The organism is Mesorhizobium sp. B2-3-14, assembly GCF_006442175.1.
Taxonomy (GTDB): Bacteria; Pseudomonadota; Alphaproteobacteria; order Rhizobiales; family Rhizobiaceae; genus Mesorhizobium; species Mesorhizobium australicum.
Genome location: NZ_VFVP01000011.1, coordinates 115,344 through 171,271, shown reverse-complemented (window position 1 = coordinate 171,271; position 55,928 = coordinate 115,344). Strand labels below are relative to the sequence as shown.

Below are 55,928 nucleotides of genomic sequence, written 5' to 3'. Positions count from 1 at the left end.
GCACTCACCTCTTCCAGATCCGCCCTTGCCTTCGCGACCTGGTCAGTCTGCTGCGCGGTCTGATCGGAGGCGGTCAGCTTCGCGCTCTCTCTGTTAAGCGTGTCGATCCCATCGGCCAGCTCCTCATATTGCAGTTCGCGAAGGGTGCCGGCTCGCTCCAGGCCCAGTAAGACCGTCTCAAAAGTGATACCGGCCAAAAGAAGAAGAAACACCAGGATAAACGGCTTCCATAACCAGGAGGCGCTGTACAAAAGGGTGGCTATCGGAATCTTCGTAAGCTCTGCGATCGAGACGATGAAGAACGGCGCACTGGCCAGAATGAGGTCCATCGCGGTTGCAGACTGACTTGCTTCGAAGGCTTGGACGCCCAATACAAGACCCGTGGCAAGGCCAATGATTGAAGCTATGATCTCCAGTGCCCACGCGCCACGGTATGTCCACTGGCCATAGCTGGCCAGCTTCTGGCTCATACTTGCGTACATCAGGCTCCCCGCCTCCCTATATCCCCAGTGCACCTTGCCACTCAACACCGGTCTTTGCATCAAAAATTGCCGTGCGCTTGGTGAATCTCCTTGATTTCGAGAAACATCGTTACTTTCACGCCTGGATATCGATAGAATATCTGTGGGACGACGGGCGCGAATACGGTTGCCCGTTAGCGGTTGAGCAACCCTGCGACGAGAACAAGTATCAACGCCGCGTCGCCACTCGAAATGCGCCGACAGCGCCTCGGACAAAAAAGCTTTGGCGAGGTGACGGCATCTCGTCGATATTTTCGGCTAACGCCTTCGGGCGCTTGCACCCAAGCTTTCGCGTGAAGCTCAATCCGGTGCCTGGAACCCCGGCATTTATTCGACGGCCCTGAGTCCCGATGTGAGCCCAGCGCGTGAAGGCCACTTCCCCGTCAGGACTAATATAAGTCGCGAAGGCTGGCATTCGGCTTTCTAGATAGTGATCGCATCAAATCGCCCTTCCGGACGAGATGAGTTGGACAGCGGGATGCCAGCTTTAGATGATCTCCTCCTGGTAGCTGTCAGTCCGCTTGTGATGCGGTGGACGGCTCTCCTCCCGCCCTGCGGTATGATCGTTGGGCCAGAAGCTGGAGGAGATCTATAATGGGCAACGTTACGACGATTGGTCTGGATATTGCGAAGTCAGTGTTTCAAATCCACGGGGTGGATGCGGCGAGTGAGGTTGTCGTTCGCAGGAAGCTGACGCGTGGGCGCGTGATGGCATTCTTCGAGAGCCTGCCACGTTGCCTGGTCGGTATCGAAGCCTGCAGCTCGTCGCATTATTGGGCGAGAGAACTGACTGCACGTGGCCATGATGTGAGATTACTGCCGGCACAATATGTGAAGCCTTATCTGAAGCGGCAGAAGAATGATGCCGCAGATGCAGAGGCGATCTGCGAGGCGGTCACTCGGCCGACCATGCGCTTCGTGCCTGTGAAATCACCCGAGCAGCAAAGTGTGATGATGCTGCACCGGGTCCGGTTGATGCTCAACCGCCAGCGCACGCAGATATCGAACGCGTTGCGGGCACACCTATCCGAGTTCGGGATCGTAGCGCCGATCGGGCGGAATGGGATTGAGCAACTGCTCGTGGTCGTCAACGACGAGAACGAGGCCAGGATACCAGCTGACGCGCGGCTATGCCTTGGCATGCTTGAGCGCAGCTCGGGGTCGTGAAGAAACAGATACTCGAGAACGATCGTAGGGTTCGGGCGAATGCGCGTGAGACCGAGCTTGGTCGCAGGTTGATGGAGATCCCAGGCGTCGGCCCGCTGCTGGCGAGTGCATTCGTGGCTACGGTCGCCGATGCGCATGCGTTCAAGTCGGGGCGCTGTCTATCGGCATGGATCGGACTCGTGCCGAAGCAGAACTCGAGCGGGGGAAAGGAGAGGCTCGGCAGTATCTCCAAGGCCGGCAATCGCTACTTGCGGCAGTTGCTCGTGGTGGGTGCGATGGCGGTCATCCGCTATGCCGAGCGCAACGGTACCAGGAGGGCCATGGCTCGTGCAGTTGATGGCGCGGCGAACAGCCAAGGTTGCGGCGGTTGCGTTGGCCAACAAGACCGCCCGGATGGTCTGGGCACTGATGACGAACGGCGAGCGCTACAGGGACCCGGTCATCGCATAGAACAAGATAAGGCGAGCGATCGCTGACGAGGTTGGAAAGGGCGGACAGGAGCTAATGCACAAAGCCGGTTGATACCGCCGGATCAGGAAAACCCACTGGGGCCGTGCACCTCGAGTGCGAGCTTACGATCGGGACCTGAGACGCGCGAATGGCATTATGGCCAGCGGCACATGATAGGCCGCACCTACAGGTCGGATACATGGCCGCACCAACCAGCAACGGCAACGCTCAAAGAATCCCTTGCCAACGGAGAGCCGTCCATACACGGCCCCTGAGCGGACACTCTTCACACTAGGCTCATCATTTTCAGGAACAGCATCGACCGCGACCAAGATAGCTGCAGCTTGGCAAGCGAACCCGGCGAACATCAGCCAGGCCGCCGCGCGATGAAAATGGAAATCTCGCCCGTCGAGATACCCAACGGGTAGCGCGAAGTCGTCGTGCAGCGCACCATACGCTGCCAACCCACCAGCAATGCCGCGATGGCTGCCGCCAACCCACCATCGCTTCGATTCTTCTCCTTCCGATCCCATTTCAGACGCACAGCTTGAGATGGCCGCTCCGAGGCGCGGCGTGCGCACCATCGACGAGGAGAGCGAAGCCGACGGGAATGCGTAGGCAGTCACAGCATTTTTCTCTCCTGTCTTTCCAGACGATGCGCTTCGCCTCCCTCTATCTCCACGCCGGCGACTGCCGGCGTTCAAGCAAGAACGGCGTATAAGCCGCAGTCCTTCGCGCGTCCGCAACGGTGGACGGGTGTCGCGCGGAGGACGGAGGAAATTCGCCCCCGCCGCGGGCGGTAAACGGGACAGCCGTAGGAGCGTCAGCATAGCGCCGGCCGCAGGACGGGACGCGGGACCGACTGTCCCCGTCCGCGGCGGTCCGCCAGTCTTGCACCGTTTCGGCTCGCCTCAATTGCGTGGCAGCTTGTGAATTTCCAGCCTGACAGGCCCGCCCCTGTCACAACTCGTGCAGAAAAGCGCGCGCTCGACTGAACTGAACAGAGCGCCTTTTCCATAGCGTTCGATGAGCCCGGCAGGCTTTACCGTTGCATGGTTCGAACAGGATCTGCACCAGGCCCGCAACACATGCCATTCGCGAAGATCTCCGAGCGCAATATCGAGACCGGCGTGAACGCTGCCGTCGATGATGGCCTGCGGTGCGATCTTCACTTCGCCTGGTGTCAGGATTTTCTCCATCACATGCCGACTGTTGTAGTGGATCAGCAACATGCCCGGCCGGCGCCGGATGGCGGCTTGCCAGGCTGCCTGACTCACTGTCGAGTCAGGGGAACGCGAAATGGTTTCGGACAAAGCCTGCTCCTCGCGATCCCATACCTCGATCCGAAAATTGTCTTCCGCTGTTTTCGCCATAGCTTCGCCGGCCAGCGCGATTGACGCCGGCCATGGTTTGCTGCTCAAGATTACGCTGAAATAAGGAACATATTCCTCTCTCGTCAAGGGCGCTCTTGACACTTTGTTCTCATTTTGTTCACTATTGGCTGACTAGCCCAATAGGAGGCGAACCATGGAACTTCGCTTGAACATTGAGGACGCCACGGCGCAGGAGCTTGCGCGCGGTATCGCGGCAGCAGAAGCAGTGTTTGAACGCGCCGGCATTACGGCTTTGCAGGGTGCGGAAGGCCTGTTTGCGTTGGAAAGCTGGGATATTAAGGGCTTTCCCGAGGACGATAAGCCTACCGCGGAGGAGGACCGAGCCGCCACAATTTGGTTGGAGGCCGACGAGGCTGCCGCGGTTGCATGTTGTGCGGGCTGGCCGGAAGAAAAAGTTCCGCACCATCAGATCATGGAATTGATCGACATTCCCCGCACGAAATTGCAAGCTCAAGCGGATCCAGACACCTGGCCGCAGCGGAAGCAACTTTATCCTGATGTCGTCAAACGCCTGGAGATTTCGACCGGTCCGGATCGCCACATCGATTTCGATATTGCCTTCGTTCTCGGTTGGGTTCCCGAGCGGCCGACGCTGGATCGGGTTGAGCCGCTCTCGGAGGATGGCGACCGCATCCCCTTCTTCACCAGTGACCTTGCACAGGTTAAAGAGATGGCACGCAAAGCGCTTAAGGACTGGACCATCGAGATTGATCGAGATCCCTGCGATGCCCATGTTTTCGACCCATTCGCCAGCGATGACGATGATGAATTGCGCATGGCGGCATGGCGCGATTTCGACGGTTCCTTGCATATGGAAAAGCCGCCGGCAAATCCTGCAATCGCGCTGATCTTGGCAATGATGCGCGGCCAGTCCATGCATTTCGAATAGTGATCAAACGCAGGTCGGAGCTTACCAACGCCGTCGGCGATCGATCGCGACTGGCCACACCAGGTTGCGTTGCCGGACGATCTCTGCACCGAGCGGAACTTCACCATGATCGCGAAGTTCTGCCAGGAACGAGGGCTTAAGCACCAAACGCGGCACGTGCAGGCGAAATGGCCGAATGGCAAATATGAAAGCTATCGGCTCCACTGCTTCGGCGATGCCGCATCTGCACAGGCGTTCCGTAATCACTTCGATGGGCTGATGTTCGATCCAAGGCGGGATCGGGAGAATGGAAAGGTGCGGGGCGCCTGGCGCCGTACGGGCGAATACACACCGGTTGTCAATCTTGGTCCCCTAAGCGTGCCGGAGATATTGCGCAGCTGAGTCACGAGCTTTCGGGGCGAACTGTCTCCACCGACAGCGAGCCGGCTGGAAGCGGCCGCAAAAGCTCAGCCTCGGCCTTCGTCAGGTTGATCCAAGCCGCCCAGTTCTCGGGCTGAAGGACCACGACCTATCGATTGTGGTGCGGCGCAACATCCGGCCCGGGGTCGGTCGTCAGCATGGTGAAGGTGGGCGGCTTGTTGCCGACAGCTTCGCGCCAAAGCCCAGCGACGGCCATGAATGGAGAGCCGTTCAGCGTGAAGCGATGTTTCGCCTTCGGATATTTCGTTTCTGTGAATTCGAAGAACGCTGATGCGGTAACAAGGCAGCGTTGGCTATTCCCGAATTGCCGGCCTTCGGAGCGGAAGTTGAACACCGGGCCGCCCTTTGGTCCTGTCGGTGGAAATCCGAACGTCATCGATGCCAGTTCGATGGCATCGTCTGCAACGCGCATTATCGGCGCTGGATCATTGATGCGGACGTCGTCTGCTTGTGGCAAATCGAGTTCGGTTTGGTGGGCGGGGACTTTGAGCGCAAGCGACGCCATCATCCGGCAATAGTCGGACCAAACGACATGCTGCTCGTAATCGTTGCACATGGACGGGTCCGACCTCAGTGCTCTGTCTATACTACGGAATGCCGACACCCGATGGAAAGCGACCGGCACTCAACCCAAGAATCCCGTTCAACCAGAATACCGGCCTTCTTTGCGGCCTCAACAAGTACCTTGCGAGCACCAGCGGCCTCTTCCAGTCCCTCAATAAGACACCAATGGCATTTTTTCCACAGGAGGGGTGCATCGAAATTGGTACTGCCCTCTTGTGCTTCCGTAGCGCTTCCGCGCAAGCGCGAGGACAATTGCTAAATAATCCTCGGCTAACTATCTGCTATTTATGCTACAATTGGCGCACCCGACAGGATTCAAACCTGTGACCTCGGCCTTCGGAGGTGCGGGCTAAGCGTGGATGGGCCCGTTGCTTTCTTTCGGCCGCGACCTACTGGCCCCGACGGAGCGCAATCGCCTTGCGCCACAATCGTGTGCGGGTTTGACAAGTTTTCCGACCTCTTTTTTTGCGGCAAGCCCAACGATTTGACGCTGATTTGCGCACATCAATATCAACGGCTCCTATCACCTGTAGACGTGTGCAGTTGGCGGCCGATGGCGTGCCAATGGAACTCCCGCGGACGGTCTCCGAGCCGCCGGATGGCACAAACTAGTTCCTTCGACGAATTGACAGCTCGGTGACCAACTTGGGAAACAAGCTTCACCATGACGGGCATTTCCCTGAAAAAGAATGTGACCGAACAGACAAGGGAAAGTTTCGAGAGCGGGAGGACAGCGTGAACGGGCACTCGGCCGGCCATCATGAAGATCGCGTCCAGGCTGCGATCAATTCCGACGCGGCAGCAAAATCGGCATTGGTCGCTTCGTGGCAACGCTCCTCGAACCTGCACCGGCTTGATCCCGCCGAGCGCAAATCGCCCAAGCGTCTGACGGAAGCCGAGTTCAGAAGAGCCAGGCAGAGGATAGAGCCGCTGCAAGTGGCGGCGCAGTCCAGCCTCGACAGGCTCTATCTCGCGGTTGGCGGCGTTGGGTGCTGCGTGCTTCTGGCCGACCTCGACGGAGTTCCGGTGGATCGCCGTGGCGCTGCCTCCGACAACGAGACCTTCGAGGAATGGGGACTGTGGACGGGCTCGGTCTGGGGCGAAGAGAGCGAAGGCACCAATGGCATCGGAACATGTCTCGCCGAGCGGCGAGCGCTGACAATCCATCGTGATCAGCATTTCTATGCACGCAATACGCTGCTGAGCTGCACGACAGCGCCGATCTACGATCACGAAGGCAACCTCGCAGCGGCGCTTGACGTATCGTCTTGTCGCGCCGATCTCACCGAGGCGTTCACCAATCTGATCTCGGTCGCGGTCGCGGACGCCGCAAAGCGAATCGAGGCGGAGAACTTTCGCCGGGCATTTCCCCGTGCGCGCGTCCTTCTCCTTCCGGAAACGAATGGTGGGCTCGGCGGGCTCATCGCGATCGACTCCGACGATCTCGTGGTCGGAGCGACGCGACCGGCGCGGATCGCGCTGGGCATTTCCCAAGGATCGCTGACACGAAGCTTGGCCGCAATGGACGTGCTGAGTGGCGCCGAAGGGATGGAAGGCAGCCTCGACCGGGCCGAGCGCGCTGCGCTTCAGAGAGCCCTGGCTCATACCTCGGGGAACATTTCAGCGGCCGCCGAGGCGCTCGGAATCAGTCGGGCGACTCTGCATCGCAAGTTGAAGCGCTTCGAGTTGGGGCGTTCTCACTGAGTTTGCGACCGAAGTGTCTCAGTTCTGCGACACTCGCACGAACGACCTGGTTTCGGCGGCCTGACAATCAGCATCTGCGCAAGCATATCTCCTCCACGCGTCGCATTCCGCGGCGTCAGCTTTGGGAGGTAGATGTGAACAAGGTTGAATTCTCGCGCTCGGTCAGGGTGCCCTTCGACAAGCGTTATGGCAATTTCATCGGCGGCAAATGGGCCGAGCCGCGCTCCGGTCGCTATTTCGAAAACTTCTCGCCGGTAAATGGTCGGTTGCTGTGCGAGGTGGCCCGCTCTGACGCTCAGGACATCGAGGCTGCCCTCGACGCCGCGCATGCCGCCAAGGACACCTGGGCACGCACCAGCGTGGCCGAGCGGTCGCTCATCCTCAACCGCATCGCCGACCGGATGGAGGAAAACCTCGATCTTCTGGCGTGCGCCGAAACCTGGGACAACGGCAAGCCGATCCGTGAAACCACCGCGGCCGACCTGCCGCTTGCCATCGACCATTTCCGCTATTTCGCCGGCGCTTTGCGCGGCCAGGAAGGCAGCCTTTCCCAGATCGACGACGATACCGTCGCCTACCATTTCCATGAGCCGCTCGGCGTGGTCGGCCAGATCATCCCGTGGAACTTCCCGCTGCTGATGGCATGCTGGAAGCTTGCTCCTGCAATTGCCGCTGGAAACTGCGTCATCCTGAAACCTGCCGAGCAGACGCCGGCCGCCATCATGCTGTGGGCCGACCTTGTCGGCGACCTGCTGCCGCCGGGCGTGCTGAACATCGTCAACGGCTTCGGCCTCGAGGCCGGCAAGCCGCTCGCGTCCTCGCCGCGCATTGCCAAGATCGCGTTTACCGGCGAGACCACGACGGGCCGGTTGATCATGCAGTATGCCAGCCAGAACCTGATCCCCGTCACGCTGGAACTGGGCGGCAAGTCGCCCAACATCTTCTTCAAGGATGTCATTGCCGAGGATGATGATTTCTTCGACAAGGCGATCGAGGGCTTCGTCATGTTCGCACTGAACCAGGGCGAGGTCTGCACCTGCCCGAGCCGCGCCCTCATCCATGAAGCGATCTATGACAGGTTCATGGAGCGTGCCCTCAAGCGTGTCGAGGCCATTGTGCAGGGCGATCCGCTCGATCCGGCCACGATGATCGGCGCACAGGCCTCGTCCGAGCAGATGGAAAAGATCCTGTCCTACATCGACATCGGCCGCCAGGAAGGCGCTCAGGTGCTGACCGGCGGCGCGCGCAATGTGCTCCCTGGCGATCTGGCGGGCGGCTACTACGTCAAGCCGACCGTGTTCAAGGGCCACAACAAGATGCGCATCTTCCAGGAGGAGATTTTTGGACCGGTTGTTTCGGTCACGACCTTCAAGGACGACGCCGAGGCGCTGTCGATCGCCAACGACACGCTCTACGGCCTCGGCGCCGGCATCTGGACGCGTGACGGCAACCGTGCCTACCGCTTCGGCCGTGCGATCCAGGCCGGCCGGGTCTGGACGAACTGCTACCACGCCTATCCCGCGCATGCGGCCTTCGGCGGCTACAAGCAGTCCGGCATCGGCCGCGAGACCCACAAGATGATGCTCGACCACTACCAGCAGACCAAGAACATGCTGGTCAGCTATACCCCCAAGAAGCTCGGCTTCTTCTGATCGACTCTTTGGCTCATTGGCGCGGTCCTGGCACGGCCGCGCCATAATTTTGAAATCGGAAAAGACCATGCATGCGAAAGTCTCGGCGACGCCGGCTGCCCTTGAACTGATCGCGGAGATTGTTGCCGGTCATGGCCCGGTGCTGTTCCATCAGTCCGGCGGATGCTGCGACGGGTCCTCGCCGATGTGCTATCCGTCGGCCGGATTCATCGTCGGCGACCAGGACGTGCTGCTTGGCCACATCGGCGACGCACTGTTCTACATCGGGGCATCGCAACTCGAGGCCTGGAAGCATACCGATCTTATCATCGACGTGGTGCCTGGTCGCGGCGGTATGTTCTTCCTCGACAATAGACGGGAGAAGCGGTTCCTGACCCGGTCGACGATCTGCGCCGTATAGGCGAAAACATGCCGGTTTTGATTTCGAGCAAGGAAGGCGCCGTATCGATCTTTACGTTCCGACGATGATCTTCAATCTGCTCATCGGCACCGTCGTCATAAGTCTAACGGTCTTGATCCACCCGTTTGGTCTGATCGCCGTCACGCATGCGATGAGATACTTGGTGGCACGGTTGGTCGACCGCCTATCTGATCGCGGCAGGCACCCGCATCGGCCCGTTCAAGGCTGGCGAACACTTCTGACCGGGCCGATGTTCACACCGCTACCGAATGCCTGGCTTTGCCGGTTTCGAGATATTTGTCGAATTTCGCCGCGACGCTTCTGACAAAGGGGCGACTTTCCACCGGCACGACGAAGCGGTCACCATCAAGTTCAAGCAACCCCTCGGGATCACGCAGGGCGGTGGAGCTTGCCTTGAGCAGAAGCCTTTGGCCAGCTGCGCCAAAGCGCTCCACCAGTTCGATCGCCGAGAACGCAAAATCACACATCAGCCTCTCGATGATCCAACCGCGAACGCCGTCGTCGTCGGAAAGCGCGATACCGCGCACAGCCGCCAATCCACCGTCCGACACCATGCGTCCATACTCCGCGGTCGACGGCATGTTCTGCGCATATCCTTGGCGAAATTGACTGATGGATGATGGTCCCAGGCCGATCAATGTTTCGCAGCGATCCTCCGTGTAGCCTTGGAAATTGCGGCGCAGGCACCCGGTTCGGGCCGCTACGGCCAACGCATCGTTGGGCCTGGCGAAATGGTCGAAGCCGACGGCTTCATATCCCGCGTTCAGCATAAGACAAGCGGCCAGTTGTGATTGAGCAAACCGCTCCGCCGGACCCGGCAACCATGCCTCGTCGATCATCGTCTGATGCTTCTTGAACCAGGGCACGTGCGCGTAGCCAAACAATGCCATCCGATCCGGCTCCAGGGTCAACGCCTGCGCGACGGTGGAGGAGACGCTCTCCCTGGTTTGGTGTGGCAAGCCGTAGAGCAGGTCCAGATTGACCGAAGCGACGCCGCGCGAACGAACGCCGTCCACCACCGCTTTGGTCTGCAAAAAGCTCTGCTCGCGGTTAATTGCCTTTTGCACCTTCGGGTCAAAATCCTGAACGCCGAGGCTTGCCCGGGTCATGCCGATCTCGGCAAGCGCATCGAGCCGAGCATCATCCATATCATTGGGATCGATTTCGACGCTGATCTTGGCGTCCGGAAGGAAATCGAAGTTCGCACGCAATGCTTCACCCAGCATAACCATGTCCTCGGGCTTCAGCATCGTCGGAGAGCCGCCACCGAAGTGGACGGCGCGCACGCCCGCCTTGCCGCCGACAATACGGGCAATGGTGGCGATCTCGGCATGCAACGAGCGGAGATAGGCCGTCACCGGTTCATAGTGACGTGTCTGCTTGGTGTGACAGGCACAGAACCAGCAGAGCCTGTCGCAGTAAGGAATATGCAGATAGAGTGAAATCTCATCACCGTTCTCAAGCGCTTCCAGCCAGCTTCGATAGACAAGGGCACCGACGCCCGGGTGGAAGTGCGGCGCGGTCGGGTAGCTCGTATAGCGCGGCACGTTCTCAGCAAGTCTGGCAAGCAATTCCGGCCGCATGTCTCTACCCGCTCCACTTTGCATGGCGCGACAATGATTGCATTGGACACCGGAAGCCTTGATTTCGGTCAATGCCGTCTTGCCGCGGACAAACTGCCGCAAGGCTTTTTCTCGGACCGATGCTATATCCTGCTGGAACTTCGAATTTCTCGGGCGATCGTGGTGACAGTGCGTCAGGATGTTCACAGCGCCGGCATTCCCGTGCTTTGCCAATCGTGCGAAGCACGGCACCGCGGCGTTTGCGGCGCGCTCGATCCCGATCAATTGGTGGGGCTGGCCAAGAGCTCATCGAAGCACAGTGTTGAACCAGGCGTTGAACTGATTGGCGACACCGAGACCGTCGACAGCTATTCGAACGTGCTTTCTGGCGTCGTCAAGCTGACAAAGAGCCTTTCTGACGGACGCCAGCAGATTGTTGGCCTCCAGTTCGCCCCCGATTTTCTAGGCAGGCCCTTCAAGGTGGAAAGCGCGATCAACGCCCAAGCCGCAACCGCCGTTTCCGTGTGTTCGTTTCCAAAGGCGGCCATCGAACGGATGATGAAGGAATCACCGGAGCTTGAGCATCGTCTGCTCAAGCAGGCGCTGAATGAACTCGACGAAGCCCGCGACTGGATGTTGACGCTGGGGCGGAAGAGCGCTTCGGAAAAAGTGGCGAGTTTTCTCCTGATGATCGCCAAAAACATCGACCCCACGCTTGACGCGGCCGCCCAGTCGACATGTTTCGATCTGCCGCTGACCCGCGCGGACATCGCCGATTTCCTTGGTCTGACCATCGAAACGGTGAGCCGCCAGCTGACCAGGCTGCGATCAGATGACGTGATCCGGATAGAGAACAACAGGGAAGTGACCGTCGACAGCCTGGCCCGGCTGCAGCGACGCTCTGGCGCCTAGGCTCAATCGACGACGCCGATCATCGGCAAGACGTGCTCGCGTTCAAAGGCGATATGCCGGCGCATGCTTTCGAAGAAACCGCGCAGCATGAAGCCGACAGCCTCGGCATTCTCGACCGGCTCGCCATGGCCAATCGCCAGCAGGATTTCAGTCACCTCGCCGGCAAAGCACTCGTCCTCGACGTGTTCGGCACGCAGTCGCCGGGTTGAAGCATCGCCGCCGCTTAAAGCGGCCTCGTAGGCCGGAAAGATCACCGTCTCTTCGTATCGATGAATGCTGCGCAACAGCGGAACTATCGCGTTTGCTGCAGCCAGGGATGCCAGGCAATCGACCTTGGGCAGGGTGTCGGCGATGCTTTCCAGGGCATCGCAGAGCTGCAGCTTTTCCAGATGCGCACGCTTCATCACCGCCGCCGGGACCGTTTCTCTGTCAGATCGACCTGCCAGTATCGAACTGGCGCGACTTGTTTCGAACAGCGACGATGCCGGCTCCCTCTCCCTGTTCAATAACAGTCTCCTGATCGTTTGCGGTTCGAGGCTGCCCAATCCAAATGCAAATGGCTTTGACATGGATCAAGGCGGCGAAGGGGCGACTGCTGAATTGCTGTTCCTGCGGATTGACGTCCGCGCATCGGAGTCGACCTCGGGGACATGTCATGAAGTTCGGCACGCACATCTTCGCTTTGAGCCTGTTCACATTTGCAGCTTTTGTGGCTGCCGGCTTCGGCGTTGACGAGCCATTCCGACAGCATATGTGGGTGCTCTTCTTGGTGCTGCTCGGCTTTGTCGCTATTCTCCTTCGCAACACGAGTTTCGCGCCGGCAGTCGCGGTCGATCCATCAGCCTATATGGATGGTCCCATCCGCTACGGGGCTATCGCCACAATGTTCTGGGGTGTCGTCGGCATGCTTGTCGGCGTCGTCATCGCGTTGCAGCTTGCGTACCCGGATCTCAACATCCAGCCGTGGTTCAATTTCGGCCGCTTGCGACCGCTGCACACGTCGGGCGTCGTCTTTGCCTTCGGCGGCAACGCATTGCTCTGCACGTCTCTCTATGTCGTGCAACGAACCTGCCGCGCCCGCCTGTTCGGCGGCGATCTCGCCTGGTTCGTGTTCTGGGGCTACCAGCTTTTCATCGTCATGGCCGCGACTGGCTACCTGCTCGGCATCACTGAAAGCCGCGAATACGCGGAACCCGAATGGTACGTGGACATCTGGCTGACCATCGTCTGGGTCGCCTATCTCATCTTGTTCCTCGGCACGATCCTGAAGCGCAAGGAGCCGCATATCTACGTCGCCAACTGGTTTTACCTCTCCTTCATCGTGACCATCGCGATGCTGCATGTGATCAACAACCTGTCGATGCCGGCCTCCTTCCTCGGCTCCAAGAGCTACTCCGCCTTTTCCGGCGTCCAGGACGCCCTGACGCAGTGGTGGTACGGCCACAATGCCGTCGGCTTTTTCCTGACCGCCGGCTTCCTCGGCATGATGTATTATTTCGTGCCCAAGCAGGCGAACCGACCGGTCTATTCCTACCGCCTGTCGATCGTCCATTTCTGGGCGATCATCTTTCTCTACATCTGGGCCGGGCCCCATCACCTGCACTACACCGCCCTGCCCGACTGGGCGCAGACGCTCGGCATGGTGTTTTCGATCATGCTGTGGATGCCGTCATGGGGCGGCATGATCAACGGCCTGATGACGCTGTCGGGCGCCTGGGACAAGCTGCGCACCGATCCGATCATCCGCATGATGGTGATGGCCATCGCTTTCTACGGCATGTCCACCTTCGAAGGCCCGATGATGTCGATCAAGACAGTCAACTCCCTGTCGCATTATACCGACTGGACCATTGGCCATGTGCACTCTGGTGCGCTCGGCTGGGTCGGCATGATCTCGTTCGGCGCGATCTACTTCATGGTGCCGAAGCTGTGGAACCGCGAACGGCTTTATTCGCTGCGGCTCGTCACCTGGCACTTCTGGCTGGCGACGCTCGGCATCGTTGTCTATGCCGCGGTCATGTGGGTGTCCGGCATCATGCAGGGCTTGATGTGGCGCGAATACGACGAGCAGGGCTTCTTGGTCTACTCCTTCGCCGAAACCGTGGCCGCCATGCACCCCTACTACGTCATGCGCGCGATCGGCGGAGCCATGTACCTATCCGGCACCCTGATCATGGCCTGGAACATCGGCATGACCATTCTAGGATACCAGCGCGAGGAGGAGCCGATGCCCGGCTCTGTACCCGCCCTTCAGCCTGCCGAATAAGGAGCCAGAAAATGGGCTTGATGGACAGACACGCACTCGTCGAGAAGAACGCCACGCTTCTTCTCGTTGGCTCGCTTCTTGTGGTGACCGTCGGCGGCATCGTCGAGATCGCACCGCTGTTCTATCTCGACAACACGATCGAGAAGGTCGAAGGCATGCGCCCTTACTCGCCGCTCGAACTTGTCGGGCGCAACATCTATGTGCGCGAGGGTTGCTACCTCTGCCACAGCCAGATGATCCGGCCGTTCCGCGACGAAGTCGAGCGCTACGGTCACTACAGCCTGGCAGCCGAGTCGATGTACGATCACCCATTCCAATGGGGATCGAAGCGAACCGGGCCGGACCTAGCGCGCGTCGGCGACCGCTACTCGAATGTATGGCACGTCGACCACCTTTCGAATCCGCGTTCGGTCGTCCCGGAATCGATCATGCCCAGCTACGCGTTCCTCAAGGACGCGCCGATCGACGTGAAGGACTTCTCCACGCATCTGGTTGCCAACCGGCGGGTCGGCGTCCCTTACAACGATGACATGATCGCGCACGCCAATGCGGATTTAATGGCCCAGGCCGATCCCAACGCCGACACATCCGGCCTCGAAGCCCGCTACCCCAAAGCCAAGATCGGCGATTTCGACGGCAACCCGCAACAGGTGACCGAGATGGACGCGCTGGTCGCCTATCTGCAGATGCTGGGCACGCTGGTCGATTTCAAGAACTACGACGAAGCCGCCGGCTACCGCTGAGGAGTTTCATCCATGAATTACAATCTGATGCGGGAGTTTGCCGACAGTTGGGGTCTGGTCGCCATGGCGCTTTTCTTCGTCGGCGCTATCGCCTTCGCCCTTCGCCCTGGCAGCCGCAAGCTGGCCGACGAAGCTGCCCGGATTCCCCTTGAGGACGAGTGATCATGAGCGACGAGCACATCGATGAAATCTCTGGTGTTTCGACCACCGGCCATGAATGGGACGGCATCAGGGAGCTCAACAACCCACTTCCGCGCTGGTGGGTATGGACGTTCTACATCACCATAGTCTGGGCGATCGGCTACACCATTGCCTATCCGGCATGGCCTCTCCTGCACTCGGCAACCAAGGGTGTGCTCGGCTATTCCAGCCGCAACGATGTCGGGAACGAGCTTGCGGCGGCCGAAGTTGCGAAGGGCAAATATGTCACTGCGGTAGAATCGAAAACCGTTTCGGAGATTGCCACCGACGATGCGTTGCGCGAATTCGCGGTCGCTGCCGGTGGCGCCGCTTTCAAGGTCAATTGCGTCCAATGTCATGGCTCCGGCGCTCAGGGCTCCAAGGGCTTTCCCAACCTCAATGACGACGACTGGTTGTGGGGCGGCAAGGCCGAGCAGATCCAGCAGACGATCACGCATGGCATCCGCTTCGCATCGGATCCGGATACGCGCCTGTCGGAAATGCCGGCCTTTGGCGACATCATCACCGCAGATCAGATCAAACAGGTCAGCGCCTACGTCGCCAGTCTGTCGGGCACCGTTAGCGATCAAGCATTGGTCGAACCCGGAACCAAGGTTTTTGCCGAAAATTGCGTGGCCTGCCACGGCGACAATGCAAAGGGCAACAAGGAGCTCGGCGCCCCCGATCTGACCGATGCTATCTGGCTCTACGGGTCAGGCGAAACAGCAATCGCCGCCCAGGTCCGTGCGCCGAAACAGGGCGTGATGCCGGCGTGGGTCGGACGCCTTGGCGAAACCAGGGTCAAGGAACTGGCGGTTTACGTCCATTCGCTAGGCGGTGGGGAATAGGAACGGGGGCCTATTCCCGGCCCTTCACCGCCCAAGCGACGAGGCCCGGCTCTGCCGGGCCTCGATTTGTTTCCGTGGTCCAGGCGATTGACCTGCATCAACGCGGCGCAATCAAGTCAGCGGCACAATCCGGTCGACGCTGTATTTCGCGCACCTGTGTGCACCCAGCAAGGTCACTTGCCCGGCGAAATCACAAGCTGCACGACGGGAGAAACCAGTGCTTGACAATACGCAGGTAGAACGGCTCGAAGCGGAGGCGGTCAACTCCGCCAAAGTGCGCCAGCCAATGTATGCCGCGCGCAAGAAGATCTTCCCAAAGCGGGCCTCGGGAAGCTTTCGCCGGTTCAAATGGCTGGTGATGGCGATCACGCTCGGCATCTACTACTTGACGCCGTGGTTGCGGTGGGATCGGGGTCCATTTGCCCCGGACCAGGCGGTGCTGCTCGATCTCGCCAACCGGCGCTTCTATTTCTTCTTCATCGAGATCTGGCCGCAGGAATTCTACTATGTGGCCGGACTTCTAGTGATGGCCGGCGTCGGTCTTTTCCTGATCACGTCGACTGTCGGCCGTGCCTGGTGCGGCTACACATGCCCGCAGACCGTATGGGTCGATCTGTTCCTGGTCGTGGAGCGGGCCATCGAGGGCGATCGCAACGCGCGTATCAAGCTCGATGCCGGGCCTTGGACTGCCCGCAAGCTCGTGCTGCGGGTGTCGAAACACGCCATCTGGCTGGTCATAGGTGGGCTGACCGGCGGCGCCTGGATCTTCTATTTCGCCGATGCGCCGACGCTGGTCGGCGAGCTCTTCACCGGCACCGCGGCGCCTGTCGCCTACATTACCGTCGCCGTGCTGACGGCGACGACCTATACGTTCGGCGGGCTGATGCGCGAGCAGGTCTGCACCTATATGTGCCCATGGCCGCGCATCCAGGCAGCCATGCTCGACGAAAGTTCGCTCACCGTCACCTACAATGACTGGCGCGGCGAACCGCGATCACGTCACGCCAAGAAGGTTCTTGCCGCAGGGCAGCCCGTCGGCGACTGCGTCGACTGCAATGCCTGTGTAGCCGTCTGTCCGATGGGGATCGACATTCGCGATGGCCAGCAGCTCGAATGCATCACCTGCGCGCTTTGCATCGACGCCTGTGACGGCGTCATGGACAAGCTCGGCAAGGAGCGCGGGCTGATCTCCTACGCGACGCTCTCCGACTACAACGCCAACATGATGCTGGCGACCGCAGGCGGCGTCAGTTCGGTCAATCCGTCGCTGGTCAGGAAGGCTGATGGCCTGTTCTCCGACAAGGTTGCGCATTTCCATATCCGCAAGATCTTTCGGCCGCGCACCTACGTCTACATGGGGATGTGGTCGCTGATCGGCCTGGGCCTGCTCTATTCGCTGCTGACGCGCGACCGGCTCGAAGTGAACGTGCTGCATGACCGCAATCCGCAGTTCGTCACGCTGTCCGACGGTTCGATCCGCAATGGCTATACCGTCAAACTGCTCAACATGATCCCCGAGCCAAGGACGATTGTCGTCACGATGCAAGGCTTGCAAGGCGCCGAAATGAGCATGGTCGGCGACGACGTCCAGGCAGGCCGCTCGTTCGCCATTGCGGTCGAACCTGACCGCCTGAAAATGCTGAAGGTCTTCGTGCGCCAGCCCGCCGAGCAAATCCACGTCACAGCGCAAACCTTCACGTTCCGTGTCGAGGACAAGGCGAGCTTCGAGTCGGACCAATACACAGCCACCTTCAACGCGCCGGAGATTGCCAGATGACCTCCAACGCTCACAAATCCCGCGAATTCACCGGCAGGCACATGTTGGCCATCATCCTTGCCTTCTTCGGGGTGGTGATCGCGGTCAATCTGACAATGGCAACGCTCGCCAACACAAGCTGGACCGGCCTTGTCGTCGAAAACACCTATGTGGCGAGCCAGCAGTTCAACAAGAAGGCCGAGGAAGGGCGCGCGCAGGCAGCCCTCGGCTGGACTGGCAAGCTGACCATCGCATGGGGCGAAGTCCGCTACAGCCTCACCGATGCCGCCGGCAAGCCGGTTCCCTTGCATGGCGTAAAGGTGCTGTTTCGCCATCCCGCCTACGAAAAAGAGGATGAGGCCGTCACGCTCGCCCTCGCCTCGGGCGAGGAGTTTGCTGCGCAGCACATGCCGAAGGACGGTGTCTGGATCGTCGAAGTCGACGCCGACGCGGGTCTGGCAGAGCCCTACCGCGAAGTCCGAAGGATCATCATTTCCCATGGAGCGCAGAAATGAGCTGTTGTGCACCGAGCGCCGAAATGGCGCTGGATCTGGTCGACACCTCATCGGTCCTGCCATCCAGCCAGGAGATCAGGCTGGCAAGCCGATCGATTGGCGATGATCTTCGCCAGACCGACCTTTCGGTGCCGACGGTTCATTGCGCAGCCTGCATCCAGACGATCGAGACGGCGCTTGGAAAGCTCGATCAAGTCGAGGGCGCTCGTGTCAATCTGTCGACGAAGCGGGTCGCGATCCGGTGGCGTGGGGATGAGGTACCACCATTCGTCGCCGCGCTTGGCAGGTTGGGCTACGAGGCGCATCTGTTCGACCCCAAGGTCGGTGACAAGGACAAGACGCTTTCGGAGCTGATCCGCGCGGTCGCTGTTGCCGGGTTTGCGGCAGGCAACATCATGCTGCTGTCGGTCTCGGTCTGGTCCGGGGCCGAAGGCGCGACCCGCGACCTGTTCCATTGGGTCTCGGCGCTGATCGCCATTCCTGCCCTCGCCTTCGCCGGCGGCATCTTCTTCCGCTCGGCCTGGAACGCCCTGCGCCACGGCCGCATGAACATGGACGTGCCGATCGCAGTTGGCGTGTCACTGGCCTACGCCATGAGCCTCTATGAGACGATCACCCATGGCGACCACGCCTATTTCGACGCGTCGGTATCGCTGCTGTTCTTCCTGTTGATCGGTCGCACGCTCGATCACGTGATGCGCGAGCGGGCCCGGACTGCGGTGAAGAATCTGTCACAGTTGGGCGCGCGTGGCGCCATGGTGCTGCGCGGCGACGGCGCACGGGACTATTTGCCGGTTGGCGAGATCGAACGGGGGATGCAGCTGCTCATTGCAGCCGGCGAGAGAATCCCCGTCGACGGCAAGATCATTCATGGCGCGTCGGATCTGGATTGCTCTCTGGTCTCTGGTGAGAGCACGCCCAGAAACGTGGCGCCAGGCGAAGCCGTGCGGGCCGGTGTGCTCAACCTCACTGGCCCACTAACGATCGAGGCGACAGCCGCCGCCAAGGATTCGTTCCTGGCGGAAATGGTTCGGCTCATGGAGGCTGCAGAGGGCGGCCGCGCGCACTATCGCCGCATCGCCGATCGCGTTTCAGCGCTCTATGCTCCCGTGGTTCATCTAACCGCCTTCGTGACCTTCCTTGGCTGGATGGCGGCGACCGGGGACTGGCACCGGGCGATAACCATCGCCATTGCCGTTCTGATCATTACGTGCCCGTGCGCGCTCGGCCTCGCCGTGCCGATCGTTCAGGTGGTCGCAGCGCGGCGCCTGTTCGAGAATGGCATCATGGTCAAGGATGGTTCGGCCATGGAGCGCCTGGCAACGATTGATACCGCGGTGTTCGACAAGACCGGAACGCTCACGCTCGGCCAGCCCCGGCTGGTCAATGCGGCCTCGATCGATCCGGGCATGCTGGCAATCGCGGCAGACATGGCCGCGCATTCCCGCCATCCGTTTTCAAAGGCCATAGCAGGCTTTGCCGCTCCTGGCGGGCAACACAAATTCGATGCCGTCACCGAGCACCCGGGATTCGGGATCGAAGCCACTGACGCCGCAAGCACCTGGCGACTGGGTCGACGCGGATGGGCTGGTTGGAAGGCGAGAACCGGCGGTGAGGGCAAATACGGCTACGGCGGAACGGTCTTGACGAAAAACGGGATGATTGTCGCATCCTTCGTTTTCGAAGATGCATTGCGTGCCGACGCCAGAGCGGCCGTCGATCAATTGAAGCATGCTGGGATGTCGGTGGAAATGCTGTCGGGCGATACCGCGAAAGCCTGCGCCGAGGTTGCGGACGTGTTGGGTGTCGATGACTTCGTTCCCTGCCTGCTCCCGTCGGGCAAGGTTGAACGCATAGAAAGCCTGGCGAGAGACGGGCACAAGGTTTTGGTGGTTGGCGACGGGCTCAACGACACACCGGCGCTGAGCGCCGCGCATGTCTCGATCGCACCGGCTACGGCCGCCGATATTGGCCGCAACGCAGCCGATTTCGTTTTTCTGCGCGAAAGCCTCTTGGCGGTCCCGCTGGCGCTGGACGTTTCGCGCAAGGCGGGACGCCTGATCCGACAGAACATAACAATCGCGATCGTTTACAATGCCGTGGCCGTGCCGATCGCCATTCTGGGCCATGTTACTCCACTTATCGCGGCGGTCGCGATGTCTGCCTCGTCATTGCTCGTGATTGGAAATGCCTTGCGCCTGCAAAGCTTCGCAACGAGTGCGTCTTCCGAAACCGCGCGGCAAGACAGGCCCGTGCGGGTCGACGCCTTGGCCGAACCCTCATGACGACGCTCACCTATCTCATCCCGGTAGCGCTATTCCTTGGGGCACTCGGCCTGTCCGGCTTCCTGTGGGCGTTGAGAAGCGGTCAGTACGAGGATCTCGACGGCGCGGCGGAGCGCATTCTCATCGACGGCGACGACGGCGCTGAGAATGCCCCTCGGTCCAAGTGACTCAGATCAAAGCGCCGCGGCTCGCAATGTCCCATCGTCGTCTGACGAAAAATCAGGAGGTGAGGATGCAAGCCGAAGCCATAATGACGAAGCCAGTCATCACGACGGATGCGAACGCGACGATTGCCGAAGCGGTCGAGCTCATGCTTTAAACAAGATCAGCTGCCTCCCGGTAACGGGCAGCGACGGTGCTCTGGTTGGCATAGTAAGCAAAAGCAACTTCTTGCGCCGAGAGGAACTTGGGACTCAGCGAGCGCGTCCCCGCTGGCTGGAGTTTGATCTTGGCCCGGGCACAATCGCCGATGATTATGCGCGCTCGAACGGACGGATCATCCATGAGGTGATGATTACAAAGGTCATTTCGGCGCCTCCAGGCGCCTCGATTGCAGACATTGTAAACTTGATGATGCAACACCGCATCAATAATGTGCCGATTGTCGACCGGGAAAGGGTCGTCGGCATCATCACGCGAACTGATTTGCTGCGCGTCCTGATCCGCACCTTGCCGAAACCGGGCATCACGCCGCCCGATGACGACCAGATCCGTAAGGCCATACTTGCCGAACTGCAGCGGCAATCGTGGAACGGTGTTGACTTGATTGGTGTGAGGGTCAGCGACGGCGTGGTCGAACTCACAGGGGCGATTGTCGACGAGCGTCAACGGAAGGCAGCGATCGTTGCGGCGGAGAACGTTGCCGGCATTGGGCAAGTCAAGGACGGCCTCTTCCTCCGCACAGATCCGTTCTCGGTGATGATGGTTTCGTAGCTGCGAAAAAGCGGGGACGCAAAGCCGAGTTCTGCTCTCCTCCCATATCCTTTGGACTGGAGGCCGTCGGCGACTTCCTTCGGCATATAGCGCTCGTCATGCTTGGCGTGCCGTCCATGCGCACTCCGTTATAACGCCCTGCCTGTCTCAAAACAGATCGCGCAGAATGCCGGTATAGCTGATCCGACCGACTTCTGTTCGTTGGGACCACCCTCACCTTTCTTAGTGCGCTCGGGCCTGGGTGGCTTTGGTTGGGCCTAGAAAGAGTGGCCAGTACGAAGATCTCGACGGGGCCGCCGCGCGAATTGTGATCGATTTGAAAACAAAAGCGGCCGCTGATCTTCAGGAAGCCGCCGGTGACTGCGCAGGGTTGCAGAAAACTGCGACACGAAACTGCTCCATCTCAAATCTCGCGCATAACATGGCCGCATTCCGAGGGCTGTTGTTTCTGCGATTAACGTCTACCAATTTGCGCCAGCGCAAAGAAACGATGCGTCGGGTCATTTAGCTTCTGCTCATCCGCAACGGTCGAGAGATAGGAGATTGACATGATCACGCGACGCGAAGCCCTCTTTGGAGCAGCGATTGGCGCTGCCGCCGTGGCGGCGCTGCCCGCATTGTCGGCAACAGTGACGAAGGCAGACATTCGCGGGCTACCCCGCGAAAAGATCAAGCTCGTCGCGCCACCCTTCGTGCACCCGCACGATCAGGTTGCCAAGGGCGGGCCAAAAATCGTCGAGTTCACCATGACAATCGAAGAAAAGCCTGTCGTCATCGATGCCGATGGCACGAAGCTCAACGCGATGACCTACAACGGCTCGATCCCCGGCCCGCTGATGGTGGTGCACCAGGACGACTATGTCGAGCTGACGCTCATCAATCCTGACACCAACACGCTTGCCCACAACATCGACTTCCATGCCGCGACCGGTGCGCTCGGCGGCGGCGCCCTCACCTTGATCAATCCCGGCGAACAGGTGACCTTGCGCTTCAAGGCGACGCGAACGGGAACGTTCGTCTATCACTGCGCGCCCGGTGGTCCGATGATCCCGTGGCATGTCGTCTCCGGCATGAACGGCGCAATCATGGTGCTGCCGCGCGACGGGCTCAGGAACGACAAGGGCGAACCGGTCAAATACGACAAGATCTTCTACGTCGGCGAGAGCGACTTCTACATCCCGCGCGACGAGAAGGGCAATTTCAAGAGCTATGAATCAGCTGGCGACGGTTACGATGACATCGTCAAGGTCATGCGCGGGCTGATCCCGACGCATGTCGTGTTCAACGGCAAGGTCGGATCTCTGACCGGCGACAACGCCATGAAGGCGAAAGTCGGCGAGACCGTGTTGATCGTCCATTCGCAGGCCAACCGCGATACGCGGCCGCATCTGATCGGCGGTCACGGCGACTATGTCTGGGAACAGGGCAAGTTCGCCAATCCGCCGGCCAAGGATCTGGAAACCTGGTTCATCCGCGGTGGTTCTGCGGGCTCGGCGCTCTACACGTTCCTCCAGCCGGGTGTCTACGCCTACGTCAATCACAATCTGATTGAGGCCGTGGAACTCGGGGCGACCGCTCACTTCATGGTCGAGGGCGAGTGGGATGACGACCTGATGACGCAGGTCGAGGCGCCTAAACCCATCGCCGTCAACTGACGGCACTCCAATTTACCCGGACAGCGACGCTGTCCGGGTATGGATAAAAACCATGTCTCCTTACATCCTGAAGGTTGCCTTAGTCGCCCTGGCCGCCGCCGCTATTCCGGTAGGGCTCTCGATACCGGCGCTGGTCGGGGATCGACAACCCCACTCAACCGCTATGACGGTTGTCTTGCTTTCCGGTTCGATCACCTATCCGACGCCGGGCGAGTTCCTTAGGGATGGACGCCCGCAAGCCAATCCCCGCCTCAAGCGACAACTCAACAGACCTCTCGAAATCATGACCTATCAAGTTGGCGCGGCGGATTATGCGCATTGCGTGTCGGCTGGAAGCTGTCAGCCGGCACAGGAGATGCGCGCAATCCCGAGCAATACTCCGGTAACCGGCGTGAGCTATCTCGATGCCAATGCTTACGCGCGCTGGTATTCGGACGTGACCGGCGACCAATGGCGGCTGCCATCAGACGAGGAATGGGCGTTTGCCGCGGCGGAGCGGTTCGCCGGCGAATTTGAGGGCGTCGAAAACGACGCCAGCAACCCCGCCAGGCGTTGGCTCACCAGCTACAAGGCCGAGGTGGACCTCAATCGCAAACCGGACCCGTTGCCCAGGAGTCGTGGCTCTTTTGGTATGAATTCCCTGGGCCTCGCCGACTTTTCCGGCAACGTCTGGGAGTGGACCTCGACCTGCTATGTCCGCACGACGTTGGCTGCCGATGGAAGCGGTGTTGCGAGTTCGATCGACAATTGCGGCGTCCACGTCCTTGAAGGACTTCACAGAGCCTATATGTCGAACTTCGTCAGCGACGGAAAGAGCGGCGGCTGTGCCGTTGGTACGCCTCCCGACAATCTGGGCTTCAGGCTGGTCCGGGACCATCGGGGATGGGTGAACCGTATCGTCGGCTACCTCGGCATTGCCTGACAGATCTGAAGCAACTGCTTCATTCGCGTTTCGACGGTCGCCGGCTCTCCCCGCCGGCTCACCGCGCCTTTGGCGTCATCAATGCGTTGCCGTAGACCAGGATGAAGCCTGCAAATGCCGCCACCCAGGCCGCACCGGCAATGTCGATCAACAGTCCAAAGGGGACGAAGGCGGCCAGAATTCTCAATGATCCCGCGAGAAGGACGGCTACGAAGATGAACGAGGCGCCTCTTCCAGCCTTGAGCGCTCGCCCGGTGTGCCCGAGTGTTGCGCGGGTCATCACGGCAAGCGTCATCGCGCCGACCGCACCCGTTCCGAGCGCGTGAAGTCCCGCCGCCGCTGGCACGGCATCGGGGAATAGGATCGACGCCGAGACGAGGGCGAGACCGATCGGCACAAAGGCATATCCAAGATGGAGGATGAGCACGAGCGGATCCCGCAATGTGCGCTCGCCAGCCCAGCGCGACAGACGCCACGCCTGGCAGATTGCGGCGACGGCCATAAGCATTCCTGAGACACTGTTGTCGGGGGCGAACGACCATGCTCCCAGCGCGACGGTTGAGATGGCTATCGAAGCAATGTCAAAACGGTCGAACGGCGCAGGCAGCCTGCCAGGACTTTCGCGGACGAGCCAGTTGCGCGTGAAGCTCGGAATGATGCGCCCACCGATCAGCGAGATGAGCATGATCGCCGCAGCCATGCCGAGCCTGCGGCAGATGTCGGATATGCCTTGAAGGTGCGCCTCGATGTGGAACGCGCCGTTGGCGCCAGCCAGGACGGCAAGCGGCAGCAGCACCTTGAGATTGCGCCAGTTCCGTCCAGCGACGATTTCGCGTGCCGCCGCCGCAGCGACCGCAAGCAGGAACGAGCTATCGATCACGGCCGCCGCTTGCCAGCCGATATCCGCCGAGAAGAAGACAGCGGCGCGGCCGGCAAGCCACAGGACAACCAGCGCCAGCAGCGGCAGTCCCTGCACGGGCAGCCGGCCTGTCCAGTTCGGGATGGTGGTCAGCAGGAACCCGGTAACGATCGCCGGCAGGTAGCCGAACAGCATCTCGTGGATATGCCAGTCGACCGGGACAAACGCACTGTGGGCAACAAGCTCGCCTGCATACATCGGCAGCCAGAGCAGAATGGAGAGCCCGGCAGACAGCGACCCGAGGAGGAAGAAGGGCCTGAATCCATAGGAGAGAACCGCGGGACCGGAATAGCTCCGCAGGCGTGAAACTGCCATGACTGAATCCTCAAATGAAAAGGGCCGGATGAACCGCCACCCTGGGTCCGTCCGGCCGGTGCCCCGCCCCCTTACGGCAGGCAGACTGTATGGTGGTCAGTTTGCGGGTACCTGGGTGAACAGGTCGGCAAACACCGTTTTTGCCTTCCCAGGATGCTTGACCGCCTTGGCGGCATCGAGATTGACCGGCTTGCCGACAACGATCAGTGCGACCATCCCCATGCCGTAGTGGGGCGCGCATTTGACGCCGTAAACGCCCTCCTTCGTCAGCGTAACGGTGATTTCCTCGCTGGGCTTGCCCTTGAAAGGCTCGGCGCCATCCGGAAGCATGCCCTTAATCGACTCGGCGTCGTGGGTCTTGTCGGTCGGCACGAACTTGACGGTGTCGCCAGGCGCTGCCTTGACGAAGGCCGGCTGGAAAACCATGGCGCCCTTTTCGCCCTTGTTGAGCATTTGCACCACGTGCTCTTCCGCGCTTGCGCCGCCGGCGAGCGCGAGGAGGGAGATTGCGGCAGCGAGGATGGAGAGTTTCATCGATTTGTCCTTTGTTTCGTCTTCGCGGCGTTGCGCCGTTCCATGCCATTTAGCCTGATGCGGCAGAGGACAATTTGCGCTGGCGCAAACTCGGGATAAGAAAGGGCTGCCGCACGATTGACGCGGCAGGGTCCTGAGGAAATTCGCTTGGCTGCGCTGGATCGATCGCTGATATCGCGGCTGCCCCTCTTCCAGGGGATGGCCCCCGAAGAGCAAAGCGAGCTTCTCAGAAGCGCTCGATCGTCACGCTATGCCAAAGACTCAACGATCTTCGAGCAGGAAGCCGAGGCCCATTCCTTCTTCGTGCTGATCGCCGGGCACATACGGGTGGTCCGCACCACGCCTGACGGACAGCAGGTCATCGCGAGATACATCAGCGAAGGCGAGATCTTTGGCGTCGCCGCAGCGCTAGGCCGGACAACCTACCCCGCCAGCGCTGTCGCGGCGGTGGATTGCGTGGTGCTGGCCTGGGCCAATGCCCTATGGGCGGAACTGGCGCGCCGGTTCCCGGTGTTTGGGGCAACCACATACAAGACGGTTGGAACCAGGCTGCAGGAGACCCAGACGCGGGTGGTCGAGATGTCCACGGAACAGGTGGAGCAGCGGGTCGCACATGCACTGTTGCGGCTGGCAAACCAGACTGGCCGCATGACCGACAGCGGCATCGAAATCGATTTCCCGATCTCAAGGCAAGACATTGCCGAGATGACGGGCACGACGCTGCACACAGTCAGCCGGCTGCTCAGCAAGTGGGAAGAGAAGGGGATCATCATCAGCGGGCGCCAGAAAGTCACGGTCAAGGATGCGCATCGCCTTGTGGTTCTGGCCGAGAACCGGGACAAGGGCTGACCGTCACCATTTTCGTCGAACAGCCGCTTCGAGTTCGTCCAAAAAGTCGCCCTCATCGATCCGATGTTCGCGGCACGCCTCAGTCACGGTATGGAATGTGCCGATCGGACAGCCGACGCAGAGCATCTTGTGTCTCAGCATCACCGCTACCGTTGCCGGCCATTTCCTCATGATGTCGTCGACGACCATGTCGGGGTTGATCGAACTGCGCTGTTTCACGATGAAATCTCCGCGATTTGCGAAGCGTCTTCATAAATCCGGCTATGGCTTGCTTCGTTGCGCTTTCGCAACTTCGTAGCGCTGACTCCTCAGGGCCGGATTCTTTTGCGCAAGAATAGCGCTCATAGAATCTACCGAGATCGAAGCCGGACCAGGTCAGATGGCGGTACCAACCACGGCGCCAATGCCGGCCGTCAGCGCCATTGCCAGCGCACCCCAGAATGTGACGCGAAGGGTTGCCCTCATCACATTGGCGCCGCCGGCTTTCGCGCCGATGGCACCCAGCACTGCCAGGAATAGGAGCGAGGCAACAGACACGGTTGCTGCAAGCCAGGCTGAAGGTGAAACAAGCACCATCGCCAATGGCATGGCCGCGCCAACCGAAAATGCAGCCGCAGAGGCCAGCGCCGCCTGGATCGGTCTGGCCGTCGTCACCTCCGAAATACCGAGTTCGTCACGTGCATGGGCGCCGAGCGCGTCGTTGGCCATCAACTGGTCGGCGACCTGCAATGCCAGCGTTGGCTCTACGCCCCGCTTGACATAGATGTCCGCAAGTTCCAGTCGCTCGAAGTCTGGCTGCGTGGCCAACTCTTCTTTCTCGCGGGCAAGGTCGGCTCGTTCGGTATCTGACTGCGAACTGACCGAGACATACTCGCCGGCCGCCATCGACATCGCGCCGGCTACCAAACCCGCTATACCGGCCACCAGAACATTGGAGGCCGCGGCATTGGCTGCCGCCACGCCAACGATCAGGCTGGCCGTCGACACAATGCCGTCATTGGCGCCAAGCACTGCGGCCCGCAGCCAGCCAATGCGCGATATGAGGTGGTTTTCCGCATGCAGACGGCTCATGATGTCACCGCGCACGCCGCGCGGCAGGCCGCAGCATCCTGATGAGGACACCCGATTTCACATAAAAATGCTGCCATAGAGCGGCGGCCGCATGGAGGGAGACGACAACGATGATAATCGGCTTGGCGAGTTCATGGATGTCGCCCATGGCGCCAATGCTGAAGTACCATGCCAAAGCTCCCGATATCGGCATGCCGAAAATGAACACATAAAGCATGAAGTGGGTTGCCGTCGCGATCCGCTTCAAAGCGGCGCTCTCTTCTGCCGGGGCAGCGGGGACGCCACGCTGCAAGCGGATGGCAAGGCGCCAGACCGCCAGCACCAGGACGGCCAAGCCGACATAGACATGAATGTTCGCATTGAAGATGTCGCCAGCTGCAGGCTCGGCGCCGCGTGAGAATGCCCGGTAAGCCGGCTTGATGTCCTCGCCGATTACAAGCTGCAGGACGATCAGCACCGCGATTGTCCAGTGCAGCAGTATCTGGGTTCCGGTGTATCCGGCCGGCTCGTTGGCAACAGTCATAGGCAGCTACCTCGCTTGAGAGACCCCTCCTACCTCGCTGCTTATGCGACCATGTTGATCTAGGACAAACCATTTCCTGTCTCCCCTTAAGAGCCCTCGCAGCTTCAACGCGGCTGACAGCCAGTTGTCAGCTTGGTCGTGGGATATTGCGTCCGGGCGGACCAGATGGATCGCCCTGCAAGATCGAACGTGGAAACACAATTCCGATGAAACAGATTGCCTTGTCACTTTTCGTGATCGCCGCCTCCGGCGCTTATGTCTGGGATCAGGCCGGCAAGGATCCGGCAAACGATCTGCTTGGCGAAGCGCTGCCGGCCGACGCTGGCCGAGCGCCTTCCGTGCAGCCAAAAGAGTCGTCATCCGCCGCGACTTTGCCTGTGCTTCGGACCCAGCCGGCAACCCTCGATCCCCGGTTCAGCACAAGGTTCCCGATTGCCCGCGAAACGACGGCAGGGATAGCCAAGCCCGCTGAATGGTCAATTGATCGAGTCAGGCAGACTGTGGTTCCGGTGGCACCACAACCATCGCCAACGCCACCGGCCCAGCCAGTGGCTCCGGCTGTCTCCGATCCTGCGTCGTCAGCACCTGCATTCGCCGTAACCCCCGCCGTCTACATACCAGTTCCGCAGCCGAGGCCGGCATATCGGGATGCGCCAGCACGTGTCGTGCGGGTGGGCATGAAGCTGGCGGCAAAGGGCTATGCCGACGGCGTCTATACCGGGCCTACCGCCGATGCCTACTACGGCATCATCCAGATTCAGGCCCTCGTACAGGGCGGGCAGCTTACGGCGCTGAAAGTACTGAAATATCCCTCCGATCGCCGCACCTCCATCAACATCAACAGGCAGGCGCTGCCGATGCTGCGCGACGAAGCGATCAGCGCCCAAAGCGCCAATGTCGACATTATTTCGGGCGCGACGCTGACCAGCAGGGCTTTCATCCAGTCACTGCGCGGCGCGCTGAAGAAAGCGTCGTCGTAGAACCATGCGCGACACGCGAATTTTGATGGGCATGCCCATCACGGTCGACATCGGCGGCGCTTCGGACGGTGGGTTGATCGACACGGTCTTCGACTATTTCGAGCATGTCGACCGGCGCTTCAGCACATACCGGGACGACAGTGAGATCGCGGCCATCAACCGCGGCGACGTACCGGTCGCCTTCTGGAGTGGCGAGATGATGGAAGTGCTCGCTCTCGCCAGGCAGACGAAAGACGAGACGGACGGATACTTCGACATTCGCAAGCCCGACGGGTCGCTCGATCCTTCCGGCATCGTCAAGGGCTGGGCCATCCGCAATGCGGCCGGGATTCTTCAACGGGCCGGCATCCGCGATTTCTTCATCGAGGCGGGCGGCGATATCCAGTCTTGCGGCAAGAATGCTTCGGGTCATGACTGGAGCGTCGGCATCCGCAATCCCTTCAACGCGGACGAGATCGTAAAGATCGTCTATCCCCGCGGTCGCGGTGTCGCGACCTCCGGCACCTATGTCCGCGGCCAACACATCTACAATCCACATGGGATTGGCAGTTGGATCCAGGACATCGTCAGCCTGACCGTCATCGGCGCCGATGTGCTCGAAGCCGATCGTTTCGCCACCGCGGCGTTCGCCATGGGGCGGGAGGGCATTGTCTTTATCGAGCAGACCCCTGGCCTGGAGGGATATGTCGTCGACACCAACGGCCGCGCCACGCCGACAACCGGGTTCGGAGCCCTTTGCTCGCCATGATCAAGACCATCGACCGATTTCTCGATCACCTGACCATGTACCGGCTGGTCCTCTACTATCTGATGGCGCTGGTCGGCGCGGCGTTCGTTCTCGGCTTCGTCAGGCTGGTGCCACATGATCCGATTGCGCTTGCGTTCACCACGGCGCTTGCGCTGGCCGCCTGCTGGATCACCAACAAGGTCTTTGCGCATGTCTTCGCAGTCCCGGCCAACAACGAGTCCGTCTACATCACCGCACTCATCCTGGCGCTTATCCTAGATCCGGTTGCGGTCACGGACATTAAGAGGATCGCGGCGGTGGCATTCGTGTCCGTCTGGGCGATTTCATCGAAATTCATTCTCGCCATCGGCCGGAAGCACCTTTTCAACCCGGCTGCGCTGGGCGTGGCGCTGTCCGCGCTGCTGCTCGACCAACCAGCCACATGGTGGGTGGGCGGCAATCGGCCATTGCTTCCGATCGTGCTCGTCGGCGGCATGCTTATCGTCCGGAAACTGCGCCGGCTTGACCTTGTCTCGATCTTCGTTTTCGTGGCGCTGGCGACCATTCTGGCAACTACGGACCCAGCGCAGTACTGGACCGCGCTCGCAGAGACACTGGGTTCATCGCCGCTGCTGTTCTTTGCCTTCGTGATGCTGACCGAGCCGCTGACCGCGCCGACGATGCGTTGGCCGCGCATCGCCTTTGCCGCCATCGTCGGCTTTCTGTTTGCTCCCAACATCCATATCGGCTCGTTCTATTTCACGCCGGAACTGGCGCTGCTTGCCGGCAACCTGTTTGCCTATGCGGCGGGCCCCAAGAGACGCTTCGTGCTGACTCTTGAACGCATTGAGCAATCGGCCGTCGACAGCTTCGACTTCGTCTTCCGGTCGCCGCGCAAGCTCGCCTTCGAGGCCGGCCAGTATCTCGAATGGACGCTTGGCCTCGATCGTGCCGACAATCGCGGCAACCGCCGCTATTTCACGGTCGCCTCGGCGCCGACGGAGGAAACAGTCCGCCTCGGCGTCAAGTTCTATCCGCAATCAAGTGCCTTCAAGCGCGAGCTGATGACTATGAAGCCGGGCAGCACGATCCACGCCGCGCAACTGGCCGGCAATTTGACGCTGCCCGCCCGGCGTGAAACCAAGATCGCGTTCCTGGCCGGAGGCATCGGCATCACGCCGTTCCGCTCGATGCTGCAGTATCTCCTCGACCGCAAGGAACGGCGACCGATCGTCATCCTCTACGGAACCGAAGGCCAGCAGGACATCGCTTATCGCGATGTTCTTGGCGCGGCCTGGCAGGAACTTGGGATCAAGACGATCCACGCGGTGGCGCGCGGTGGCGAGCGCGGGCAATATCCCGGATACATCGACGAGCGCCTGATACGTCTGGCGATACCCGACTACCTCGAGCGCACATTCTACATTTCCGGCCCGCAGGCGATGGTCAAGGCGCTGCGCCAGAAGCTGTTGGCCATGGGCGTTCGCCGCTCGAAGATAAAGGTCGACTATTTCCCGGGTTTTGCCTGAAGCAAACTCAACTGTGTCGCGGCAAGGAAATGGTGACCACCAGACCCGGATTGGCGTTGGCCATGGCAAGGCGTCCACCATAGGCTTCGACGATGTCGGAAACGATGGCCAGGCCAAGACCGCTGCTGCCGCCCTTGCTGTCGAGCTGGACACCGCGCGAGAGCGCGGACTCCCGATCAGCATCCGGTATACCTGCGCCATCATCAGCAACACTGACGGTCACCTCGTCCCAGGCAGTGGATGCACCGACACGAACTGACGATTTTGCATAGCGCGCGGCATTCTCGACCAGATTGCCGAGAACTTCTGACAAGTCGCCTTCGTCGATTGGCGCCGTCAGATCTTCCGCGACATCCAGATTGAACGAAAGCTGCTTGCCGCTTGGTGTCCGTTTGACGACGGCAATGACGCCAGCCGCCACGTCCGCCACAAGGCAGTATGCCTTTTCGGAAACGCCGGGCGCGAGGCGGGCGCGCGCGAGCTCCCGCTCGACATGGCGCCGGATCGCTCCGGCGCTTTTCTCGATCTCGTCCGCCAGATCCGTCTCGCCTTTCGTGCGCAAGGCCCGGATGTCGGCCGACAGCACTTGCAGCGGTGTCTTGAGGCCATGCGCCAGATCGGTGGCGCGCGAGCGGGCTCGCGCAAGCGCCTTCTCCTGGGCATCGAGAAGACGATTGATTTCGTCCGCGAGCGGCTGGACCTCGCTTGGTGCCGCCACCTCAAGCCGTGCCGTTCGTTGTCCAATCACGTTTCTGACCGAGACCCGCAAGGTCTCCAGAGGCGCAAGTCCAACGGTGATCTGGATGAAGAAGGCCGCCATGAGCGCAATGGCGAGCAGGATCAGGGCTGGCGCAAGGTCGCGGACATACCCATCGACGGATTCGTTCACCGTTTGGTGGTCTTCCGCCACGATGGCGCGAAACGATCGGCCACTGGCGTCAATGATCGAGCGCTCCACTGCGATGGTGAGCTCCCCTTGCGGCCCCTTGAATTCCTTGATCTCCCTGAGTTCGCCGCTGGTTGCGCGATCCGGCAAGGCAAGCGTCGCGTCCCACAATGAACGCGAGCGGACAAGGCTGCCGGAACCGGTATCCTGCACCTGCCAGTAGTGGCCGGAAAAGGGGATGGCGAAACGAGGGTCGGCCAAGGTCGCCTGGACCGAAAGACGGCCATCGGCGGCAAAATTGGTCGCGCCGATGAGATCGTTCAGGTCGACTGTCAGCTCGCTGACAACGCGCCGCTCGACGTTCAGTTCGAACAGATAGCGCAATCCAACGCCGGCGATGGCAAGAGCAACCAGGATCGAGATCGTTGCCGCCAACCAGAGCCTGAACCGGATCGAGTTGCCCATCAGCGGGAATCGTCGGGCATCAGATACCCGAATCCGCGCCTCGTTTCGATGACGTCGCTCCCGAGCTTGCGACGCAGGCGCGCAACGATCACCTCGATCGTGTTCGGATCGCGGTCGTTGCCTGAATCGTACAAATGCTCGGCAAGTTCGGTCGGCGCCACCACCCGGCCGGCGTGGTGCATCAAAAACGCCAGGAGCCGGTATTCCAGCGGCGAAAGCGCAACGGGGACGCCGCGTAGCGAAATGCGCATCTGGCGTGTGTCCAAGAGCAGCGGCCCGGACCTCAGCACGGGTGCCGCTTGGCCGGCCGAGCGACGCAGGATTGCCCGTAACCGGGCGAGCAGTTCTTCCATTTCGAAAGGCTTGGGAAGATAGTCGTCAGCACCGGAATTGATGCCGTCGACGCGTTCGGTCCACATGCCTCTTGCGGTCAGGATGAGAACCGGAAACCTGCGCTCATTGGCCCGCCAGCGTTTCAAGACCGTAAGACCATCGAGCTTAGGCAATCCGAGATCCAGAATTGCAGCGTCATAATTCTCAACATCGCCTGCGAACCAGGCAGCTTCACCATCTTTTACGATATCGACCGCCATTCCGGATGCCTTGATAGCGGTCGCGATATCGGCAGCGATACGGGGCTCGTCTTCGGCTAGGAGGATCTTCATCAGTCACCCTCCCCATCGCGCATGATGACACCGGCGCCAGCGTCGACGTCGACGGTCTTTCGCCGGCCATCGGCACCCACGACCTGAAAACGGTAGACCCATCTGTCGGCCTTGCGGATGAGATCGACGCCAACAACATCGCCAGGAGCTTTGGCATGGACAACGTCCAGTATATTGGCAAGTCCCTTGATTTCGCCGCGTTCGTACAAATCCCGCGCCCGGTCATGGTCGCCGTCATCGTCCTCGTCGGCACGAGCAGCGATAGGCATGGCCAGGACAAGTCCCGCGAGACCCAGCACCGCCAAACGCTTCCATCGGCTTTTCATCGGCAAGGCATGTCGCACGTTGCAGCTTTCAATTTGCTGTCAGTTATCCTCAGCCCACAGCAAGCAAAGGGTCCATATCAGGGCATCATCGCGTCCAATCATGGCCGCGCTGAGAAGGATACGAGACCATGCGCAACCCCATGCTTGTCCTTGCAGCACTTGCAAGCCTCACGATCTTTGTCCTGCCGGTGGCCGCTGAATCGAACGAAGGATCATGTGGGGCGTCATCGTCTGTTGTCCCATCCGGTCCGATCGATCTGCAGGCCATCCCCATGCAGGACGCCTCCACCCCGCAAGCCATCAAGGGTGGCGACGATGCGTGTGACGACCAGCAAGGCGATGAAGCCGACGAAAACGACTAGGTCGCTCGTTCGCGGCGCGTGGCCCGCCACAGCTCATAGCGCTCGCAAATGTCGTGAACCAAGGCGCACTGCAATTACCCAAAGTCCCCTGCAATTTCTGGAGAGTTTCGTGATCCCCATTCAACATATCCACCCCATGCTCGTTCATTTTCCTATTGTTCTGATCTACCTGCTTGTGGCTATCGACGTTGTAGCGCTCGTTGGCGGCAGCGCCGTCACTAGGAGATCGGGAGCCGGTACGATCTCTACTTTTGTGGCCCTGGCTGCCGGAATGTTCGCTATGGGGACCTGGTTCTTCGGAGGTCTTGCGCTGGATCATGCCGAAGCGGCCGGATTCAGCAGCGATGTCGCGGAGATCCATGAAAGCCTGGGAGGTATCACTGCCCTTGCCTTCGTGATCTGGGGACTTGTGAGGCTCACGCTTTGGATACGGAATCGCGAGTTTCGGGCTGTGACCATCGCCATTCCTCTAATCGAAGTTTGCGGAGCATTTTTGGTCACTGCGACGGCCTACTATGGTGGACTACTTGTCTACGAACTTGGCGTGAACGTCGCCAAGACCGCGATCGCTGGTTGACCGGTTCGCGCCCGGTCGTTCCCGGCCCAGCTTTGGATCATTTGCCTCCGCCGACAAATGACTCAGATCAAGGCGCTTCGCGCATGTGAAATCTAAGAAAGCCGGACGTTGGAAAAACTCCGGAGAGCGAACATGCAAGCCGAAGCCATCATGAGCAAGCCAGTCGTCGGCATAGGCCCGTCGGCATCGATCGCCGAGGCTGCCGGGTTGATGCTTTCCAAAAAGGTCAGCGGCCTCCCCGTCATTCGCAACGACGGCAGGCTGGTGGGGATCGTCAGCGAGGGCGATTTCCTGCGACGCGGGGAACTGGGCACGGAGCGCAAGCGCTCGCGCTGGCTGGAATTTCTCGTCAGCCCCGGAAAGGCCGCCGACGAATATGTCCGCGCCAATGGTCGACGGGTTGAGGAGGTGATGTCGCAAGATGTCGTCACGGCATCCCCTGCAGCATCGCTCGCGAAAGTCGTCGAGCTCATGACGCGTCACCATGTCAAACGCATTCCGGTCGTCGAAGCTGGGAAAATCGTCGGCATCATCACCCGCTCTGATCTTCTGCGGGCATTGCTCGGCGTCCTTCCGAATGGAGCCGCTACGGTCATCGATGACGAACAGATTCGGCAGAACATCGTTACCGAGCTTGCGAGGCAGAAATGGGCTGGCAACGATTTGATCAATGTAATGGTGGACAAAGGCGTGGTGACACTGAGCGGCGCCATCTTCGACGAACGCGAGCGCCAGGCAGCAATAGTCGCTGCCGAAAACGTCTCCGGCGTCAATGCGGTCAAGGATAATCTCTTCTGCGTCGATCCCGTCTCGGTCGTCCTTGTTTCGTAGCGGAGCAGACCATTGATCCGCTACGAGGCACCATTGCCTCTCCGTGTTGCTGGTCCTCGCCCAGGGCTCCGCCGCGCTTAGGGCGTGACCAGGGGTATCAACGGTCGAAGGAGCAACAGGGCAAAGCCAATACGCGCCGCGCCGCAACTTCTTCTGCCAGTGTTTTGCCACCGCTGAAGCGCCGACCCAGCAAAAGCCACACCGATCCGGTGGCAGCTGTCATCACCAGTAGCGCAACCCAGAAGATCCCCAGGGCGCGCGGCTCGATGTTCATCGGCACGATAGCTAGGCAATAGACGAAGGCCTTCGGATTGAGAGCACTGGTCACCGCAACAGAAATGGCGTCGCCGCTTTTGGAAGCGTTGATCCGAGCGCTCACCGTTAGACGCATGCCAATGACGAGTCACCCGGCTGCTACCAGCCTGAGTATCTGAATAGTATCAGGCGACACGAAGGGACGCAGCGTAAACCAGCACGCGGATGCGGTCCCGTATCCGCATGCCTGAGCGGCCAATAGCTTGACCGCTTTCTTTCGCTTGACCGTCCCCGCCAGCAAAAGAGCGTTGCTAGGCCCTGGTGCGACAAAGAGCAGGAATGCTTCCAGAAAAGATTGAGCGTTCAACTGCCTGGTCCCGTGGAATGCAACCTATCAACTGGCAAACGCGGTTTGCGTTGACTCTCGTCAAAACACGGGCAGAACGATATCGTCCAGACTGAGTGCTCGAATGGCTAGCGTTGGCCGGCCGCATGCTGCAGTCGAGCGATCAGGTCGCTGTTGCGGCAATAGTCCGGCGGGTTATCGGCTTGCTGATGTTCGTCGAGCCAGACCGAGCATTCATCCTGATGCCCGCAGGAACGGCAGCGGTCCACCGCCCGGTTCGTGACGGCCGCATGGTCTGCCACGACCTTCAATTGTCTGTCGACGCCCAACTTCCGCATCATACGGTCCATCAGGGCGGTTCTGGCATCAACTGAAATCAGGTAATCGAGAAAGGTCATGGGGATCACTCCTGCCTACTGGCCATCATTGGCATGTTGGCGGCGGGCGGCGTTGATCTCGATCAACGAGCGATCAGCTGACAACCTCTTGAGCGCTAAACCGAAGCGACGAGGCGGTGAGAAAAGGCCGTTGACCGACAACCAGCTTGTCAATGGCCAGTGCTAAATCCAGCCATTCACCACGGTCGACCTCGGCAAAGGATTGTACCCGACCGCTGCGTGGCGGCCATTCCATTTCAAACAGGTTGCTGCGCAACGTCGTGGTATCGAAGTCGCCTTCGAACGCGAAAGCCGTGATGAGTTTTTCTCCTCGCTGGCGCAACTGCCCCAGAGTGAGCAGGGTTCCCTTGAGCTCCCAGCCTGTCTCTTCGCTGAATTCGCGCCGTGCCGCTGCCTCGGGCAGCTCGCTTTCGTCATACTCGCCTTTGGCAATCGACCAAGCGCCAAGATCGCGTCTTGCAAGAACGGGCCTCCAGGATGAACAAGCAGCACCTGCAGCCCCTTCCGCGATCCTCGCTAAGGCAGAATGCCTGCGCTTCCTTTCGTCATCGCTTCAAGCCTCCGCACGGCCTATGATCCCGGGTAGGCTGCATGAGGCTTGCCCCTCTTTCAATCGTCTGCCCAGCCCTCTTCCGGTGCGACTTGGGGTTCCCTTGTCCGAAAAACCAGCGCTTGGTCGCCTCGGAGGCGAGTAGATAGAACGCGGTAATTGCGACAAGCCCGGCAAGCACGGGCAGAGGCAAGGGCACGAAGCCGAACCAGGCTGCAAACGGCAGATAGGGGATCATGATCGCGATAATCCCGACAGCCAACGTAAGCCAGGCAAGCAACGGGCTTGGACGGCTTGCCCAGAAAGCCCTGTGCGTGCGCACAATGATCACGATGGCAAGCTCCGTCAGCAACGACTCGACAAACCATGCGGTCTGGAATGCGGCCTCCGTGGCGTGCGCGAAGAAAAGAAGGAATGCGAAGGTCGCGAAGTCGAACAGCGAACTTACCAGGCCAAAGCTGATCATGAACCGCCGCACAAAACGGATATCCCAGTGGCGAGGCCGGCGCAGTTGGTCAGGATCGACGTTGTCGCTTGCAATAGCGAGTGAAGGAACGTCGGAAAGGAAATTGTTGAGCAGGATCTGCTTGGCCAGAAGCGGCAAGAAAGGCAGGAACAGCGAGGCGACAGCCATGCTGATCATGTTGCCGAAATTGGCGCTGGTGGTGATGGAAATGTACTTCATCGTGTTGGCGAATGTCTTGCGGCCATCGTCGACGCCGCGCACAAGCACGCCGAGATCCTGTTTGAGTAGGATGATATCGGCCGCTTCGCGCGCGACATCGACAGCGCTGTCGACAGAGATTCCTATGTCTGCCTCATGAAGGGCAGGCGCATCATTGATCCCGTCGCCAAGATAACCAACGACATGGCCCCTGCTCCGCAAGGCCTGAACGATGCGTTCCTTCTGGTTGGGATCGATCTCGACGAAGAGGTCGGTGTGCTGCACGCCCGCAAAAAGCGCGCTCTTGGTCAATTTCGACAGATCCTCGCCGGTCATGATCCTGTCGGCGCGCAAGCCTATCGCCTGGGCGAGATGCGCGGCAACGTAACGGTTATCGCCAGAAATGACCTTTACGGCGATGCCGCGCTGGGCGAGCTCGGCAAGCGTTTCCTTCACGCCTTTCTTTGGCGGGTCGAGGAAAAGCAGGAAGCCCGCGAAGGCAAGATCTATCTCGTCTTCCCTGCTAAACGTTTTCTGGCCCTCAAACGGACGGATTGCCAGGCCGAGAACGCGGTAGCCGTCCGCGCTCCAGCGCCGGAATTTTTCGTCGATTGCCGCACGGTGCATTTCATCGAGAGGTTCCAGGCCCTTGGCTGTTCGCACAAAGCTGCAGGTTTCGAGGACATTTTGGACTGCGCCTTTGGTGATCAGCAGGTCGTCGGCGTCCTTGGTCCGAACTACAACAGACAGCCGTTTGCGGATAAAGTCGTAAGGGATCTCGTCGACCTTCATGAAGGCCGCCAACAATGCGCCCTCACCCGGCGTACAAGCGATCGCTTCGTCCAGCGGGTTCTTCAGACCGGTCTGCATGGTCGCGTTGAGACGTGCCCAAAGCAGGATATCGGCTGACGTATTGCCATCGACATCAAGCCATCCATCGAGGTGGATGACGCCTTCCGTCAACGTGCCGGTCTTGTCGGTGCACAGCAGATCCATGCTGCCCAGATTCTCAATGGCATCGAGACGACGCACAATGACGCCATTGGCCGCCATGGCGCGGGCACCACGAGCAAGGGTCACACTGATAATAGCCGGGAGAAGCTCCGGCGTGAGGCCCACCGCCAGTGCCAGCGAAAACAGCAGCGATTCAATCAGCGGTCGATGCAGCAGCAGATTGGCGAAGAACACCAGGATGACGATCGCCAGCATGATCTCGGTCATTAGATAGCCGAACAGCCGGATGCCTCGGGCAAACCCTGTTTCGGGGATTTGTCGCTCCAGGGCTGCGGCGATAGACGCGAATTCCGTGCGGCTGCCGGTTGATGCTGCAAGCACGGTTGCGGTGCCGCTGCGGACGGATGTTCCCGTAAAGACCGCGTTGCTGCGCAGTGTGAGCGCGGCATCCGGCGCCGATCGTCCCGGTGTCTTCATGGCGGGAAAGGTTTCGCCGGTCAGCACGGCCTCGCTGACATTGAAATCGCGCGCATCCAGGATGATACCGTCCGCGGGGATGAGGTTTCCGGCTGAAAGCCTGATTACGTCGCCCGGCACGATCTCTTCGGCGGCGACCAAGCACTCGGCGCCGTCGCGCAATACAATAGCCTTGCGCGAAATACGCTGTTTCAGCGCTTCGGTCGCCCGCGACGCACCATACTCCTGGGTGAAGCTCAGGGCGCAGCTTGCCAGCACGATCGCGCCGATGATCGCAGCCTCCTGGCCCTCCCCGACGAAGGCCGACACGCTTGCCGCGAAAATGAGGATCAGGACCAGCGGGCTGCGGAACTGACGGGCAAACACTGCCAAGGCCGACGCGGTTGACGTCGACGCGAGCGTGTTTCGGCCGAATTTTGCGAGCCTCGATGCTGCTTCGGACGAAGCAAGCCCCGAGACCGAGGTCTCAAGACGCAGCAGGAGGTCATTGGTCTCGATCGACCAATAGCCACCTTCCTGTGGCGAGACGGATTGCTGGCCGGCTTCGCCTATCATCAGTACGACATGAAACGGTTGATGCCACTCTCTTCGATCAGCGTACGAGTAACGCCGCCGAACGCCCACTCCCGCAAACGGCTATGGCCATAAGCGCCCGAGACGATGAGGTCGGCATGAATCGAGCGTGCGAATGTCAGCAACCGGTCGCCATCAGCCTCGCCTGCGATCAGCTCGGTTTGCGCCTTGATGCCATGGTGTTCGAGAAAAACCGCGATATCGGCGAGGCTGTCACGAATGCTTTCGTCGCGGTCGTTGTCAATCGTGACGATCACGACTTCGCTGGCTGTGGCCAGGAAAGGCAACGCATCAGCAATCGCTCGCCGTGCCTCCCTGGTGTCCTTCCACGCCACGAGAACGGTTTTTGCAAGGACGTGCTCGAAGTTGGTTGCGGCGACCAGAACCGGACGCCCGGCACCCAGTGTCAGACTGCCGACATCCACGGCGCGAAACACGTTGTCTCCTGCCTGGCCGGAAATGATAAGATCAGCCGCTCTCGCCGAAACGCTGAGGAACCGGGTCGGGCTGCAAACAGCTTGGCCCCATTCGCTAAAGATCGACGCAGGAACCAGCCTCTCGAACTCAGCACGCAGTTCGGCAAGCCGCTTTTCGATCTCGGTCCGCTGGATCTGCATGATCTCGCCTTCGTAGACCATGCCTTCGCCGGTCGCGACCAAGGGCGGAACATCCGCAGCCGCCAAGCCGATAAGACGGGCTCCGAACCGCTCCGCGAGCTCGACACCCGCCTTTACAATGGGCGCAGGAGGCGCATCGATGGCGAGGTTGACGATGATTGACTTGTAAGACATTGCGGACGCCTTTCGCTGAACGATGGAATGCGTGATGAATTGCATTCGCCCGCGTCCAATGCCTTGATGCGCGTCAAAGACCGCCGACTGCACCCGCGTCCGAAAACATAGTCTCCATCCGTTTTGCGCATGCGGCGAGAAGTGATAGTTAGCCCAGGTAGCACCGTCTCGAACTTAGGAACCTCAAGTGATCAAAGACGAAGCGCTCAGTTTGTCGCCCGGCGGAACGACGCTGAAAGCACTGTTGTCGCAAATGTTCGATCATGCTCCGGGTTTTATAGCGCTCCTGCGCGAGCCAGGTCACGTTTTCGAACTGACCAATGCCGCCTACCAGCGACTGATCGGCCACAGACAAGTGATTGGAAAGTCAGTGCGGGACGCTTTTCCCGAGCTCGAAGGGAATGACTTTTTCGAACATCTGGACCACGTGTACACGACCGGCGAGCCCTACATCGGCCACGGGGTGAAGGTTGGCCTTCGCAACAAAGCCGACGGGCCGGTCGAGGAGCGCATCCTTGATTTTGTCTATCAGCCGGTCAAGGCCGACGATGGCCGTATCACCGCGATCTTCGTTGAAGGCACGGATGTCAGCGACCTGTCCTTTGCAAACGCAGCACTTCGGCTGCGTGAGGACCATTTGCGGTCGATCCTGGCAACAGTGCCGGATGCGATGGTCGTCATCGACGAACAGGGTGGGATTCAATCCTTCAGCACCGCTGCCGAAACGCTGTTCGGCTATCAGTCAAGCGAAGTCATAGGTCAAAACGTGAAAATGCTGATGCCCTCGCCCTACCGCGACGAGCATGATGCCTATCTGCTTCGCTACCTGACGACAGGAGAGCGCCGGATCATCGGGCTCGGCCGGACGGTTACCGGCGCGCGCAAGGATGGCACGACTTTCCCGATGGAGCTTTCCGTCGGCGAGATGCATCCGGGAACCGGACGCTTCTTTACCGGCTTCTGCCGCGACCTGACCGAACGCCACCGGGCGAAGGCAAGAATCCAGGAGCAGCAGCAGGAGCTCCTCCACATGGCGCGCTTTACAGCACTTGGCGAAATGGCCTCGACGCTTGCCCATGAGATCAACCAGCCTCTGACTGCGATTACGAACTACCTCAAAGGCAGTCGTCGGCTGCTTGAGAAGAGCCAGGACGAGAATGCGCCTATGCTTCGGGATGCGGTCGAAAAGGCAGCTGAGCAGGCCTTGCGGGCAGGCGACGTGATCCGTCACCTGAGGGATTTTGTAGCCAGGGGCGAAAGCGAGCGCCAGGTCGAACGGCTGCCGATGCTGATCGAGGAAGCCGCATCGCTGGCCTTGGTCGGCGCGAGGGAGATAAATCTTCTCGTCAGCTACAAGCTTGACCCTGCCGCCGAACTGGTCTTGACCGATCGCATCCAGATTCAGCAGGTTCTGCTCAACCTGATGCGCAACGCGGTGGAGGCCATGCAGCACGCGCCGCGCCGCGAATTGAAGGTCAGAACCATTGCCCGGGATGATGGGATGGCCGAGGTGAGCGTGATCGATACAGGCCCGGGTCTCGCGCCGGAGGTTTCGGCCCAGCTCTTCCAGCCGTTTGTAACGACCAAGAAGCAAGGCATGGGTGTCGGCCTTTCCATTTGCCGGACCATCGTTGAATCGCACGGTGGCCATATATGGGCCGAGGTCATGCCGGCCGGCGGAACCGCTTTTCGCTTCACCTTGCGCATCGTAGAGAAGGAAGAGATCACAAATGGCCGACAGTGATCTGGTGCACGTGGTCGACGACGATGTCGACGTTCGCAAATCGCTCGGTTTTCTTCTGGCAACAGCAGACTTCGCAGTCCGCCTGCACGAATCGGCCACCGCTTTTCTCTCAACGGCGACTGGCCATCTCGACGGCTGCATCGTCACCGACGTACGCATGCCGGGCATAGACGGCATCGGGTTCCTGCGCCAGCTCAGAGCGGGCGGACATACAATTCCGGTTATTGTCATGACGGGCCATGCCGACGTGGCGCTCGCCGTTCAGGCCATGAAGGAAGGCGCTGCCGATTTCATCGAGAAGCCGTTCGACGATGAAATTCTGATCGAGGCGATCCGCTCCGCGCTGGCCAACCGGAACCAGGCGAACGCGGCGCATCCCCAGTCTGCGGATATCCGCGCGCGTCTGTCGACCTTGTCAGAACGCGAGCGGCAGGTGCTGGATGGACTTGTTTCGGGCCTGCCGAACAAGACGATTGCCTACGATCTGGGGATCAGCCCGCGCACGGTCGAAATCCACCGGGCCAATGTCATGAGCAAAATGGCCGCAAGCAGCCTGTCACATCTCGTGCGCATGGCGCTGATCGTGGAATCCCGACCCTAGGGAGAACCTTCGATAGGGTTGCCAGTGCTGGCCTGAACCTTCTCCTCTTCCCACTCGCGCCAGTGGGTCGGACGGATGTCGACACGGGCGCCGGTGGCGGCATTTTTCCAACCTTCGCGGCTCTTTATGCAGGGAAATACCAGCGCATGCGCCCCTTCCTCGTCGAAGACGGCGAGTTCGAGATGGCGACCATAAGGCGCGCTTAGGATAGGGTTCCACATCGCATCAAAATCTTCGCAAACGATGTGTTGCGCATTGATCTGCATCATTTTCTGGAATCGCCGAACCAGCACACGCGTTGCCGGGCGTCGGGCTGACGTGGCTAACAGTTCTTGCGGCCGACGCCATATCGTCATCGGTGCCGATCACATGCACGGCGCGGGCAACCCAATTGATTGCGAACGCAGCGCCAATATCTGATCGGGCGCTCATCGCGACGGCTGCCTTTCCCTGTAATGCTTCATGACCTCACTCCGTCGACGGCCGGCCATCTTCGGACTGCTGCCGCATCAGAAATTGATCGTCGTCAAACGCCGCGCGATTGCAGCACCCTGCGTCGTACGCCGATTGATCGGGATCAAGGACCGTGCTGCGCAAGCGCATATCATTCGTCGGCATAGGGAGAATTGCGATGCACTATATCAAGGTCGATGAAGCCCTGTGGGCGTCCAGCATGTTGCCGGAGGGCATCCTGGAGCGCTGGTTCATTACGAGCGGTGACACAATCAAGGCCGGAGAGCGAATAGCCGAAGTTCGCGTCGAAGACGCGCTGCACGAGATTGTCGCGCCGGCAGGTGGCCGCGCGACGATTGTCGCCACTGCGAATACCGTCATCGAGCCCGGCTCGATCCTGGCGATGCTGGAGTCTTAGCCCGCGTGAGGACGTCTCGTCGGGTTGATTGCGCTCATTCCTCAACTATAGCCTCAAGGATGTATCAAGATGCAGACCCAACATGCCGTTGCCTGGCTGGACCATCGCGAAGCCAAGGTGTTTTTCTTCAATCGTGAATCGGCCGAGAGCCTTAGGCTTGCCACCACGCTTGCGCATCATCAGACCCACAATAAGGCAGGCACCGTCGACGGTAAGCGTGCACCGGAAAACCAGTCCTTCTACCAAGACATCGTCGCGGCGCTGCAGCCGGCGAAGGAATGGCTGATCGTAGGGCCAGGATTGGCAAAAGACGAGTTGGCAAAGCATATACGCGACCACCATGCCCACTTGAAGGATCGCATCATCGGCGTCGAACCTGCCGATCATCCTACGGAGGCTCAGATCGTGGCGCATGCTCGGTCGTTCTTCCGTGCAGCAGACAGGATGTTGCCCTAGCTTGGTACGCGCCGTTTTGCTGGCGCGTTAACAGCCACCATCGGTTGACGCTTCCATCGTGCGATGGAGGCGTCAGGTTCGGTGGGCTGTCGCGTCCACACCCCCGATCACGGTTGCTGCAAGGTGCTGATGTAAGCGATAATTGCGTCGATCTGGTCGGGGCTGGCGATCCACTCAGGCATGTCTGGATGGCCAGTCGAAATCCCCTCAGCGAGGGCCTCCTCGAGATCGGTGATCGGATATCGCTTTGACAAGGTGCGAAACGCCGGAGCGTCAGGATGCCTGCTCTTGTCGGTTTTTCCAATGGCGTGGCAGCGGGCGCAATTGACTTCCACCAACGCCTTTCCGTGATCAGTTAAGCTATCGGCCAGGGCTGGATGCATATGTCCGAACAGCATCAGTGCAAGGACGGAAGCCGGCAGACGACGACGACTGCAAAAGTTGGTCATGTTTGACGACCTCCGCATTGCCGATCTACGCCACTGTCTTCGCCGCTGCGTCCTCGATCGCGGTTCTGGCTTCCTCGCGGACCCGCTTGGCCGTTTCCGAAGCAAGCCTGGAGGTCAGTGTGGCGACCTTGCCGGCTTCGCTGACATATTGCGATGTCGCATTCTGCAGGAAAGCAGCACAGATGTCGAAAGCGTCATTGAATTCCGGACCGGTGATGAGATCGTCGGCCAGCTTGACGTCCTGTTCGCAACGATGCTTCAGAAATGCCAGCGTTTCGACGTTGTAGCGCATCATCGCCTTGAAGGCGTGCACTTGAAGAGACGCGGCAGCAAGGAAGAACTTCTGGCCATTTCCCGCAATCGGCAACAATTGTGTGCCGAATGAGGATGGTTCGGGCTGGGTGTGCATTATCGACTACTCCGTTCTGAATCTCCACAGCGGGACGTTGACGCCATTCGTCGTCATGTCCTTGATCAGGATCAACCCTATCGCCTTGCGGACTGTACGAGCGTGCCGGCAGCAACCGGTTTCGTTGCGCGTTTGACCCGCATCAAGGTGCCTCCCTCTATTTGATGGCCAAGTCGCGTCGACCGCAGATGGAATGACGCGATGGCTTTCAAGACGATCATGGTTCAACTGGACGCGGACGCGATCGCCGCGCCACGCATCGCGATGGCATGGGATCTTGCTCAACGGCTCGAGGCCGACCTGATTGGCTTCTGCGCTGCCGAGCCGCATTTTGTCCTGCCGACCGGCACTGATGACCAGGCCGCGACCAAGGCGTTGTGGTGTCAGGTGGAGGAGATAGAAGGTCGCCTCGACTGCCTGAGAGAGGAATTCCTGAGCATCGTCGAAGGCAGCAATTGTGCCTCGTGGCGCGGAGAGATAGGCAATCCCACGCGCCAACTTGCACTCAACGCGCGTGCCGCCGACTTGATCCTCACTGGCTCGCCTTCGGCCGATCTGGTGGTCGACCGTCATCGCATGCTGGATTCGGCAAGTCTCATCCTTGCGGCCGGCCGTCCGATACTCGTGGCATCCGACCCATTGGCGCCGATCAAGGCCGAAAGCATCCTGGTTGCATGGAATGACACGCGAGAAGCGCGACGTGCCGTCATCGACGCTATGCCTTTCCTGATCACCGCCAGGGATGTCGTGATCGCCACCGTAGACAATGGGAACACTGGGCCCAGGGAAAATGTAGCGGATGTCGAACTCTATCTGACGCGCCACGGGGTGAAGGCGCGATCGGAAATCTTGGATGCGCGCCGCTCCGAACCGGCGGAAATCCTCCTGCGGATCGGACAGGATATTGCGGCCGATCTCATTGTTCTCGGTGGCTACGGTCATAGCCGGGTACTGGAGAGGACCTTTGGCGGCGTGACGCGTTCTGTGCTGCGCAGCGGATCATTGCATCGCTTCATATCGAACTGAGGAAGGAGCCTCGGAGTCGTGATTTTGACATGAATCAAGGTCGTCCGTTCCCTCAAAGGGTTACGTCCAACCCTTGCCAGGTACGGTGTAGCCGATGCCCGCAGCGCAACGGCGAGAAAACAAGGAAATTCGGACATGAACTATCAGCGGTTCTTCGAGGAAGCGATCGACCAGCTCCATGCCGAGCGTCGTTACCGCGTCTTCGCCGACCTGGAGCGCATCGCAGGCAAGTTTCCGCGCGCCATCTGGCGCGCCAACGGCCGCGCCGAGGAAATCACCGTCTGGTGTTCCAACGACTATCTCGGCATGGGCCAGCATCCTGACGTGATCGCCGCATTCCAGAACGCGGCCGGCAAGATGGGATCGGGCGCCGGCGGCACCCGCAACATTTCCGGCACGTCCAACCCGCTGGTCGAGCTCGAGCATGAGCTGGCCGACCTGCACGGCAAGGAAGCCGCCTTGGTCTTCACCTCCGGCTTCGTCTCCAACGAGGCCTCGATCTCGACCATAGCGCGGCTTTTGCCCAATTGCCTGATCATCTCGGACGAACTGAACCATGCCTCGATGATCGAAGGCGTGCGGCGCTCGGGCGCCGAGAAAAAGATCTTCCGCCACAATGACGTCGCGCATCTGGAAAGCCTGCTGCAGACCGCGGGGCGCGAACGCGCCAAGCTGATCGTCTTCGAAAGCGTCTATTCGATGGATGGCGACATCGCGCCGATCAAGGAGATCGTCGAACTTGCCGAACGCTACAACGCCATGACCTATATCGACGAGGTCCATGCCGTCGGCATGTACGGACCGCGTGGCGGCGGCATCACCGAGCGCGAAGGCCTGGCCGACCGCATCGACATCATCGAAGGCACGCTGGCCAAGGCGTTCGGCACGCTGGGCGGTTACATCACCGGCACCAGTGCCGTGATCGACGCGGTGCGCTCCTACGCGCCGGGTTTCATCTTCACCACGGCGCTGCCGCCGGCGATCGCCGCCGCGGCGACCACTTCCATTCGCCATCTCAAGCGCTCGCAGGCCGAGCGCGACGCCCAGCAGCAACAGGCGAGCCGAACCAAGCAGATCCTTTCGGCGGCCGGTCTGCCGGTGATGGAGTCGCCGACACATATCGTGCCGGTGCTGGTTGGCGATCCTGAACTCTGCAAGATGGCGAGCGACCGCCTGCTCGGCGTCCACGGCATCTACATCCAGCCGATCAACTACCCGACGGTGCCACGCGGTACCGAACGGCTGCGTATCACGCCGACGCCGTTCCATTCCGATGCGCTGATCGCCGAGCTGCAGGACGCCCTGGTCGAAACCTGGGACGCGCTCGGCATCGCCTATGGTTCGGCGGGCCGGCCGGCCGTGGCCAAGAGCGACCGGATTATTCCGCTGCTGGTGCAGAAATCCGGCGGCTGAAACCCGCCGCCTGCTCAGACGGCCTTCATCTCCTTTGCAAATGGGCAATTTGATCCTGCTCAATGCTCAAAGCCTTTCGATGCCTGAGAATGGGTTAAAATATTCGAGGAGCATCGCCATGGGTCATATTACCCACACGTCCTTTGCTGACTTCACGCACGCTGGCCAGCAGGCGCAACAATGGGTCAAGGAGCTCGCCAAGGATCTCTGCTGGAGCGAGCCGAGCGCGTGCCGCCTCCTGAGATCCGTCCTGCACACGGTGCGGGATTGGCTGTCGCCAGCTGAAATGGCCGATCTCTCGTCGCAACTGCCTGTTTTGGTCCGCGGCATCTATTTCGAAGGCTGGAAACCGTCGGCGCCTGCGCATCATCGCACGAAGCGCGACTTCACTGTCAGCGTCAGAAACAGTTTCGGCTACGATGAGGAGATCGATTTCGATGTCGCGATCAGCGCCGTGTTCAAGCTTCTCGATCGTCACATTTCGCATGGCGAGATCGTGCAGGTGAGAAACTCGATGAAAAAGTCGCTGCGAAAACTGTGGCCGGTGGATTGACCGATGTTCCGCGACCGGGAAGACGCTGGAGTGAAGCTTGGCCTGGAACTGAGCAGGCTTCAACTGCATCGGCCCATCGTGCTGGCATTGCCGCGCGGCGGCGTGCCCGTCGCATTGGAAGTGGCCAAAGCCCTCAATGCTCCTCTTGATCTGCTCATCGTCCGCAAGGTCGGCGCCCCGGGCAATCCCGAGTTGGCTGTTGCTGCAATCGTCGATGGCGACCCTGGCGAGGTCGTGCTGAACCGTGAAATTGTCGAGACTTATGGCCTCAACGACGAAGCCTTACGTGTCTTGATTGCAAATGAGCGTCCTGAACTCGAACGCCGGCGCGTTGCCTATCGGGGTAAGAATAAACCGATGTCAATCTCGGGAAGGGTCGCGATCATCGTCGATGACGGGGCCGCGACCGGCACGACCATGAAAATCGCGACTCGCGCGCTCAAACGCCGGTCACCGAGGGAAGTCGTCGTGGCACTTCCCGTCTCACCGCAAGAGACGGTCGCCGCGCTGGAGCAGGAAGCGGACCGTGTGGTCTGCCTTAGTCAGCCAGGACAGTTCCGGGCTTTGAGCCATCACTATCTGCGGTTCCCACGACTCTCTGACAACGACGTTGTCTACGCTATGGACGAGGCTGCCCGGCTGTACAAAACTGGCCAGCGGCACGTTTCCGGCCTGATTAAAAAGCCGTGAAGAACAGGAGATCGCACTGATGCAAATCCACACGCTTTCTGCTTTGGAATGTACCAAATTGCTGACCGCCAATCGCGTGGGCCGCTTGGCATGCGCGAAGGATGGGCAACCCTACGTCGTGCCCTTCTACTACGCCCATTCGGATGCTCATCTCTACGCGTTTTCCATGCCGGGCAAAAAGATCGAATGGATGCGAGCCAATCCGTTGGTGTCCGTCCAGGTCGATGAATATGGCCAGGGGCGAGGATGGAAAAGTGTCGTTGCCGACGGCCGATACGAAGAGTTGCCGGATCGAATTGGCCACAAGCTTGAGCGGGATCATGCTTGGTCGGTCTTGAGCAAGCACTCCGACTGGTGGGAGCCTGGCGCACTCAAACCGGTCGCTCCTCCTACAGCCGACAGTGCACCGCACGTTTTCTTCCGGATCCTGATCGAGCAGGTGTCTGGAAGAGAAGCAAGCGAGTAGTCGCGACATCAAGTCTTGCGAGAAAAAAGGGCCGACGCAATCCGCATCGGCCCTTTCTCCTCCCGTTGAATTGCTATCGCGCCATCAAGACCGGCAGCGATTGACCCGCAAGCATCGACTTGGTGACCCCGCCGAAAATGCGCTCGCGCAACCGGGAATGGCCATAGGCGCCCATGACCATCAGCTCGGCCGCAACATCGCCGGCATGCTGGCGAAGGACGTCGGCAACCGAATGGTTCGCGCTCGGCAGCCGGTCGACCGTAACCTTCACGGCGTGCCGGGCGAGATAGGCCGCGGCATCTGCACCTGGCTCCTCGCCATGATGGAACTCATCTTCAACTGGATCGACGATGACAAGGCGCACATCTTCGGCGCCTTTCAGCATATCAAGCGACTCACGAACGGCGCGCGATGACTCGAGACGGCCGTCCCAAGCAACGAGGATGCGTTTCGGCTTCAGCGTTGGCCGCGCACCCTCGGGAACGAGCAAGATCGGCTTTCCCGATGAAAACAGCGTGCCCTCGATAACTTTATGCTTCAGCGTATGGCTCGCCAGCAAATCCGGTCCGAGAATGGCCAGATCGGCGTAGCGGGCACGCCTTCCGATGACGTCGTCCGCCCATCCCATGTCGGGATAGTCGTCGCTCAGATCGGCCGATACGGCGGTCTGGGAGAGAAAGCCAGCGACGTCGGAAATTCGTTTCTTGAGCCTTTTCAGTTCGGCCTGGCGTTCCTCCAGCCAGGCCGGTGAGACGACAGCCGCATACTCACCGCCAGAGGGCGGCGCGGCCAGCTCGAGAACGAGCACGGAGAGATGAGCGCCGACCTGTTCGCACAGCGATGCGGTTAGCTTTAGATCACCTTCACCCTGGTTCGGCCCGGTAACCGTAAGCAGTGTTCTGAAAGTCACGGCGGCAACTCCTGATTTCGATTGAAGGGTCAGTAGTGGTTTCACTGACTAGCAAGGGCGCTCGATGCCTTCATTGCGCTGAATCAAACACCGTGACCGCAGCGGCATTTGATCCGCATCAACGCACTGCCAAAGCAAGGCTTTAGATTTCGGCCGAACAATCGGGGAAACACACATGAGATTCCTGATCACAGGCGCTCTGGCAGCATTGGCCTTCAATACGGCCGGCGCCCAGGAACTCGGCGACGGCAAGGCCGAATACATGAACTCATGTGCCGTCTGCCATGGTCCCGAAGGCAAGGGCGATGGCCCGTTGGGCGACGAGCTGTTGAAGCGGCCGAGCGACCTGACACGCCTCTCCAGGCGCAATGGCGGAGAATTCCCTTACTGGCGCCTTTATGCCGTGATCGACGGGCGCGCCATGGTGCCGGCGCATGGCGAGCGCGACATGCCAGTGTGGGGCAGCCGATTCCTGCCTTCCGACGTGAAGAAATTTGGCCCGAACGCAGGCGAAATCGTCACCAGGGAACGCATCCATGAGTTGGCAGGTTATGTCCAGACATTGCAGCAATGAGCGCAGATCGCGGAAACGAATTTGCCAAGACACACTGGGAAGGCCGGCCATGATCGTCGATGACCAGCAAGCCGCAGCCGTGTTTTTGCTTGATCCTGCTACCCATGGCGCGATTGGGCCCGTCGAGGCGATCGAGACTCACATTTCGCGTATTTTCCTTGTTGGCCAACGCGCCTACAAGATGAAGCGGGCGGTCAAGCTGCCCTATGTCGATTTCTCGACGCCAGCCCTCAGGCTGGCCGCTTGCGAGAAAGAGGTGGAACTCAACTCGAAAACCGCTCCCGGCCTCTATCTGAGGGTGCGTCGCATCACGCGGGAAGCCGACGACAAAATGGCTTTTGACGGTACCGGCCAAATAATCGACGCGGCGATCGAGATGATCCGCTTCGACCAGTCGAAGCTTCTCGATCGAATGGCAACCGCGGGAGAACTGACGCCGGCGCTGATGACCGCCGTCGCACGGATGATCGTAGGATATCATCGCGCAGCGCCGGAGGTCCACAATGGCACCGGCTCGTTCAATTTGATGGGCGTGCTCGACATCAACGAGGCTGGCTTTGGCACCAGCCATGTTTTCACGAAACAGGAGATTGAGACATTTGCCGGGGCCTTCCGCACCGCGCTTGCCCGGCATTCCGGATTGCTAGACCGCCGGGAGGCCGCGGGCAAGATTCGCCGGTGCCATGGCGATCTGCACCTGCGCAACATCTGCCTTTTCGATGGTAAGCCTCGCCTCTTCGATTGCATCGAATTCAATGACCAGATCGCCAGCATCGATGTTCTGTACGACCTTGCCTTCTTGTTGATGGACCTTTGGCATCGCGGCTTCCCCCAACTCGCCAATCTCGTGATGAACCGCTATCTCGACGAGGCCGACGATGAAGACGGTTTCATCCTACTGCCCTTTTTCATGGCCGTGCGGGCTGCCGTGCGCGCCCATGTCACCGCAACGCAGGTCGAGGAAGGCAGCGCCGACAGCGACAAGCTGATTGCCGAGGCGAGATCCTATTTCGAACTGGCCCTGACATTTCTCCAGGAGACAGGACCGCGGCTCGTTGCCATCGGCGGCCTCAGTGGTTCCGGCAAGACGACCATTGCCGAGGCGCTCGCTGCCTATGTTGGAGCGCCGCCCGGCGCACGCATTGTCGAAAGCGACCGCATCCGCAAGGCGATGCACGGCGTGCCCGCCGAGACCAGGCTGCCGGACAAGGCCTATCGACCTGAGGTGTCCGAACGGGTCTACAACGAAATGGCATGGCGCGCCGGCCTGATCCTCTCCGAGGGGGGTTCGGTTGTCGCTGATGCGGTTTTCGACAGACCGGCCGATCGTGAGCGGATTGAAAAGGCAGCGCGTCATCGAGGTATCGCATTCTCCGGCTTCTGGCTGGAAGCGGATCCGCTCATCCTTTGGCAGCGGGTCAGTGAACGCAAGGGCGGTCCCTCGGACGCCACGATAGATATCCTCTCGCGGCAATTGCTGCGAAACGCCACCCAGTCCAGCTGGCGCAGGATCAACGCCGATCGAAAGCTCGTCGACATCGTCACGGAATTGAGGGGGTTTTCCGAGCGCGATACTTCCAAGGCCTTGCGCACAGCCTCCTGACGGGTCCGGCAGGATGATCGGCCTTATCGCAGTTCGAGCGTTGCCTCGACAAGGCCGGGTTCACTCGGATGACGCCTTATCGAGAAGCCGAACTCGCGGCACATGGCCAGCATCCTCGTATTCTCGCTGAGCATTATCCCTTCGATTCGACCAATCCCATCGGCCTTCGCGTAGACTACGAGTTGCCTGAGCAATTCCCAGCCCAGGCCATGACCCTGCAGATCCGTGCGCACCAGCAATGCGTATTCGGCGACAGCGTGGTCCGGATCGCAAGACACGCGGCTGATACCCGCCAGCAATCCGGTGCTTGTCTCCATAGCGACGAAGGCCATGTTGCGGTCGTAGTCGAGCTGGGTAAGCCGCTTTAACATCTGGTCGGAGAAGCTTTTGCGCGGCGACAGAAAACGCAGGCGAATATCGTCGGGTGAAATCCTGGCGAGGAATTCGGGATAGAGCGCGATGTCGGCCGGCTTGATCGGCCGGATGGAATAGTGCGTGCCGCCCGCCGAAAACGTCTTTTCCCAACCCGACGGATAAGGCCTGATCGTCAACGCGGGGTTCGGCCCCGGCTCTTCGACACGTTCCGGCTCGATCTCGATCCGGGCGTCAAGCGCAATCACGCCTTCGGCGTCGGCCAGCAGCGGATTGATATCCAATGAAACGAGGCACGGAAAGTCGACGGTCATCTGCGACAAGCCGTTGAGCGCTGCAATGATCGCCTGCCGATTTGCCGGCCTGCGATCGCGGAACCCGGCGAGCAGGCGGCCGATCCGCGTTTGCCCGATCAGGTCACCGGCAAGAACGTCGTCGAGCGGTGGCAGCGCGATCGCCGTATCATCCATCACCTCGACCGCAACGCCGCCGGCTCCAAACAGGATGGCCGGCCCGAAGATCGGATCCCGGTTCATGCCGAGGATGAGTTCGTGCGCCTGTTTTCGCACCACCATCGGCTGAACGGCGTAGCCTTCAACATTGGCTTGCGGTGCGTGCCTGCGGACACGCGCCTCTATTGAACGTGCGGCCTCCCCGGCTGCAGCGGCAGCGGCAAGATTGAGCACCACCCCGCCAATGTCCGACTTGTGCAAGATCGCCTTGGACAGCAGCTTGACGACGACCTGCTCGCACGTCTTGAGCAGCCGGCCGGCCGCCACCTCTACTTCGGCAGGAGATCTGGCGACGATCGTCTCGGGTACCGGGACGCCGTAGGCGGAAATCGCCTCCTTGGCTTCGGGCTCGGTAAGCATTCGGCGGCCTTCCTTGGCGACCTGCCTGAATATCGCAAGCACGGCTTTCCGGTCGCTCACGACGTCCTCGCCGAAGGTCGACGGCGTGCGCATCAATGCCTGCTGAGCTCGCGACCATTCATTCAGGTATGAGACTGCCGTTGCAGCATCAGCGGGCGTCTCGAAACTGGCGATACCGGCATCCTGGAGGATTTGCCGCCCGGCGCGCGCCATGTGTTCACCGAGCCAGCAGGTCAGGACCGGTTTGCCGGCGATCGTCCCTTCCCTTGCTAGGTCCGCCACCGCGGTTGCCGCGGCAAGCGGCGAGCTCAGCCCCGTTGGACAATTCATCACCAGGACGACGTCCGTTCCGGGATCGGCCGCCACTGCTTCGACTGCAGCCTCGTAGCGCTCCGGCGGAGCGTCACCGATGATGTCGACCGGATTGCCGTGCGACCATGTCGGCGGCAACACCGCGTTCAGGCGTTCGATGGTGGCAGGCGAAAGCGCGGCCAACTCCCCTTTGCAGTCGATGAGTTGATCGATGACCAATACCCCCGCCCCGCCGCCATTGGTTACGATGCCGACGCGGGTCTGTTTGAGTGGCGCAAAGCGGGCGATCGTTTCAGCGGCATCAAACAGCTCGGCCAGGCCTTTGACACGCAGGATGCCTGCGCGCAGCAATGCCGCATCGACGACACGATCGACCCCCGATAGCGCTCCGGTGTGGGTCGCCGCCGCTTTGGCCGATTGCTTGTTCCGGCCCGCCTTGATCGCGATCACCGGCTTGATGCGTGCCGCCGCACGGGCAGCCGACATGAACTTGCGCGGATTGGGAATTGTTTCGAGATACATCAAGATGGCGCGCGTGTGCGCATCCCCCGCCAGCATGTCGAGACAATCTCCCACATCGACATCCGCCATGTCGCCTAAGGAGACGATCTGCGAGAAGCCGACATTGTTGTCGGCCGCCCAATCGATCAGCGACGTGGCAATGGCGCCGGATTGCGACAGCAGCGCGATATTGCCAGGCTTGGCGGCCATATGCGCAAATCCGGCATTGAGTTTGATGGGCGGGATCATCAGTCCGACCGTATTCGGCCCGATGATCCGGAAAAGGGTTGGCTTGGCGGCGTCGAGCACCGCCTGGCGCAGGCCGTTTTCGCGTGTCAGCCCGGCGGTGATCACGACCGCGGCCCGCGTCCCCTTGTCAGCGAGCTCGCGCACGATGCCGGGAACCGTGTTCGGTGGCGTGACGATGACACCGAGGTCGGGAATCACTGGCAGGTCGGCCGCCTTCGCGTAGCAGCGTCTACCAGCCACCTGCAAATATTTCGGGTTGACCGGCCAGATCTCTCCTTCGAAGCCGCTATTGACGATGTTGTCGAAGACGACACGTCCGACAGAGCCGTCGCGCACCGATGCCCCGAACACGGCAACCGACTTCGGGGCGAACGCATGTTCGAGATTCCGAAACGTCACCCCTTAGGTCTCCTGTTCTTGGCGATCGTCGCCAATCCATCTTGCCCGTTCGTTGCGATGGATCAAAGCGCTCTCCGGTCATCGCGACTAGCTGTTGGGCAAACTTCGAGGCGGCCGCTCGCAAAGTGGCGACGAGCGGTTGCGATCAACGATTGGAGAGTTAAATGAGTTACTATTTCAGCAAGATCGTCGCCATGCCGTTCACGGCGGCAATCGACCACGTGACCGACAAGCTCGCAAGCAAGGGGTTTGGCGTTCTGACCTCGATCGACGTCCAGCAGACCATGAAGGCGAAGCTTGGTGCAGAGTTCAGGCCCTATGTTATTCTGGGCGCGTGCAATCCGCATTTCGCATGGCGGGCGCTTCAGGCCGAAGACAAGATCGGAACCATGCTGCCTTGCAACGTCATTGTCACGGAGGTTGGACCAGGGAAAGGTAGAGGTCGCAGCGGTGGATCCGGTCGCTTCAATGGGCGCTATCGGCAATCGTGAGCTTGCGCAGGTCGCGAACGATGTGCGGCGCCTGCTCGAGGAGATGGTCCGCGAACTCTAGCGCCAGGGCCATCAGGGTTGTGGGACATTGTATGAACGAGTCGGCTCTGCGGCGTGCATTGCTGGTCATTGCCATCCTGGGTCTCGCTGTTGGAATCGGAGCCTGGCGAACCGGGGTCGGCCCCCTTGAAGCCGACACGATCTGGACGGTGGCGACCTTGCCCGTGGTGGCGGCTCTCGCCATCTCCATTCTGCGTGATTTCTGGATAGGCCGCTTCGGTGTCGATGCGATTGCCTTGGTGTCGATGTCCGCCGCGCTGCTGCTCGGTCAACCCCTGGCGGCCGTGGTGGTCGCAATCATGTATGCCGGCGGCACGGTGCTTGAGGATTTTGCCCGCGGCCGCGCGGAACGAAACCTCAAGGCATTGTCGGACCGGTCGCCGCGTGTCGCCCATCGGACGTCAACGCTGGGCACAGAGACGATCTCCGTCGAAGACGTTGTTGTCGGCGATCAGCTTTTGGTTCGGGCCGGCGAACTGCTTCCCGTCGACGGCATCCTGCTCGATGCTTCGGCCTCCCTCGACGAGTCCGCGGTGAGTGGAGAACCGCTGCCGGAACGGCGGACAGCGGGCGATATGCTG

General features: G+C 60.4%; 57 protein-coding genes and 6 pseudogenes (2 of these 63 cut by a window edge). 39 read left to right on the top strand and 24 right to left on the bottom strand.

Annotated elements, in window-relative coordinates; translation table 11 throughout:
• Window positions 1-470, bottom strand: the beginning of a protein-coding gene (locus tag FJ950_RS24530) for a hypothetical protein (RefSeq protein WP_140619259.1). The gene continues 1,108 nt to the left of window position 1, outside the view; 470 of the gene's 1,578 nt are visible here — the first part of the coding sequence; the start codon lies at window positions 468-470; its stop codon lies beyond the left edge, outside the window.
• Window positions 471-1,115: 645 nt separating this feature from the next.
• On the opposite strand from FJ950_RS24530, the pseudogene FJ950_RS24525 reads away from it, so the two are divergent.
• Window positions 1,116-2,138 (top strand): annotated as a pseudogene (locus FJ950_RS24525) (IS110 family transposase).
• 911 nt (window positions 2,139-3,049) lie between these two features.
• On the opposite strand, the gene FJ950_RS24520 reads toward FJ950_RS24525, so the two are convergent.
• Window positions 3,050-3,598, bottom strand: a complete 549-nt coding sequence (locus FJ950_RS24520; protein ID WP_246677762.1) for a hypothetical protein — start codon at window positions 3,596-3,598, stop codon at window positions 3,050-3,052.
• A gap of 67 nt (window positions 3,599-3,665) precedes the next feature.
• Between FJ950_RS24520 and FJ950_RS24515 the strand changes: the two genes are divergently transcribed.
• Window positions 3,666-4,421 (top strand): hypothetical protein, encoded by a 756-nt coding sequence (locus tag FJ950_RS24515; RefSeq protein ID WP_140619257.1) that lies wholly within the window; start codon window positions 3,666-3,668, stop codon window positions 4,419-4,421.
• Window positions 4,422-4,526: 105 nt separating this feature from the next.
• Window positions 4,527-4,802 carry a hypothetical protein gene (locus FJ950_RS24510; protein WP_140619255.1) on the top strand — a complete coding sequence of 92 codons (276 nt, stop codon included), beginning with the start codon at window positions 4,527-4,529 and terminating at the stop codon, window positions 4,800-4,802.
• 1 nt (window position 4,803) lies between these two features.
• On the opposite strand, the pseudogene FJ950_RS24505 reads toward FJ950_RS24510, so the two are convergent.
• Window positions 4,804-5,397: pseudogene (locus tag FJ950_RS24505) on the bottom strand (SOS response-associated peptidase family protein).
• A gap of 743 nt (window positions 5,398-6,140) precedes the next feature.
• Here FJ950_RS24505 and FJ950_RS24500 point away from each other — a divergent pair.
• The 3 genes from FJ950_RS24500 to FJ950_RS24490 all read left to right on the top strand — a co-directional run bounded on the left by FJ950_RS24500 (window position 6,141) and on the right by FJ950_RS24490 (window position 9,161).
• Complete coding sequence (locus FJ950_RS24500) at window positions 6,141-7,109, top strand: helix-turn-helix domain-containing protein (protein ID WP_140619313.1); 969 nt, start codon at window positions 6,141-6,143, stop codon at window positions 7,107-7,109.
• Between the two features lie 134 nt (window positions 7,110-7,243).
• Window positions 7,244-8,761, top strand: a complete 1,518-nt coding sequence (gene adh / locus FJ950_RS24495) for an aldehyde dehydrogenase (protein WP_140619254.1) — start codon at window positions 7,244-7,246, stop codon at window positions 8,759-8,761.
• Between the two features lie 67 nt (window positions 8,762-8,828).
• Window positions 8,829-9,161, top strand: a complete 333-nt coding sequence (locus FJ950_RS24490; RefSeq protein WP_140619252.1) for a DUF779 domain-containing protein — start codon at window positions 8,829-8,831, stop codon at window positions 9,159-9,161.
• Window positions 9,162-9,415: 254 nt separating this feature from the next.
• Here the strand turns inward: FJ950_RS24490 and hemN are convergent, their stop codons facing one another.
• Window positions 9,416-10,765, bottom strand: a complete 1,350-nt coding sequence (gene hemN, locus FJ950_RS24485; RefSeq protein WP_140619250.1) for an oxygen-independent coproporphyrinogen III oxidase — start codon at window positions 10,763-10,765, stop codon at window positions 9,416-9,418.
• Window positions 10,766-10,927: 162 nt separating this feature from the next.
• Between hemN and FJ950_RS24480 the strand changes: the two genes are divergently transcribed.
• Complete coding sequence (locus FJ950_RS24480) at window positions 10,928-11,656, top strand: Crp/Fnr family transcriptional regulator (RefSeq protein ID WP_140619311.1); 729 nt, start codon at window positions 10,928-10,930, stop codon at window positions 11,654-11,656.
• Between the two features lie 2 nt (window positions 11,657-11,658).
• Here the strand turns inward: FJ950_RS24480 and FJ950_RS24475 are convergent, their stop codons facing one another.
• Complete coding sequence (locus FJ950_RS24475) at window positions 11,659-12,201, bottom strand: hemerythrin domain-containing protein (RefSeq protein WP_348641128.1); 543 nt, start codon at window positions 12,199-12,201, stop codon at window positions 11,659-11,661.
• 110 nt (window positions 12,202-12,311) lie between these two features.
• On the opposite strand from FJ950_RS24475, the gene ccoN reads away from it, so the two are divergent.
• From ccoN to FJ950_RS24430, 10 genes and pseudogenes are all read left to right on the top strand, one after another.
• Window positions 12,312-13,922: a cytochrome-c oxidase, cbb3-type subunit I gene (gene ccoN, locus FJ950_RS24470; protein WP_140619248.1), complete on the top strand. Its 1,611-nt coding sequence runs from the start codon at window positions 12,312-12,314 to the stop codon at window positions 13,920-13,922.
• Between the two features lie 11 nt (window positions 13,923-13,933).
• Entirely contained in the window at window positions 13,934-14,665 is a 732-nt protein-coding gene (gene ccoO / locus FJ950_RS24465) for a cytochrome-c oxidase, cbb3-type subunit II (RefSeq protein ID WP_140619246.1), read from the top strand.
• Between the two features lie 12 nt (window positions 14,666-14,677).
• Window positions 14,678-14,827, top strand: a complete 150-nt coding sequence (locus FJ950_RS24460; protein ID WP_140619244.1) for a cbb3-type cytochrome c oxidase subunit 3 — start codon at window positions 14,678-14,680, stop codon at window positions 14,825-14,827.
• Between the two features lie 2 nt (window positions 14,828-14,829).
• A complete protein-coding gene (gene ccoP / locus FJ950_RS24455) occupies window positions 14,830-15,693 on the top strand; it encodes a cytochrome-c oxidase, cbb3-type subunit III (protein ID WP_140619241.1) in 864 nt (287 codons plus the stop codon).
• Between the two features lie 217 nt (window positions 15,694-15,910).
• Window positions 15,911-17,470: a cytochrome c oxidase accessory protein CcoG gene (ccoG, locus tag FJ950_RS24450; RefSeq protein ID WP_140619239.1), complete on the top strand. Its 1,560-nt coding sequence runs from the start codon at window positions 15,911-15,913 to the stop codon at window positions 17,468-17,470.
• Window positions 17,467-17,964 carry a FixH family protein gene (locus tag FJ950_RS24445; protein WP_140619237.1) on the top strand — a complete coding sequence of 166 codons (498 nt, stop codon included), beginning with the start codon at window positions 17,467-17,469 and terminating at the stop codon, window positions 17,962-17,964. Before ccoG ends, FJ950_RS24445 begins: the two co-directional genes overlap by 4 nt.
• Window positions 17,961-20,249 carry a heavy metal translocating P-type ATPase gene (locus FJ950_RS24440; RefSeq protein ID WP_181166432.1) on the top strand — a complete coding sequence of 763 codons (2,289 nt, stop codon included), beginning with the start codon at window positions 17,961-17,963 and terminating at the stop codon, window positions 20,247-20,249. The genes FJ950_RS24445 and FJ950_RS24440 overlap by 4 nt, the downstream gene beginning before the upstream one ends.
• Window positions 20,246-20,416 carry a cbb3-type cytochrome oxidase assembly protein CcoS gene (gene ccoS, locus FJ950_RS24435; RefSeq protein ID WP_140619235.1) on the top strand — a complete coding sequence of 57 codons (171 nt, stop codon included), beginning with the start codon at window positions 20,246-20,248 and terminating at the stop codon, window positions 20,414-20,416. Before FJ950_RS24440 ends, ccoS begins: the two co-directional genes overlap by 4 nt.
• A pseudogene (locus FJ950_RS30205) lies at window positions 20,397-20,609 on the top strand (hypothetical protein); the annotation flags it as partial. The gene ccoS and the pseudogene FJ950_RS30205, both read left to right, overlap by 20 nt.
• A 30-nt stretch (window positions 20,610-20,639) precedes the next feature.
• Window positions 20,640-21,182, top strand: coding sequence for a CBS domain-containing protein (locus tag FJ950_RS24430; RefSeq protein WP_348641133.1), 543 nt, complete (start codon window positions 20,640-20,642; stop codon window positions 21,180-21,182).
• Between the two features lie 29 nt (window positions 21,183-21,211).
• Here the strand turns inward: FJ950_RS24430 and FJ950_RS29915 are convergent.
• Window positions 21,212-21,368, bottom strand: a pseudogene (locus FJ950_RS29915) (cytochrome c biogenesis protein CcmE); the annotation flags it as partial.
• A 362-nt stretch (window positions 21,369-21,730) separates the two neighbouring features.
• Between FJ950_RS29915 and nirK the strand changes: the two are divergent.
• Together nirK and FJ950_RS24415 are read left to right on the top strand one after the other, a co-directional pair.
• Complete coding sequence (gene nirK / locus FJ950_RS24420; RefSeq protein WP_140619233.1) at window positions 21,731-22,837, top strand: copper-containing nitrite reductase; 1,107 nt, start codon at window positions 21,731-21,733, stop codon at window positions 22,835-22,837.
• A gap of 52 nt (window positions 22,838-22,889) precedes the next feature.
• Window positions 22,890-23,759, top strand: a complete 870-nt coding sequence (locus FJ950_RS24415; RefSeq protein ID WP_140619231.1) for an SUMF1/EgtB/PvdO family nonheme iron enzyme — start codon at window positions 22,890-22,892, stop codon at window positions 23,757-23,759.
• Window positions 23,760-23,817: 58 nt separating this feature from the next.
• Here the strand turns inward: FJ950_RS24415 and FJ950_RS24410 are convergent, their stop codons facing one another.
• Together FJ950_RS24410 and FJ950_RS24405 are read right to left on the bottom strand one after the other, a co-directional pair.
• Window positions 23,818-24,993, bottom strand: coding sequence for an NnrS family protein (locus tag FJ950_RS24410; RefSeq protein ID WP_140619229.1), 1,176 nt, complete (start codon window positions 24,991-24,993; stop codon window positions 23,818-23,820).
• Window positions 24,994-25,089: 96 nt separating this feature from the next.
• On the bottom strand, window positions 25,090-25,527 hold the full coding sequence (locus FJ950_RS24405; RefSeq protein WP_127259130.1) for a pseudoazurin: 438 nt from the start codon (window positions 25,525-25,527) through the stop codon (window positions 25,090-25,092).
• Window positions 25,528-25,674: 147 nt separating this feature from the next.
• Here FJ950_RS24405 and FJ950_RS24400 point away from each other — a divergent pair, with 147 nt between their 5' ends.
• Window positions 25,675-26,376 (top strand): Crp/Fnr family transcriptional regulator, encoded by a 702-nt coding sequence (locus FJ950_RS24400; protein WP_140619227.1) that lies wholly within the window; start codon window positions 25,675-25,677, stop codon window positions 26,374-26,376.
• Window positions 26,377-26,379: 3 nt separating this feature from the next.
• Here the strand turns inward: FJ950_RS24400 and FJ950_RS24395 are convergent, their stop codons facing one another.
• From FJ950_RS24395 to FJ950_RS24385, 3 genes are all read right to left on the bottom strand, one after another.
• Window positions 26,380-26,595, bottom strand: a complete 216-nt coding sequence (locus tag FJ950_RS24395; protein ID WP_140619225.1) for a DUF1858 domain-containing protein — start codon at window positions 26,593-26,595, stop codon at window positions 26,380-26,382.
• Between the two features lie 156 nt (window positions 26,596-26,751).
• On the bottom strand, window positions 26,752-27,447 hold the full coding sequence (locus FJ950_RS24390) for a VIT family protein (RefSeq protein ID WP_140619223.1): 696 nt from the start codon (window positions 27,445-27,447) through the stop codon (window positions 26,752-26,754).
• A 4-nt stretch (window positions 27,448-27,451) separates the two neighbouring features.
• Entirely contained in the window at window positions 27,452-27,970 is a 519-nt protein-coding gene (locus FJ950_RS24385; RefSeq protein ID WP_140619221.1) for a cytochrome b/b6 domain-containing protein, read from the bottom strand.
• Window positions 27,971-28,647: 677 nt separating this feature from the next.
• On the opposite strand from FJ950_RS24385, the gene FJ950_RS29910 reads away from it, so the two are divergent.
• Genes FJ950_RS29910 through FJ950_RS24370 form a run of 3 tightly spaced genes read left to right on the top strand, consistent with a single transcriptional unit; the run spans window position 28,648 to window position 31,206 of the window.
• Window positions 28,648-28,950 carry an FMN-binding protein gene (locus FJ950_RS29910; protein ID WP_246681369.1) on the top strand — a complete coding sequence of 101 codons (303 nt, stop codon included), beginning with the start codon at window positions 28,648-28,650 and terminating at the stop codon, window positions 28,948-28,950.
• A gap of 25 nt (window positions 28,951-28,975) precedes the next feature.
• Complete coding sequence (locus FJ950_RS24375; RefSeq protein WP_246677761.1) at window positions 28,976-29,698, top strand: FAD:protein FMN transferase; 723 nt, start codon at window positions 28,976-28,978, stop codon at window positions 29,696-29,698.
• On the top strand, window positions 29,695-31,206 hold the full coding sequence (locus tag FJ950_RS24370; RefSeq protein WP_140619215.1) for an RnfABCDGE type electron transport complex subunit D: 1,512 nt from the start codon (window positions 29,695-29,697) through the stop codon (window positions 31,204-31,206). Before FJ950_RS24375 ends, FJ950_RS24370 begins: the two co-directional genes overlap by 4 nt.
• A gap of 7 nt (window positions 31,207-31,213) precedes the next feature.
• On the opposite strand, the gene FJ950_RS24365 is transcribed toward FJ950_RS24370, so the two are convergent.
• The 3 genes from FJ950_RS24365 to FJ950_RS24355 are packed head-to-tail and all read right to left on the bottom strand — an operon-like array spanning window position 31,214 to window position 33,491.
• Window positions 31,214-32,557, bottom strand: a complete 1,344-nt coding sequence (locus tag FJ950_RS24365) for a HAMP domain-containing sensor histidine kinase (protein ID WP_140619214.1) — start codon at window positions 32,555-32,557, stop codon at window positions 31,214-31,216.
• Window positions 32,557-33,222 (bottom strand): response regulator transcription factor, encoded by a 666-nt coding sequence (locus FJ950_RS24360; protein WP_140619212.1) that lies wholly within the window; start codon window positions 33,220-33,222, stop codon window positions 32,557-32,559. The genes FJ950_RS24365 and FJ950_RS24360 overlap by 1 nt, the downstream gene beginning before the upstream one ends.
• On the bottom strand, window positions 33,222-33,491 hold the full coding sequence (locus tag FJ950_RS24355; protein WP_246677760.1) for a PepSY domain-containing protein: 270 nt from the start codon (window positions 33,489-33,491) through the stop codon (window positions 33,222-33,224). Before FJ950_RS24355 ends, FJ950_RS24360 begins: the two co-directional genes overlap by 1 nt.
• A 185-nt stretch (window positions 33,492-33,676) precedes the next feature.
• Here FJ950_RS24355 and FJ950_RS24350 point away from each other — a divergent pair, with 185 nt between their 5' ends.
• The 3 genes from FJ950_RS24350 to FJ950_RS24340 all read left to right on the top strand — a co-directional run bounded on the left by FJ950_RS24350 (window position 33,677) and on the right by FJ950_RS24340 (window position 35,318).
• Complete coding sequence (locus FJ950_RS24350) at window positions 33,677-33,910, top strand: hypothetical protein (protein ID WP_140619208.1); 234 nt, start codon at window positions 33,677-33,679, stop codon at window positions 33,908-33,910.
• Between the two features lie 109 nt (window positions 33,911-34,019).
• Window positions 34,020-34,487: a DUF2231 domain-containing protein gene (locus FJ950_RS24345; protein WP_140619207.1), complete on the top strand. Its 468-nt coding sequence runs from the start codon at window positions 34,020-34,022 to the stop codon at window positions 34,485-34,487.
• A 132-nt stretch (window positions 34,488-34,619) separates the two neighbouring features.
• Window positions 34,620-35,318, top strand: coding sequence for a CBS domain-containing protein (locus FJ950_RS24340; protein WP_140619205.1), 699 nt, complete (start codon window positions 34,620-34,622; stop codon window positions 35,316-35,318).
• A 97-nt stretch (window positions 35,319-35,415) separates the two neighbouring features.
• On the opposite strand, the gene FJ950_RS29905 is transcribed toward FJ950_RS24340, so the two are convergent.
• The 5 genes and pseudogenes from FJ950_RS29905 to FJ950_RS24315 form a co-directional block, all read right to left on the bottom strand.
• Entirely contained in the window at window positions 35,416-35,697 is a 282-nt protein-coding gene (locus tag FJ950_RS29905) for a hypothetical protein (protein ID WP_246677759.1), read from the bottom strand.
• A gap of 350 nt (window positions 35,698-36,047) precedes the next feature.
• Window positions 36,048-36,317, bottom strand: a complete 270-nt coding sequence (locus FJ950_RS24330; protein WP_140619203.1) for a DUF6455 family protein — start codon at window positions 36,315-36,317, stop codon at window positions 36,048-36,050.
• 73 nt (window positions 36,318-36,390) lie between these two features.
• Window positions 36,391-36,815 (bottom strand): annotated as a pseudogene (locus FJ950_RS24325) (NUDIX domain-containing protein).
• A 47-nt stretch (window positions 36,816-36,862) separates the two neighbouring features.
• Complete coding sequence (mgtA, locus tag FJ950_RS24320; RefSeq protein WP_246677758.1) at window positions 36,863-39,517, bottom strand: magnesium-translocating P-type ATPase; 2,655 nt, start codon at window positions 39,515-39,517, stop codon at window positions 36,863-36,865.
• Complete coding sequence (locus tag FJ950_RS24315; protein WP_181166443.1) at window positions 39,517-40,326, bottom strand: universal stress protein; 810 nt, start codon at window positions 40,324-40,326, stop codon at window positions 39,517-39,519. The genes mgtA and FJ950_RS24315 overlap by 1 nt, the downstream gene beginning before the upstream one ends.
• Before the next feature lie 187 nt (window positions 40,327-40,513).
• On the opposite strand from FJ950_RS24315, the gene FJ950_RS24310 reads away from it, so the two are divergent.
• Both FJ950_RS24310 and fixJ read left to right on the top strand, forming a co-directional pair.
• Window positions 40,514-42,070 carry a PAS domain S-box protein gene (locus FJ950_RS24310; RefSeq protein ID WP_140619199.1) on the top strand — a complete coding sequence of 519 codons (1,557 nt, stop codon included), beginning with the start codon at window positions 40,514-40,516 and terminating at the stop codon, window positions 42,068-42,070.
• Entirely contained in the window at window positions 42,057-42,671 is a 615-nt protein-coding gene (gene fixJ, locus FJ950_RS24305; RefSeq protein WP_140619197.1) for a response regulator FixJ, read from the top strand. The genes FJ950_RS24310 and fixJ overlap by 14 nt, the downstream gene beginning before the upstream one ends.
• Here the strand turns inward: fixJ and FJ950_RS24300 are convergent.
• Window positions 42,668-42,940, bottom strand: a complete 273-nt coding sequence (locus FJ950_RS24300) for a hypothetical protein (RefSeq protein WP_348641129.1) — start codon at window positions 42,938-42,940, stop codon at window positions 42,668-42,670. The two genes, fixJ and FJ950_RS24300, sit on opposite strands and share 4 nt — an antisense overlap.
• Before the next feature lie 362 nt (window positions 42,941-43,302).
• Here FJ950_RS24300 and FJ950_RS24295 point away from each other — a divergent pair, with 362 nt between their 5' ends.
• Window positions 43,303-43,542 carry a lipoyl domain-containing protein gene (locus tag FJ950_RS24295; RefSeq protein ID WP_140619195.1) on the top strand — a complete coding sequence of 80 codons (240 nt, stop codon included), beginning with the start codon at window positions 43,303-43,305 and terminating at the stop codon, window positions 43,540-43,542.
• Window positions 43,543-43,611: 69 nt separating this feature from the next.
• Window positions 43,612-43,998 (top strand): translational machinery protein, encoded by a 387-nt coding sequence (locus tag FJ950_RS24290; protein WP_140619192.1) that lies wholly within the window; start codon window positions 43,612-43,614, stop codon window positions 43,996-43,998.
• A 107-nt stretch (window positions 43,999-44,105) separates the two neighbouring features.
• Here the strand turns inward: FJ950_RS24290 and FJ950_RS24285 are convergent, their stop codons facing one another.
• Both FJ950_RS24285 and FJ950_RS24280 read right to left on the bottom strand, forming a co-directional pair.
• Window positions 44,106-44,381 (bottom strand): cytochrome c, encoded by a 276-nt coding sequence (locus FJ950_RS24285; RefSeq protein ID WP_246677776.1) that lies wholly within the window; start codon window positions 44,379-44,381, stop codon window positions 44,106-44,108.
• 91 nt (window positions 44,382-44,472) lie between these two features.
• Entirely contained in the window at window positions 44,473-44,856 is a 384-nt protein-coding gene (locus FJ950_RS24280) for a phasin family protein (RefSeq protein ID WP_140619188.1), read from the bottom strand.
• Window positions 44,857-45,057: 201 nt separating this feature from the next.
• On the opposite strand from FJ950_RS24280, the gene FJ950_RS24275 reads away from it, so the two are divergent.
• The 5 genes from FJ950_RS24275 (at window position 45,058) to FJ950_RS24255 (ending at window position 49,004) form a co-directional block, all read left to right on the top strand.
• Complete coding sequence (locus FJ950_RS24275; RefSeq protein WP_140619186.1) at window positions 45,058-45,882, top strand: universal stress protein; 825 nt, start codon at window positions 45,058-45,060, stop codon at window positions 45,880-45,882.
• A 135-nt stretch (window positions 45,883-46,017) separates the two neighbouring features.
• The gene (hemA, locus tag FJ950_RS24270; RefSeq protein ID WP_140619184.1) at window positions 46,018-47,295 is read left to right on the top strand and encodes a 5-aminolevulinate synthase; all 1,278 of its coding nucleotides are present in this window, start codon (window positions 46,018-46,020) and stop codon (window positions 47,293-47,295) included.
• A 49-nt stretch (window positions 47,296-47,344) separates the two neighbouring features.
• Window positions 47,345-47,848 carry a DUF2267 domain-containing protein gene (locus tag FJ950_RS24265; protein WP_246677757.1) on the top strand — a complete coding sequence of 168 codons (504 nt, stop codon included), beginning with the start codon at window positions 47,345-47,347 and terminating at the stop codon, window positions 47,846-47,848.
• Between the two features lie 3 nt (window positions 47,849-47,851).
• Window positions 47,852-48,538, top strand: a complete 687-nt coding sequence (locus FJ950_RS24260; RefSeq protein ID WP_140619182.1) for a phosphoribosyltransferase — start codon at window positions 47,852-47,854, stop codon at window positions 48,536-48,538.
• Between the two features lie 19 nt (window positions 48,539-48,557).
• Window positions 48,558-49,004 carry a pyridoxamine 5'-phosphate oxidase family protein gene (locus FJ950_RS24255; RefSeq protein ID WP_140619180.1) on the top strand — a complete coding sequence of 149 codons (447 nt, stop codon included), beginning with the start codon at window positions 48,558-48,560 and terminating at the stop codon, window positions 49,002-49,004.
• A gap of 73 nt (window positions 49,005-49,077) precedes the next feature.
• Here the strand turns inward: FJ950_RS24255 and FJ950_RS24250 are convergent, their stop codons facing one another.
• A complete protein-coding gene (locus FJ950_RS24250) occupies window positions 49,078-49,914 on the bottom strand; it encodes a universal stress protein (protein ID WP_140619178.1) in 837 nt (278 codons plus the stop codon).
• A gap of 175 nt (window positions 49,915-50,089) precedes the next feature.
• Between FJ950_RS24250 and FJ950_RS24245 the strand changes: the two genes are divergently transcribed.
• The gene (locus FJ950_RS24245; protein WP_140619176.1) at window positions 50,090-50,488 is read left to right on the top strand and encodes a c-type cytochrome; all 399 of its coding nucleotides are present in this window, start codon (window positions 50,090-50,092) and stop codon (window positions 50,486-50,488) included.
• Between the two features lie 49 nt (window positions 50,489-50,537).
• Window positions 50,538-52,091 (top strand): bifunctional aminoglycoside phosphotransferase/ATP-binding protein, encoded by a 1,554-nt coding sequence (locus FJ950_RS24240; RefSeq protein ID WP_140619175.1) that lies wholly within the window; start codon window positions 50,538-50,540, stop codon window positions 52,089-52,091.
• Between the two features lie 23 nt (window positions 52,092-52,114).
• Here FJ950_RS24240 and FJ950_RS24235 read toward each other — a convergent pair whose 3' ends face one another.
• Window positions 52,115-54,796 carry a bifunctional acetate--CoA ligase family protein/GNAT family N-acetyltransferase gene (locus tag FJ950_RS24235; RefSeq protein WP_140619173.1) on the bottom strand — a complete coding sequence of 894 codons (2,682 nt, stop codon included), beginning with the start codon at window positions 54,794-54,796 and terminating at the stop codon, window positions 52,115-52,117.
• Window positions 54,797-54,960: 164 nt separating this feature from the next.
• Between FJ950_RS24235 and FJ950_RS24230 the strand changes: the two are divergent.
• Window positions 54,961-55,348, top strand: a pseudogene (locus FJ950_RS24230) (DUF302 domain-containing protein).
• A 31-nt stretch (window positions 55,349-55,379) separates the two neighbouring features.
• A protein-coding gene (locus FJ950_RS24225) for a heavy metal translocating P-type ATPase (protein WP_140619171.1) crosses the window boundary here: on the top strand, window positions 55,380-55,928 show its start. 1,305 nt of this gene lie beyond the right edge of the window; the window shows 549 of its 1,854 coding nt (coding positions 1-549); the start codon lies at window positions 55,380-55,382; its stop codon lies off the right edge, out of view.

Coding starts and splice junctions, on each gene's coding strand:
- FJ950_RS29910 (WP_246681369.1), top strand. CDS start 28,648: ATGAAGCTGGCGGCAAAGGGCTATGCCGACGGCGTCTATACCGGGCCT.
- FJ950_RS24300 (WP_348641129.1), bottom strand. CDS start 42,940: ATGATGCAGATCAATGCGCAACACATCGTTTGCGAAGATTTTGATGCG.
- FJ950_RS24360 (WP_140619212.1), bottom strand. CDS start 33,222: ATGAAGATCCTCCTAGCCGAAGACGAGCCCCGTATCGCTGCCGATATC.
- ccoS (WP_140619235.1), top strand. CDS start 20,246: ATGACGACGCTCACCTATCTCATCCCGGTAGCGCTATTCCTTGGGGCA.
- FJ950_RS24285 (WP_246677776.1), bottom strand. CDS start 44,381: ATGCATCCAGCCCTGGCCGATAGCTTAACTGATCACGGAAAGGCGTTG.
- FJ950_RS24390 (WP_140619223.1), bottom strand. CDS start 27,447: ATGAGCCGTCTGCATGCGGAAAACCACCTCATATCGCGCATTGGCTGG.
- FJ950_RS24255 (WP_140619180.1), top strand. CDS start 48,558: ATGCAAATCCACACGCTTTCTGCTTTGGAATGTACCAAATTGCTGACC.
- FJ950_RS24245 (WP_140619176.1), top strand. CDS start 50,090: ATGAGATTCCTGATCACAGGCGCTCTGGCAGCATTGGCCTTCAATACG.
- FJ950_RS24490 (WP_140619252.1), top strand. CDS start 8,829: ATGCATGCGAAAGTCTCGGCGACGCCGGCTGCCCTTGAACTGATCGCG.
- FJ950_RS24340 (WP_140619205.1), top strand. CDS start 34,620: ATGCAAGCCGAAGCCATCATGAGCAAGCCAGTCGTCGGCATAGGCCCG.
- FJ950_RS24275 (WP_140619186.1), top strand. CDS start 45,058: ATGGCTTTCAAGACGATCATGGTTCAACTGGACGCGGACGCGATCGCC.
- ccoP (WP_140619241.1), top strand. CDS start 14,830: ATGAGCGACGAGCACATCGATGAAATCTCTGGTGTTTCGACCACCGGC.
- FJ950_RS24315 (WP_181166443.1), bottom strand. CDS start 40,326: ATGTCTTACAAGTCAATCATCGTCAACCTCGCCATCGATGCGCCTCCT.
- FJ950_RS24240 (WP_140619175.1), top strand. CDS start 50,538: ATGATCGTCGATGACCAGCAAGCCGCAGCCGTGTTTTTGCTTGATCCT.
- FJ950_RS24515 (WP_140619257.1), top strand. CDS start 3,666: ATGGAACTTCGCTTGAACATTGAGGACGCCACGGCGCAGGAGCTTGCG.
- FJ950_RS24375 (WP_246677761.1), top strand. CDS start 28,976: ATGGGCATGCCCATCACGGTCGACATCGGCGGCGCTTCGGACGGTGGG.
- FJ950_RS24355 (WP_246677760.1), bottom strand. CDS start 33,491: ATGCCTATCGCTGCTCGTGCCGACGAGGACGATGACGGCGACCATGAC.
- mgtA (WP_246677758.1), bottom strand. CDS start 39,517: ATGATAGGCGAAGCCGGCCAGCAATCCGTCTCGCCACAGGAAGGTGGC.
- FJ950_RS24510 (WP_140619255.1), top strand. CDS start 4,527: ATGATCGCGAAGTTCTGCCAGGAACGAGGGCTTAAGCACCAAACGCGG.
- FJ950_RS24445 (WP_140619237.1), top strand. CDS start 17,467: ATGACCTCCAACGCTCACAAATCCCGCGAATTCACCGGCAGGCACATG.
- FJ950_RS24330 (WP_140619203.1), bottom strand. CDS start 36,317: ATGACCTTTCTCGATTACCTGATTTCAGTTGATGCCAGAACCGCCCTG.
- FJ950_RS24405 (WP_127259130.1), bottom strand. CDS start 25,527: ATGAAACTCTCCATCCTCGCTGCCGCAATCTCCCTCCTCGCGCTCGCC.
- FJ950_RS24440 (WP_181166432.1), top strand. CDS start 17,961: ATGAGCTGTTGTGCACCGAGCGCCGAAATGGCGCTGGATCTGGTCGAC.
- FJ950_RS24350 (WP_140619208.1), top strand. CDS start 33,677: ATGCGCAACCCCATGCTTGTCCTTGCAGCACTTGCAAGCCTCACGATC.
- fixJ (WP_140619197.1), top strand. CDS start 42,057: ATGGCCGACAGTGATCTGGTGCACGTGGTCGACGACGATGTCGACGTT.
- FJ950_RS24410 (WP_140619229.1), bottom strand. CDS start 24,993: ATGGCAGTTTCACGCCTGCGGAGCTATTCCGGTCCCGCGGTTCTCTCC.
- ccoN (WP_140619248.1), top strand. CDS start 12,312: ATGAAGTTCGGCACGCACATCTTCGCTTTGAGCCTGTTCACATTTGCA.
- hemA (WP_140619184.1), top strand. CDS start 46,018: ATGAACTATCAGCGGTTCTTCGAGGAAGCGATCGACCAGCTCCATGCC.
- FJ950_RS24295 (WP_140619195.1), top strand. CDS start 43,303: ATGCACTATATCAAGGTCGATGAAGCCCTGTGGGCGTCCAGCATGTTG.
- FJ950_RS24260 (WP_140619182.1), top strand. CDS start 47,852: ATGTTCCGCGACCGGGAAGACGCTGGAGTGAAGCTTGGCCTGGAACTG.
- FJ950_RS24365 (WP_140619214.1), bottom strand. CDS start 32,557: ATGGGCAACTCGATCCGGTTCAGGCTCTGGTTGGCGGCAACGATCTCG.
- FJ950_RS24385 (WP_140619221.1), bottom strand. CDS start 27,970: ATGACTGTTGCCAACGAGCCGGCCGGATACACCGGAACCCAGATACTG.
- FJ950_RS24280 (WP_140619188.1), bottom strand. CDS start 44,856: ATGCACACCCAGCCCGAACCATCCTCATTCGGCACACAATTGTTGCCG.
- hemN (WP_140619250.1), bottom strand. CDS start 10,765: ATGCGGCCGGAATTGCTTGCCAGACTTGCTGAGAACGTGCCGCGCTAT.
- FJ950_RS24370 (WP_140619215.1), top strand. CDS start 29,695: ATGATCAAGACCATCGACCGATTTCTCGATCACCTGACCATGTACCGG.
- FJ950_RS24415 (WP_140619231.1), top strand. CDS start 22,890: ATGTCTCCTTACATCCTGAAGGTTGCCTTAGTCGCCCTGGCCGCCGCC.
- FJ950_RS24290 (WP_140619192.1), top strand. CDS start 43,612: ATGCAGACCCAACATGCCGTTGCCTGGCTGGACCATCGCGAAGCCAAG.
- FJ950_RS24460 (WP_140619244.1), top strand. CDS start 14,678: ATGAATTACAATCTGATGCGGGAGTTTGCCGACAGTTGGGGTCTGGTC.
- nirK (WP_140619233.1), top strand. CDS start 21,731: ATGATCACGCGACGCGAAGCCCTCTTTGGAGCAGCGATTGGCGCTGCC.
- ccoO (WP_140619246.1), top strand. CDS start 13,934: ATGGGCTTGATGGACAGACACGCACTCGTCGAGAAGAACGCCACGCTT.